Raw genomic sequence first — 57,671 nt, 5'->3', positions numbered from 1 at the left:
TTTGCTACAACCACCATAGAGCGACTTAGATGTGCCGTGTCCCATGAATAGAACAAAAGCACCATCTGGTATTTCTTGCACTTCTGCTTTCGCTCTTCTATAGGCTTCATCACTGGCTTCAATGGTTATAACGTTGATGCTAATGTCGCCAATTCCTTCTTTTATTACATCTATAGCGGAAGATAAAAAAGAGGTGCTAGGGTCAACTGGGAATATTATATAAATCAAAACTAATCCTTGTTCAGCGCGTCCATATGGGCAAGGGTAAGCCCTATCATGGTTTTTTGGAACTCCTGGCCATGGTGTGAGTCAGTATCTATTTCGTGAGCTATCTCTGCAAATGTTTTGCCTTCGAACTTGGGGTAGACGCCATTAAACTTTACGTCTGCTAACTTTTCTAGCTCAGTAACTATGTAGCTTGAAAGATCTAGATTAACATCTTGCTTAAGAATAAGAGTAGCGCCGGCGTCAGCTAAGTTGTCTCTTTTAAAAAAGCCATCAAGTTTTAGTCTTATTAACTTGCCAATATCTTCGCTGGCGAGAACATGCTCCTTGAACTTATCCTCCTCTGAGGAATAGGATACAAATTTTGCCTTTCGAATGTAATTGTGACCACTTGTTGATGTATGCTTAAGCCACTGAATCAGACTGTAGCCGTTAATGTCGTCATTGGCAAAGTTAAAGTCACATGCAACAAGGTCGTATCTTATATGAAAGTGATTTTCCTCTATGTCAGATTTTATGGCATCAAAGTTTAGTGATATTTCACCATTCTGGTTTTCTGATTTGTATTTCTGGTCGCCAATAAAAACTATGCTTGATTTTAGCTTGTAGCCTTTCTTGTGTAGATTTGCTGCGAATTTATCTACGATGTTATCAACGCTTTGGTCGTCGATGAAAAGTACTTTTTTTATCTTCATGTCAATTGAATACTACTTTGAAAGTAGCTCCCTCTAAATCAGTTCCATTGCCTTCAAAGTTAATTGTGGCATTCATTTCCGACAAAAGTTTTCTTGAATAGTAAAGCCCAATTCCTGAGCCTTCAAATCCTTCAGGTGGCTCTTCTCTTACACCAAGGTCAAAAATAGAGTCGGCATGATCCTTCAGTGAGTCAGACAAGCCTACTCCATTGTCAGAAAATAGTAGTATGAACTTTCCTTCATTATTCTTAGAGAAGTTGCACTTGATTTTTGATGCGCCCCATTTTAGCGAGTTAGATAACAGGTTATCTAAAACTATCGACAAATTGAGTACGCTTATGCTTCTCTTTATGCCAAGGTTGCTGGGAGAGAATTCAAAGTCCAGGTCCCTTTGGTCAAAGGTATTTTTGTAGATGTCGATGTACTCAAAGATATATTTCTCTATATCCACGCTCCGAACTTCAATGTCCCTGTCATATCCAGACCGAGTTGCAAGTTCCGCCATTTTTAGCGTTTTTAGAGCATATAGCTTAATATTTCCGAGTCGGTCTATTATTTGATCTTCTGAGAAAAAGCCAGAGCTAATACCATCAATAAGTGTGTCTATTCCATCTTTGATCTCGACGTTGTTCAGCTTAACGGTATGAATTAAACCGTCTGCGTCGTCGCTGAGCGTTCTTCTTGTAGCAAGCAAATAAAGACCTTTCTTTTTCTCTATAGAGAGCTCTTGTTTTGCTGTCTTGGCTTGCGCCTCCGCATAGTCTCGCTCTTCGATCGCTGCAGTGGTCTTTTCTTTCTCTCGGGTTACTATCCGTTTGACGATTCCCTTTTCGCTAGGGGAAAGTTCTTTGAAGGACTTACTCTCAGTTTTCTCTACAAAGTCATCAACGAATTTTTTATACTTCTCCTCATTAACGCCTTGGATCTCGCTTACAAGTTTATGGTCGATTTCAAACTCTTCGACATCTAGATTGGATTTTAATATCTTACTACATGCTTCGTTAATTGCGTCTGCGGAAAGTCTTTTTACACGGTAGCGTTCAGGGTTTTTAAGAGCATCGTCTGCAGAAATCGACTTCCTTTCACCCAAGGTGTCAAAGAGTCTATTCCAATCCAGTCCGCTTACAACGAAGTTTTCTAGCTGGCGAATGATTATAGTGACGAAACCATAATCATAGGCACCATTATTGAGAACCGTTTTTTCATCCTGATCATAAGCTACAAGGTCATAAAAGGCCTCATTGTGTGCCAGACCCTCACGACTTGTAATTACCGAAAACTTGTCTTCATAGTCAGTAATGTCTATGCGGCCGAAAATTTCTCGTGTACCAAGGAAACGTGTTGTACCCTGAGATTTACGCTGGTCCAGGCCTAACCAATCATTTTTTTCATTGCCGTAAGGTGATATACGGAAGCCATTGTAGAACAGGAATACCGAGCCGTAAGAGTTGGCATTAACACCGATATTACGGGTAAAGTATGACTTTGTAAGCGTATCTAGATAGTGTATCTCAAGCTTTATATTCTTTAGGTTTTTATAAGGGTTTTTTGCCCTGTAGTGATAGATTCTTCGACCCTGGAAGAATAGTTCTGTATTTATTTTATCACCTTCACTGTCTATCGTTGACTTGATGTAGGTTGTTTTAAATACAAGCTTCTCAAGAATGCCGTTGTTTATTTTGGTGTTTATCTTTTTCTTTAAAGTCGCGTCATTATAGTCAGTATCCGAGTAAAGGAATACTTCAAAGCTCGCGTCTAAAGAAGGAGAGAACTTTTCCAACTCGCTAATCAGCTTTTTAAGCTTCTGGGCAGTCCAGTTGCTTCGTAGGTTTTGTATCTTGAGAACCGTTCCGGATGTGAAGTTGGGGATTCCGGTTTCTCGCTCGAAAGTATCTCTATCTAAAATCTCGCCCTTTAGCTCTATTGTCGAGATTTCATCATCTTTTCCTCTTCCTTCGAACTCTTCCCAGTTTATTGGAAGCTTTATGAATTCTCCGGAGTTGGATTTAGTGTAAAGAATAAGATTGCGGCCTAGTCGGTCGCAGCTAAAACGGCCTACGCCCTTGTTACCGGCGTACGTTGTTTTCTTTGCTTGATCTTCACGCTTTTCGGAATACGCTATGTTGAGCCACTTTTCTTCAATATCGCTTTGGCTCATACCTGAGCCAATGTCGGATATTATTATCTCAGATACAGTGGATGCTTCGTCTGAATCGGGCTCAAGAAACATATCTTCTGTATCAGAGTCGATACCACCTCCTGGGTTAGAGATGTTTCTAAACCTGATATCGACCTTTGGAGAGCCTGCATCCTTTGAGTTTTTTACAAGCTCTATAAGTGCGATGTTGTCATCATAGATTAGACCACGCCCAACTATATCCTTAACGCCAGCGTTGGCCTTGAATGCTGCATCAAAACTACTCATTTACTAACCAATTCCTTTAATAAGGTGCCTAGTGCTTCACCCAACAAAGGTGGGACAGCGTTACCAACCTGGGTATACCTAGGGCACTCTTTCGTTCTACTCTTTCCGCCAGTCGTGTACTTACCCTTGAACTCAAAGTCATCGGGAAAAGACTGAATCCTTGCGCTTTCTCGTACTGTTAGTATTCGTGCTTCCTTGTAGTGTAATAAGTCGTCTGGCAGTGTTGTTAGTGTCTTCGATGGTCTGTTCGCATGGAGTACCGAAATTGCTTGTTTCTTTGTGCCTATGCGTAGCTTTTCTTGCTCGTTTAAAGCAAAACCAGGGCGGCAAATTTCATGAATGAGCTTGAATTTTTCTACTGTAGACTCTCGATGCCTAGCTATTCTTAGACTATTCGGCTTGTATCCATTAAGCCCTCTCCTCATCAGCGAAAGATAGGGATTGAGCTGGCTAGGCGGTGAATAGTCTACTTTCTTAAATCCAGACGTCTTTGAACCTGAGTGATACACAATATCTTGATCAGGCCGAGTTATCTCTAAATCCCCAATTGCTTCTTCTACCGTGATTGAGCGCAGCGGAAGACCCTTAGATTTAAGAAAAGGGGCACGAAGGTTCTCGAGTATGCCAAACGGATTTTCGGCGTTCTCAACTAAGTCAGATCGAATGCCGATCATGATGAACCGCGTGCGTTGCTGTGGAACTCCGAAATGTTCAGCTGTGATGTGATCGTGATATACGGTGTAGCCTAACTTTTCCAGATTGGCTTTTACGATCTGAGAGTAGGGGATTTTCGAGGTTTCTGCGCAACCGTTCTTGAATGCAGCATTGAAACCACGGACATTCTCAAGCACCAGAAACTTTGGCCGAACAATATCGACCATTTTGATGTATTGCTGGGATAGCTGGTTTCTAGGATCGTTAGGGTTTCTCATTCCTGCGGTGGAGAAGCCCTGGCAAGGCGGCCCCCCGGCAATCAGATCAACCTTCCCGCGAAGACTTGTTAGTTGCTCGGAGTAGTTTTCGATGAGATCCTGAATTGTAGTTGCCTGTTGAGGCAACCAGGAAGGCCAGGTGAAATGCTCATAGCGCCCACCTTCAAGCATGTTGTGCTTGAAGGTCTCAAACGCCATCGGATCTTTCTCTACGGCAAAAACACCTTGCCATCCAGCATTGCCAAGACCGAGGGAAAATCCTCCGCAGCCGGAAAAAAGATCGATGTATGTCCCTGTAGACTGGTTTGCTGTTAGCTTCATTGCCTGTTCTATCCCAAGTGCGCACCCGTTTCGGTGCCGAAACCAGTATGATAATCCGTGAAGTTTAGCAGTACCAGGAATAGATGTCTAAATAAGCAAATCCCTTATTATACGGGCGTTTACGGCCGTTTTGGGAGTGCGCTTTTAACGTAGTGTTTGCGCCTAAATTGAACGAGTTCTTCTCTCAATTGTGTGAACATTTTTAGTCTGGTTATCTGGTCTGTTTCGGACTGAATATCGCACCACCGTTTCAGGATCTCATCAGCCTCTCTGAGCCGTGCAATATTCTTAGGCATCCGAACGAGAGATTCGGTCATTAGCATTCCTTGCTTACTGCTTCCTTCATAACCTGATTGCTTGATCAGGAACTATAGTCATACCCCACTTCTCCCATCTACGGCGAGCAACTACCCATTAAATGGGTAGTATTCAACAATGAAGTACCCATCTGCTGGGTAGTTGCGTGACTTTGAACAGCCGAGCCGTAAAGTGATCCACGATCAATGCCAACGACTAAAGCAGGGACGCATTAACGCACATCTTAGCCAGGAAGAGGCGGCAGATCGGTTGAATGTATCCGTGCGCACGTATCAGAAATGGGAGCAGGGGGAAGCATTCCCCGGCAGCGTTGAAACCCTTATCAGAATTGCTACTCTGTTTAACATGTCACTTGATTGGTGGTTAACAGGAAAGGGTATGAGACCGCTTTCCACCACTCAGCGACAGATCGTTAACGGCATTCATGGATTGCGCCCCGACCAGTTGGAGGCGCTGAACGTTATCATTGCTTCAATGGTAGGTGTGTAATGCCGAAAAAAGGTTCTGACGGTCTGTGGCACGTTGATATCCGTCCTTATGGTGCGAATGGTCCGCGCCTTCGTCGTAAGTTCAAAACCAAAGCGGAAAGTCTTCGCTTTGAAGCCCACACAATCAATAAAGCGAAAGATGCCCCCTGGGAGCCAGAGAAGAAAGACACCCGCACGTTAACCGAGCTAATAGAGCTTTGGACAGAAGTGCATGGCCGACACGTTAAGTCCGGGCAGGTTCGTAAGAAACCGTTACAAGACTTCGCTGTGTTTACGGGTAACAAGCAGGGGAGGTTGGTTAAGCCGGTCGACTTTCTTCAGTTCCGTGCTGCCCGGATCGATGCCGGGTACAGCCCCACATCACTGAATACTTATCTGCTGTATGCGAAAGGGATGTTCAACAAGCTGATCAAGCTGGAGCTGATCGACTATAAGAATCCGCTTCGCCATGTGGAGCCTATCAAGCTGCAGGAAAAGGAACGGACGTTCTTAACTGCTGAAGAGATTCACCAGTTGTTAGAGCGCCTGGTTACGGATGACTTTGATGTGTATATGCTGGCGTTGGTATGCCTGTCTACGGGTGCACGCTGGTCAGAAGCTGAAAACCTGACGGTTAACGATGTGATTGAAAACCGGGTGCGCTTTAAAGAGACGAAGTCCCGAAAGATTCGGGAGGTGCCTGTAAGTGAGGTACTGGCAGCGCAGCTGGTTGAGTGGATTCCGAAGAAGGTGTCTAGGAGTGCGCGATTTACCTTCAAGGCGTTATTGGCTAAGTACGGGCTGAAGAAATCGGAGTATCAGAGCACCCACATCTTGCGCCATAGCTTCGGTGCACACTTCATCATGAACGGCGGTAATCTGGTCACCCTTCAGAAGATCATGGGGCATTCTGACATTCATACCACGATGATCTACGCACACCTGTCACCCACTCATTTGATCGACGCTGTTCGGTTAAATCCGGTCAATGTGGACGCAAAATGGACACAGGAGAAGGCGTCTTAACGCTTTCTCCTTCTAACTCAATGGGTTAGAAAAAAGTCTCAATTATCTAATATAACGCTTTCTAATACTTTCTGTATGTAAATAGCATATACCCACGTTGGCGTATGTACAGGTTCAGGCTTTACTTAAGGGTAAGCTAATTTAAGAATTGAAATATTAGAAAATTCTAATATAATTTGAATCATCTTATCTTACCCGTCGTCTATTTACAGGAGTCTGAACCCATGCCGCTACGAGATCGTCTCGTGTCATTTTCAATGGATAAGCCCAGGCAGGTGTTCTTTCTGGTATTGGCGTTGGTGGTTTTGGCTGCCATCCAGATTCCGTCGATTCAGGTGGATACCGATCCAGAGAACATGCTGCCCCATGATCAGGTAGACCGTGCCTATCACGATGAGGTGAAGGCGCGTTTTGCTCTCCACGACATGATCGTGGTGGGGGTGGTGAACGAGGACCATGCCAACGGTGTTTACAACACGCAAACGTTAGGTGACCTCCATACGCTTTCCAGCGAAGTGCAGAAAATGGAGGGGGTCGTGCGTCAGGATCTGATGGCGCTGGACACGGTGGACAACATCACTCAGGAGGGGCCGGGCAGTATCCGCTTTGAGTGGATGATGAAGCTGGCACCGCACACTGACGCTGATGTACAACGTATCGAGGATGCGATTGGTCGACTGCCGTTGCTGCAAAACACGCTGGTGGCAGATGATGGAAAAGCGGCCGCGATCTATATTCCGATTGTGGCTAAATCTGAGAGTTACAGACTATCGCAGGAGATTCAGGCGGTTATCGATGGCCTCGATAGCCAGAACCTGTATTACATGGCGGGACTGCCGGTGGCTGAAGACACCTTCGGCGTGGAGATGTTTATCCAGATGGCGATCTCCGCACCGCTGGCGGGTTTGATGATCTTTGCGCTGATGTGGATGTTCTTCCGCTCCTTCCTGTTGATCACAGCACCGATGATTGTGGCGATGGCCTCTGTGATTATCACCATGGGGTTGCTGATCGGTCAGGGGTACACCGTGCACATCATGAGTTCGATGATCCCGATTTTCCTGATGCCGATAGCGGTGGTGGACTCGGTGCATATCCTGTCGGAGTTTGCGGATCGATACCGGCCGGGCGAGCATCCTCGAAAAGCCCTGCAGGAGGTATTGGGTCATCTTTTCATACCGATGCTGTACACGTCTGTGACGTCTGCGGTAGGTTTCGCCTCCCTCGCATATACCCCTATTCCACCGGTGCAGATCTTTGGATTGCATGTGGCGGCGGGCATCATGCTGGCGTTTGTTCTAACGGTCATCTTTGTCCCTGCTTACATCGTCAGCCTGTCGGACACGCATCTGGCTGCGTTGAAGGATCACAACATTGAAGAAGATGATAGGTCGCTGCTGGGGCGTGTGCTTGTGTCTACGGGGCGTTTCTCGCTCGCACGTGCCAAGGGGCTGGTGATGGCTTTTATTGTGCTGGTCGCGATCTCTATCTACGGCGTGACCCAGATCCAGATCAACGACAACCCGATCCGCTGGTTTAAGGAGGATCACCGCCTGCGCATTGCTGATACGGTGATGAATAGTCATTTTTCCGGGACCTACGAAGCGTACCTTGTGCTGGAAAAACCGGATATGAGGGCTGATCGCAACGCGCTGGATAACGCGCTGAAGCAGTATGTTGCCGATAATGTGCAGGCTGTTGAAACACTGGTGCCGATGCTGTCGCAGGCGGACGACGCTAATTTCCAGCGCTATACCGATAACCTGATCACGGCGTTCGACGAGGCATCTTACAACCAGCCAGATCAAGAGCAGCTGTGGCTGGATCTAATGAGCATCGCCGAACAGGCGCAGCAGCGGGCCAAGTATTTCCTGTCACCGGAAGCGCTGAGTTATCTGGATGCGTTACAGGATTATCTGAACGGTTCCGGTTACGTGGGCAAGTCCAACGGACTGACAACCCTGCTGAAAACAGTGTACCGCGAGTTGAACGGTGGTGATGCGGATCAGTATCGATTGCCGGACAGTGCTGCGGCAGCCGCGCAAACGATCCTCAGTTACCAGTCCTCCCACCGTCCGGATGATCTCTGGCATATGGTCACTCCGGATTACCGCTCGACGGTGCTCTGGTTACAGCTGAAAAGCGGCGATAACCAGGATATGAGTAAGGTGATTGATCTGGTGAACGACTACGTTGCAGCCAATCCTCTGCCTCAGGGTGTCGAGGCCAAATGGGCAGGCCTGACCTATATCAACGTGGTGTGGCAGGATCAGATGGTGAACGGCATGCTCAACAGTTTGCTGAGCGCTTTTGTCATGGTGTTGCTGATGATGGTGTTCCTGTTCCGTTCTGTGAAGTTAGGTCTACTTTCTATGCTGCCTCTGACCGTGACCATTCTCTTTATCTATGGCCTGATCGGGCTGGTGGGCAAAGACTACGATATGCCAATCGCCGTGCTGAGTGCCCTGACTCTGGGGTTGAGTGTGGACTTTGCGATCCACTTCCTGGAACGCACCCGTGCCATTTACCGTAATACCCGCGACTGGTCAAAAACTATCACTGAAGTCTACAAGGGCCCGGCACGGGCGATCAGCCGCAACGCTGTTGTGGTCGCGGTGGGCTTTACCCCGCTGCTGTTCGCACCATTGGTACCGTACATCACCGTAGGCTTTTTCCTGGCAACCATTATGGCGGTGTCGGCGGTGGTGACCGTAATCCTGTTGCCGGCCGTGATGGATAGCATCGGCAACAAGAATGCGCTGTTTGGCGCGCAGGAGGAGACCGAAAATGCGTAATCTGATTCGTTCCCTGAGTCTGGGGATTGTATGGGTTCTGTCGCAGTCTGCGCTGGCGGCGGATCTGACCGACGTTAACCAGATTGTCGATCAGGCCAACCTGGCCGCATACTACAAAGGGGTTGATGGTCGTTCGGAAGCGAGGATGGTGATTACCGACGGGCAGGGTCGTACGCAGACCCGCCAGTTCACAATCCTGCGCTATGACCGTGCAGACGGTGGCGATCAGGATTTCTTGGTGGCGTTCAGTCGCCCGGCCGACGTACGTAACACCGTGTTCATGGTGGCCAAGCATATCGAAAGTGATGATGACCGCTGGCTCTATCTGCCGAGTCTGGACCTGGTGAAGCGGATCTCCGCCGGTGACAAGCGTACCAGCTTTGTGGGCTCCCATTACTTCTACGAAGATGTTTCCGGTCGCAATATCACGGAAGACCGCCACCAATTGGTTGAAACCACCGAACAGCACTACGTGGTGGATAACACGCCAAAAGATCCGGCGAGCGTTGAGTTCAGCCAGTACCGCGTGTGGATCGATAAAGCAAACATGCTGCCGCAAAAGATCGAGTACAAGGACCGTGCCGATCGCCTCTACCGCCGTGTAGAGGTACTGGAAGTGCAAGAAATTCAGGGCCATCCTACTGTTACTAAATCACGGGTAAGCGATCTGGTATCAGGGGGCAATACAACCATGGAGTTCCGTTTTATCAAATACGACGTGGGGCTGGATAGCTCGGTCTTCACCGAACGATCGCTGCGTAAGCTGCCGCTTCAATGGTTGCGGAGGCCTTAGTCATGAGCAAAGGTTCCACCTCGGTAACGTGGCGTGCACTTCTGCAGCCGCTTACGCTTTCCGTCATGCTCGCTTTGGTGACTGTCCAGCCGCTGAAGGCATCGGACGATTGGGGCAATGACAGCTGGAACGACGACAGTTGGGGGGCGGAGGCGGACACAGCGCCGCGTTGGCATGGATTTTTGGAAACGGCAGTCGGTGTCCGTACCGATGACGACCCGGTGCTGCCGAACGATGACCTGAGTTTGGCGGATCTGCGGGCGCAACTGGAGATCTCGGATTATGTGGGGGAGAGCCGCTACAGCCTGAAGGCGGATCTGTATGCCGATGGGATTGAGCACGGCCTGCATGGCGAGTTGCGTGAAGCGCTGCTGGACCTGAGCCCGTCGGAGAATACCGATCTGCGTATCGGTCAGCAGATTCTTACCTGGGGGACAGGGGATCTTCTGTTTATTAACGATATGTTTCCGAAGGATTGGGTGTCCTACTTTGCCGGACGTGATGACCAATACCTGAAGGCGCCTTCTGCGAGTGCAAAATTCAGCTATTACAACGACAAGGCCAACCTGGATCTGGTGTGGACACCACGCTTTACCAGCGATCGCTTTATCGACGGCGAGCGTTTCTCCTACTTCAATGCTCTGGATGGACAACAAGCCTCAGTACATCTCGTACCTATTGATCCTGAGGATACGCCCGACAACGGCGAATTGGCATTACGACTGTACGGCACAGTCGACAGTACGGAGTGGGCACTTTACGCCTACCGTGGTTTCTGGAAACAACCCAATGCGATGACCGCCGGTGGTGAGGCCTATTTCAGTCGTCTGGATACCTTTGGCGCCAGTGTGCGTGGCAATCTGGGAGAAGGTATCGCCAATGCGGAGTTTGGCTGGTATCAAGGGGAGGACTCTGGTGGTGATGATCCGCGGGTACCGAACGATCAGTTGCGTGTGTTGTTCGGATACGAACAGGAACTGGTCGCCAAACTGACCGGATCGGTACAGTATTATCAGGAGTGGATTCAGGACTACGGTGCACTTACCCGGACCGATGGTAATTCACCTTATCGCCCGGATGAGCACCGGCACGTGTGGACACTGCGTCTGACCTACCGAATGCTGCAGGACAACCTGATACTGTCCTGGTTTAACTACTGGTCTCCCTCCGATGAAGACCTGTTTATGCGCCCGTCGGTGTCGTACCGCTTTGACGACAACACCTCATTGGTGGTGGGGACTAACGTCTTCAGTGGTAAGAAGGCACACAGCTTCTTTGGCCAGTTTGAGGACGCCAGCAGTGTCTATGCACGGCTGCGCTACAGTTTCTAAGTGAACAGCGTTCGCTTAGGGCCTTCGCTTAAGCGTAGTCCTTCCGTGTGCGGCGACGCTTCGGCGCTTCCGGTTTGTAATGGGCTGCAACGGATTGGTTGCGGCCATTTTTCTTCGCTTCGTACAGAGCGTTATCCGCTACTTTGATTACCGCCATCGGATCGGCATATTCGTCCGTCTTTTCGCAGACCCCGATACTGATGGTGACGGTCGTGTAGTCTGCATCTGCCTTCTTATTGCGCATCCGTGCGCCCTGTTTTTCGTCGTCAGGGCGATTGTCGCTGCGAATATACATCGGGTAGTTGGCGATCAGTTCACGAATCTGTTCCACAAAGGGCAGTGCCTGGGCTTCATCCTTGCCCGGGAACACCAGGGTGAACTCCTCTCCACCATAGCGGTACGCTTTACCGCCGCCGCTCACGGTTGCCAGTTTGGCTGCAACCATACGTAATACCTGATCGCCGATATCGTGGCCGTAGGTGTCGTTAAATTTCTTGAAGTGATCGATATCCACCATGGCGATGGTGTAACGTTTACCCAGAGTGGCCAGCTTGTCTTGCAGCGCGCGACGGGCGGGGATTTCGGTCAGCTCATCCAGATAGGCCATCTTGTGGCTGCTTTGTACCACGGAGATGCCCATTCCAATCAGAGCCGCGGTGATCAGCAAAGTGGAGATATTGGGCTGATCAAACCAGACAAACATACAGAGGCTGGCGGCCAGGGAGATCAACACTCCAGCACTGCCGTGACCACGCTGGGTGAAGAAGTAGATCAGGTTGGTGGTCAGCGCCACGCCAAAGAAAACAGCAGCCATATTGCTGAGGAAGCGACCATCGATAAACATCTCGAACATGTTGGCGGGCAGGTTGGGTAATTGACCCGCCAGTGCGTCATTGCTCCACAGCAGGATCAACAGTATATACCCCAGAAGAACTCCTCCAAGGCGTGTTAAGCCCAGCGGCGTGAAAAGGCCTTTCTCGCTATAGGTGGCGATAAAGGTGATATTGATCGGTATCAGCAGGCTCAGGGCGCTAAAGAGCACGTAGGCACCGGGCTGATCCAGACTCACCTGCAACCCAAGCTGGATAAGCAGATATGCACTGATCAGGTTAAGTGTGGCAAACAGAATCTGATTGCGGTTGAAACCATAGGCCATCAGGGCAACGCCTGTGGCAAGTGCGTAGGGCAGTTGGTTGAGTGTGAGTTTGTGTGCGGCAGGTAGCTGCGCGACGGGATCGATCAGCAGACCTGCGGCAATCAACAGAAGCAGTGCCGGTGCCAGCAGTTTAAGAAGTCGAAGGGCCAACCAAATGTCCTTATTGAATACCAAGAAAAGCGTCGCCTATTGTAAACAACATCGGCCGAGTTTGCTTTTTCTATACGTGAGATTTTTAAGGAAGGTGCGAATGCAATCAATGGAGAGTAGGGTGAAGCGAGTCGTGGTGTGAGAGGCTAAAAAACACCGCCCAAGTGGGCGGTGTACGTATCTCGGGCAGAGGGGAGACTTAAGCGCGGGTCTGTTTCATTCCCAGCATGCGGGCGATCATGATCGCCGGGCACCAGCCGGTGAATGCTGACTGTGCAAGGCTGGCACCCACAATGGCGGTTACGATCAGAATCTGGCTGGAAATTGCAGCAAACACAACGGCGCCTACAGTGGTCATTACAATCAGGCCGGCAATGATGTGTACACCCTGATTAACGGTCATGCCCGGTGTGCTGCAGGATTCCGCATTCAGTCCCATCATCTGGAAGATTACGACGGCAGGACACCATTTCGTGAACGCAGACTGAAACAGGTTCAGGCCGACAAAGCCGGTCAGGTAGTACCAGTATTCGTTGATGTAGGTCCCCAGTGCCAGGCTGACGAGTATGACGGTCCCTGCCATCAGGCGAAGTGCTGCATTGATGGTCATCGTTTTTTTCCTGTGAGAGTGCATCGAAAATTAGAAGTGTCTTATATTGTATATTAATAATGTCTAATATAAAGGTGGTTTTTAGAACTGATTCGGTGAACATCAAAGATAACTATTCGATTTGGGAATAAATGTCTCTGTGCTTGTCCGGTAATGCTGATCGATTACTACAGAATTCAGGCTTTGGACTAAGCTTCCTACATGCTTTGAAACGCGGGAAGTGATTATGCCTGACATCCAGCGTATCCTCGTCCATGTCAGTCCTGACAATGAAAACGGCCCGATCATTGCGCGGGCCAGCCGTATCGCGATGGCCACTGGTGCCTCGGTCGAGCTGTTCAGCTCTGTATACAGCGCCTCCCTTCATCAGGCGTACCTGTTCGATAAAAAAGCAGAGCTTCACGCAGAACATGGATACGTTAAAGGTGTAGAAGCCAAGTTAGAGCAGATCGCCTACCTGTTTGACGCCCAGGATATCCCCGTCGGTGTGGATGTGTATTGGGCGCCACAACAGATTGACGGGATGATGCGCAAGATACTGCGTTTCGAACCCGACTTGGTGATGGTGGCGCACAGTCATCACAATATCCTCACCGAACTGTTTGTGGGGGATAGTGAGAAACGCCTGATCAGGGAGTGTCCGGCCCCGCTGTTGCTCACCCGATCCCAGGGTTGGCCGGAGCATATTTGTATTGCCGCCGGGGTTGATCCATTGCATGCCTGTGCCGAGCCCATGAGGCAGGATCGACTTGTTCTTGAAACGGTACAGCAGCTGGCATCAGTACTTCAGGCCGATATGCGCGTGGTGCACAGTTTTCATACCCTGCCTCAGGCCGCCATCTTTGATGAGCATTTGGCCACTGACTATGAAGGTTTACAGCTTAAGGTACTGGCGGAACACCGCGCATGTCTGAACGACCTGTTAAAACCGTATGCGCTGGATGCTGAAAGCGCTGAGGTCAGTGTGTTGGAAGGTGAAGCCCACAAAGTGCTGCCGCGCTACGTGCGCGACATCCCCGTCACTATCCTGGCGGTGGGGCATGTGAGTAAAGGCATGCTGGAGCGCGTGATCAGTGGCAGTACGGTAGAGCGAATGCTGGACAGTCTGGAATGCGATCTGCTGGTGATAAAACCGCCGGGCTTTGTCTGCCCGACGGATTACGATATCTGATCTTGTAAATCAGATTTGAGGATCAGAGCTGGAACTCCGCCCACAGCGGTGCGTGATCAGATGGTTTTTCCATGCCACGAATTTCGTAATCAACACCGGCACTCACACATTTATCCAGCAGGCAGTCCGTTACCAGAATACCGTCGATGCGCAGACCGCGTTTTGGCTCACGGTCAAAGCCGCGGGAGCGGTAGTCAAACCAGCTGAAGGTTTCGTGGTTGTCTGGATGCAGGTGACGGAAGGTGTCGGTTAAGCCCCACCCGGTCAGCGTTGCCATCCACTCACGTTCGATCGGCTGGAAACTGGCCTTGCCGGATTTGAGCCAACGCTTGCGGTTGTCTTCACCGATACCGATGTCACAGTCTGCTGGAGAGATATTCAGGTCGCCCATCACTACAATCGGCTTGCTTGGGTCGCAGTGCTGTTCCAGGTGGATCTGCAGATCGGCGTAAAACTTCTCTTTGGCCGGGAACTTGGTTGCGTGGGCGATGTTTTCACCCTGTGGGAAGTAACCGTTCAGGACCAGAACCGTGCCGCCGTTACCGTCACTGTATTCGCCCATGATCATACGACGCTGGGCGTCCTCTTCATCGGTGGCGAAACCTTTCTGCAGTGACAAAGGCTTTTCTTTCGAGATCAGGCAGACACCGTAGTGGCCTTTCTGGCCATGAAACTCAACGTGGTATCCCAGAGCTTCAACATCAGCGACCGGAAACTCCTCATCCGAGACTTTGGTTTCCTGGATACCGATTACATCCGGTTGATACTTGTCGATGACCGCTTGCAGCTGGTGCAGACGGGCACGCAGGCCGTTAACGTTGAAGCAAATGAGTTTCATCTGAAGCTGTTCTCCGGGGTTAAAATTGCAACACAGTGTATCAGAACCCATTTTGGGGTGAGTACTGCTAACAAAAAAAGTTATGCTGTTATAAATCAGCAGCTTGTGCATCGCTAATAGAGGTATGCAATCTGGTGGTTAGATCTTTTCTATTGGTAGCGCGATACGCTCCACGCTAGAGTGGTGCGCAGCAAATTAAGAGTGTAAAGCAGAGAGCATAAGGAGCTGCATTGTGGCAGATTTTGATTTTGACCTGTTTGTAATTGGCGCGGGTTCCGGTGGCGTGCGTGCCGGACGTATGGCCGCAGCAATGGGCGTTAAAGTTGCCGTGGCGGAAGATCGTCACCTGGGCGGTACCTGTGTGAACGTGGGCTGTGTACCCAAAAAGCTGTTCGTGTACGCCTCCCACTATGCTGAAGACTTTGAAAACTCCCGCGGTTTTGGTTGGACGCCTGGAGAAGCAGAATTCGACTGGCCAACGCTGCGTGACAACAAAACCAAAGAGATCGAGCGCCTGAACGGTATCTACAACAACCTGCTGGTGAATTCCGGCTGTGAACTGATTCATGGTCGCGCGACATTAGTTGACCCGCACACCGTGGCGGTGGGTGATAAAACCTATACCGCAGAGCGTATTCTGGTGGCTGTGGGTGGCTGGCCGAACGTGCCTGAGTTTCCGGGAAGTGAACACGTGATTAGCTCCAACGAAGTGTTCTACCTGGACGAATTTCCAAAACGTGCAATCGTTGTGGGCGGCGGTTATATCGCCGTTGAGTTTGCGGGAATCTTTGCCGGTTTGGGGGCAAAAACTGATCTGATCTACCGTGGTGATATGTTCCTGCGTGGTTTCGATAATGAAGTACGCGAGTTCACCGCAGAAGAGGTGGCGAAGAAGGGTATCAATCTGCGCTTCAACACCAACGTCACCGAGATCAAAAAGCAGGATGACGGTACGTTGATCGCGACACTGACCGACGGCTCTGCCATTGAAGCAGATGCCATCATGTACGCCACTGGCCGTAACCCGAAAGTTACGGGCCTGGGATTGGAAGAGCTGGGTATTGAGGTGGGTAAGAATGGGGCTATCATCGTCAATGATGATTACCAGACCAACGTACCGTCTGTTTACGCGATTGGTGATGTGATCGACCGTGTTCAGCTGACGCCGGTTGCACTAGCGGAAGGGATGGCACTGGTACGTAACCTGTACGGTGGTCAGAACCAGAAGGTGGACTATGACCTGATTGCGACCGCGGTATTCTGTCAGCCAAACATCGGTACTGTTGGCCTGACTGAAGAGCAGGCGCGTGAACGTTACGAGAATGTGGATGTGTACAAGTCCAGTTTTCGTGCGATGAAACACACGCTTAGCGGCAGTGACGAGAAAACCTTCATGAAGATGTTGGTGGACCGTGACAGTGACAAAGTGCTGGGTGTGCACATGGTGGGTCCGGATGCGGGAGAGATCATTCAGGGCATCGCCGTTGCGCTGAAAGCGGGGGCGACCAAGGCAGTATTCGACTCAACGATCGGTATCCATCCGACGGCTGCGGAAGAGTTTGTCACGATGCGTGAGCCGGCTAAGTAGGCAGATCCATGCACGAACGCCAAAACAAAAACGGGTAGCAATAGCTACCCGTTTTTGTTTTGCGGGGCTTCATCGTCAGATAGCGCGGAACCGATAGAGCGACGCGGTTGTAGGCAGACCAACGCGAGCGATGCCCAGCCGGTAAACTCCAAATTGCCCGTCAACCGTTGGGCTTCGCGTTGCGAAGGCCAACCTACGCTGTGTTATCTCTGCAGTGAAGCTTATGGCGCAAACTGCACCTGGTTACGACCATTCTGTTTAGCGCTGTACAGTGCCTGGTCAGCACGGTCTATCAGTGTATTGATTGAGTCGTCCGGTTTGCTGATCGCAACGCCAAATGATGCGGTGATAGAGCTGATCACTTCACCGGATTTCTTCTGTTTAATACGAATCGCCTGAATTTTTTCACGCAACCGGTTGGAGAGGTCAACTGCCTGTTCCGTTGTTGCAGACGGCAGCAGGACAGCGAACTCTTCACCGCCAAAGCGGACCGGCAGCATCGGTTCCGGACAGAACTCTCGCAGTAGTTTGCCTACATACTGCAGAACCTTGTCACCCATCAGGTGGCCGTAGGTATCGTTGAAGCGCTTGAAGTGATCGACATCAACCAGCACCAGCGTTACTGCGCCTTCGTTGCTTCCGTATAGCAGGGTGCCCAATTCGGATTCGAACACGCGGCGGTTGAACAGACCGGTCAGTGGATCAACGCGGGCGTCCTGACGGGTTTTTTCCAACTCTGCTTTCAGGGATTCGATCTCGGCCTGGGCGTCATCGATTCGCTGCTGGAAGCGTTGGGTGTTGTTGCTGATATCCTGGGTTTTACGGGCCAGCGTCTGGATGATGGTTTCCAGAGGCAGGGCAGGGCCGCCATCGGCTTGCAGTGCATCCAGGCTGTCTTGCAGCGTGTTGGAGTAATCTTTCGTTTGCTCGGCCGTTTCAGCCGCATGTTCGTGCAGGTTATTCACCAGTGCAATCAAACCGGCTTGCACGTTCTCAGCACTGTCGATCTCGTCTTTGATCATGTGCTCACGGAACATCTGCTCGCCCACCAGGTTAGGGCAGGTACCATACGTCGTGAGGGTTTTATCCAGCTCCTGATTTAGCTCAGGCACACGGTTGGACACGTATGTGTACCAGAGTGCGTAGTTCAATGGATTTGGTGGAATGTTATGTTTCACCATCAGCGGTATGGCCTGCCGCAGGTATTCGGCAGCCTGGTTGGTGTTTTCCGCGAATTTCATACAACCCCTCGCGCGTCACTACAAACGATTAACGCGTATCCCCTGACAACCTGCAATCATCCTGTGCAGTGCTGTCTAAAATTAACTCTAAGCAAAAAGAAAAAAGGCTTTGCTACACTAATTTGTACCCCTGAAGGAAACTGACTCGGCCTTTTTACTCCTTAGCAGGACATATCGGCTATTTCGCCGATAACTTCAGGATTTTTTTACGGGAGGCGGGAATTATGAAAACTGCCTATCTGCCCGCATTTTGGGTGTTATTGTGCTGGGCAAGTTCAGGCCATGGATTAGACCTTAACTGCGGGTCTAAAGAGCGTGGATTGACGGAGTGTGCACAAGATCTTCAGCACGCCACCTGGTCCGACTTCTCTGCGTATGAAGTCCACCACAGTTACCCTCCTGTGAGCTTTAATTCAATTGACGCCGCGATCAGTCACTATCGAACGTTGGCGCAATCCCAAAGCTGGACACCTTTGCAGGGGCGATTTCTATTACGCGAAGGCATGAAACATCCCCAAGTAGCACGTATCCGGGATCGCCTGCGGATTCTCGGTGACTACAGCTACGATCATCCGCTGTCGAATAAACACTTCTTTGATTCCCGGTTGGTGGGTGCGGTTATCGCCTTTCAACGGCGTCACGGGCTGAAAGTTGACGGTATTGTTGGGCCGAATACACGTAAGGCGATGAACATATCGCCACGGGAGCGCTGGCAGCAGTTGTTGGTGAACAAACAGCGTGAGTTGGTGGACCAGGTTGCGAAACGGCCGGACTACATCGAGATCAATATTCCGGATTATCAGCTGCGCTACTACCGTAATGGCAAGGTGCTCACTCAGATGCGAGTCATTGTGGGTAAGAAAGATCGACCCACGCCGGTGATGAATAGCACGTTAAAAGCGCTGGAGGTTAATCCCGACTGGAACGTGCCTAAACGGATCGCCTACGAGGACATCTTGCCGAAGCTTCAGGGAGGACGAGGCGCGTTTGATAAGCTGGGCGTGAAATTGGTGAAAGGCTGGGATGAAGTGCCCAACGTGGTGTCGGTTGATGAGCTGGATATGAACCACTTCTATCGTGGCAAGCTGGCTGAGCAACACCGTTTCTGGCAACCGCCGGGGGCCAGCAATCCGTTAGGCCAACTCAAGTTTATTTTCCCCAATGCCTTTTCCATTTACATGCACGGCACGCCCGGTATGCATCTGTTTGATGAGCCCAGGCGTACCTTCAGCTCCGGTTGTATCCGTATCGAAGACCCGATGGGGTTAGCCCGTTTGCTGCTAGAAAGCAGTGAAAAACCGGCGCTGGATCTGGATGCGGAACTGGAAAGCGAAGCGGCTTCCATCTCGGGCTTACCCGGGGAAGTGGAGATCTTCACCCGTTACCGCACAGCCTGGATCGATCCGGACAGCGGGGTACTGCAGTTCCGCGCGGATATCTATCAGCGTGATCCGAATGAGCTGGCAGAGCTGAGTACCACGCAGCAACAAGAGCCTGCGGATACCGTGACCAATTGAATGGCCGAATGGTTATTCGACCAACTTGGGATTTACCTGACATTCTAAGGCTGCATACACTGCGGTAGGCCCCTGACAGGGGAAAAGGAGTTGCACGGGGGCAGTAGATGACGGGATCAATCAGATCAAATATTCGTGGTGACCTGTTCGGCGGTATTACCGCAGCGGTGGTGGCTTTGCCGCTGGCACTGGCGTTTGGCGTTTCATCGGGCATTGGAGCGATCGCCGGTCTATACGGCGCGATCTGTGTTGGCTTGTTTGCCGCGTTGTTTGGCGGTACCTCGACCCAGATTTCTGGCCCAACCGGTCCCATGACAGTGGTGATGGCCGCTGTGTTTACTCAGTTTGTCGCGATGGATCCGCAATCCGGGCCAATCTTGGCCTTTACGGTTGTGATTATGAGCGGCGCATTCCAGATACTGTTTGGGCTCTGCAAGCTGGGCAAATATATAACACTGGTCCCGTTTCCGGTGATATCCGGCTTTATGAGCGGGATCGGGGTGATCATCATCCTGCTGCAACTGGGGCCGTTGCTGGGACATGACGCCCAGGCCGACGTCCTCAGTGCAGTAATTATCCTGCCTCAACTGATCAGCGATATGAACGTCAACGCGCTGTTACTGGGCGGCGGTGCGCTGCTGTTACTGTATTGCTGGCCGCATCGCCTGGCACAACTCCTGCCTTCACCGCTGGTCACCCTGTTTGTAGGCACGTTGTTGTCGATATGGGTATTACAGGATAGTTCGCTGGCAGTGATCGGAGAAATTCCGACCGGCTTACCGCAGGTGCATTGGCCCGTTTTTGAGCCAGGGCTGGCATATGAGATGTTAAAAGCCGCCCTGATTCTGGCGGCGCTGGGCTCGATTGATTCCCTGCTTACCTCACTGGTTGCCGATAATATGACCAAAACCCATCACGATTCTGACCGGGAGCTGATTGGTCAGGGGATCGGTAATATGGCTGCAGGGTTGATCGGTGGGTTACCCGGCGCCGGGGCAACGATGCGCACGGTGGTGAATATCCGTGCCGGGGGTAAAACGCCGCTGTCGGGGGCCGTTCACAGCCTTATTCTGGTTACGGTGGTGATGGGGGCAGGACCCTTGGCCGAGCATATCCCCCATGCCGTGCTGGCCGGTATTCTCATCAAGGTAGGGCTCGATATCATCGATTGGAAGTTCCTGCGCCGCCTCCTTCGGGCTCCGATATTTGTGGTCTGCCTGATGTTGCTGGTATTTGGCCTGACCGTGTTTGTTGATTTGGTAACGGCGGTGTTGGTGGGGGTATTTTTAGCCAATATCATCACCGTCAAGCGCCTGGCAGACACACAGGTGGCAGCGCTGGAAGTGATCAGTCGTGAAAATCTGCAGAGCGAGCTGCTCAGTGCCCGGGAAAATGAGTTGCTGTGTAAAGCGCAGGGACGCATCCTGCTCTATCATTTCAATGGCCCGGTCAGTTACGGTGCGGCCAAAGGGATCACTCGCAAGCTTCAGCAGGAGTCCCAGTTTGATGCCCTGATTCTGGATTTCAGCCGGGTTCCGATGATCGACGTATCCACTGCCATCGCGATCGAAGACATGATTGTGGATTCCCAGGCCGCGCAGCGGGAGGTGTATGTGATTGGCACCAATGATGTGGTGCATAATGTGCTGTCACGGATGGAGATTCTTAGCCTGTTACCCGAGCACTGTTTACACGAACGGCGGGAAGCGGCGCTGGAGACCGCTTATTCGCAGCTCAGCAGGGTGATGCCTGAATAAGGCTGCAGTGCTTGCTGGAACTCTTCCAGGCGTGTCAGTTCGATCTCGCCCTCTATCAGCAGCTGTTCCTGCCAGTCGCGCTGGGTTACCTGCACCTCATATTGGTTGAGCAGGTGTTCCAATTGACCGGTCATAGCAAAGTCTGCGCTCAGCCGCAAAGGAGCTTTTGGAACAACCGTGGCTAAAGGTAAGGTTTCCAGTCCTTCACGTACCGCCTGACTGTAAGCGCGAACCAGGCCGCCTGTACCCAGTTTGATACCGCCGAAGTAGCGGGTTACCACCACGCTAATCTCTCCCACGCCACTGTGCGAGAGCACATTCAGCATAGGGCGGCCGGCAGTACCTTTGGGTTCTCCGTCGTCGCTGCATCCCCACAAGCGGGAATCGTCCGGTTTGCCCGCAACGAAAGCCCAGCAGTTATGGTTGGCGGATGGATGTTGTTCCCGCAACTCCTGGATGAAGGCATCCGCACTCGCCTTATCCGGGGTGTGTGCAATGGTCGTCAGAAAGCGGCTGTTTTTAATGATCAGTTCAACCTGGTGCCGTGCCGCCGGGATCTGGTAGCTGCTCAACGGCCAGGACCTATCCAGATACTGATCTCGTCCAGCCAGTGCGGATTGTCCATCGCGGCTTTCAATTGTTCTGACAGGCTTGCATCTGCACTCGTATCGGCAGCAAAAAACAACTCGATCTCAACGCCATCGTTGTAATGGAGTGTCATACGCTTAGGCCTTGGCAGTTGTGGTGCTACATTGTTCAGTGCGTCGTTAATTGTCTGTTGAATCTCACCGCGCAGGGGCAGAGTTTTACACACCTGATCGGTTTCATCATTATAGGTGTCGATATGGAAAATGACGTGGCCAATGTCTTGGAAGGCGTCCTGTAGGCGGCAGACCGCGGTATCCCCGATATAGTGGCCTTCAGAGGCCGATAACGTCGGTGGTACCTGGATGTGCATCTCCAGCTGGCTTTGGCCTGCCATCTTACGGCTTTTGAAGCTGTGTACGCTAACAATCCCCTCGACCTGCATTACGACTTTCCGGTAGGCCTGCACACGTTCTTCCGGTAAGGCGGTGTCGACCAGTTCCTTGATGCTGTCCCAAGTCATCTCCCAGCCGATCTTACCGACGATAACAGAGACGATCAGTGCGGCAAGTGCATCCAGCCACCAGATACCCATCATCGCACCCGCTACGCCAATCAATACGACGACGGAGGAGAGCGCGTCGGTGCGGCTGTGCCAGGCGTTTGCAATGATCAGGTCGGACTTAATCTCCCTGCCCACGCGCATGGTGTAGTGGAAGATCCACTCCTTACCCAGAATAGACAAGGCGGCGATCACCAGCGCAGGCCATTCAGGCATCAGCGGTGTGGTCTCGGCAAAGAGCAGTTTTGCGCTCTCAAAGGCCATTGCCCCTGCTACGGCAATCAGTACGCAGCCGAGGACAACCGTGCCAACCGTCTCAAAGCGGCCGTGGCCCCAGGGGTGATCTTCATCTGGTTCCTGATGGGAAATTCTCAACACCACAACCACCAGGCCATCGGTCACCAGGTCGGAGAGGGAGTGGACGCCATCGACAATCAGTGCGCTGGAATGAGATACGAGGCCGACGATGATTTTGGCGATGCCTAAAACAAGGTCGAGAATGGCGCCGACGAGGGTAACCCGTTCGGCTGCTTTTTGTTGGCTAAGTTCTCTGCTCATGATGAATAAGAATACTATTAAAGGGCAATCGGATCGCGTCATAGCACCATCTACAGGGGCGTGGACGCCAAGACTTTTATCACAGAACCGGGTTTATGCTGGGAACTTTAACAGATAAACGGTAAATTAGATAAATCTTATGGTTATGAGTCTGTAAGTTGTTGAAAATAAAAGCCAGAATTATCTGGTTAAAAAACAATCAATTTGCTGTAGGGTGAGAAAATGCGTGGCTTTGGTGACGTTTTCGAGACCAAATCCACAGAGTTATCCACAAGATATGTGGGCATAATCCGGGATCCCTGATAACTCGGGTAGTTGAGCCGGTTTTCTACAGGCCGGGCAATAATTTCAGCTTTTGATGTGAGTGAATTCATGGAAAACAGTGCCATGACGCAGGTCATATTACCGCTAGCTCTCTTCACCATTATGTTGGGTGTTGGCTTGTCTCTCTCTGTCGCCGATTTTAGGCAGGTTCTCAGGCGGCCAGAGGTGACAGCCATGGGTATCGGTATGCAACTGCTGTTGCTGCCGGTACTCGGGTTCATGGTGGTTACGGCCTTGGATCTGCCGCCTGCATTGGCCGTTGGCTTGATGATTCTGACCTTTGCCCCGGGTGGGGCAACGTCGAACATGATTACCCTGCTGGCCCGAGGAGATACGGCGTTATCGGTGAGCATGACGGCGATTGTCAGCTTTATCGCACCATTTATGTTGCCACTGATGACCCTTTGGGCGCTACAGCATTGGGTGGGGACATCCGAATTCTCGGGCTTCCCGGTATTGCCCACCATGATGAAGCTGGTGGTCATGACCATTGTGCCCGTTGTGATAGGCGTCTTCCTGCATCATCAAGCCCCGACGTTTTGTCAGCGTTTGCAGAAACCGGTTAAAGTGCTGTCGATGCTGTTCCTGCTGATGGTGGTTGTTGGGATCGTTAAAGCCAACTGGGCACGATTACCGGAGTTGGTCGCAGTTCTGGGGCCCGCCGTACTGTTGCTGATTGCACTGGCATTTGGCGCCGGGTTTGGTATCGCGCGCACCTGTGGTGTCGAACATACACAGGCGCTGACACTGGGTATCGAAGTGGGTATTCAGAATGCAGGAACGGCACTGTTGGTTACCGGAACGGTACTGCAGAATGCGGAGATGTCGGCTGCGGCACTGACCTACGGTGTTCTGATGAACCTACCGGCGTTCGCTCTCATCTTTTATCGTAATATGAAAACGAACCCTCTACCGGCATAGCTTAGCATTCAAGGGTAGGGCGGCTATTCGATGCCCAGCAGCTTGTGAGTTTGCAGGCTGAGTTTCCAGCGTGGGTGGTCCATGCAGTATTGTACGGTATCGCGGGTGTGCATCTCCCGCATCGGGCCATCCATCGGTTGCAGATAGAAATGCTGGAAAGCGAGGGATTCAAAGCGTTCTGGCATGGCCAGCCGTTGAGGATAGACCAGTTTTAGTTCGTCTCCAGATGTGATGACCAGTTCGGCGTCGGCTTTTGGGCTGACGCATACCCAATCAATCCCATCAGGCAGCGGCTTGGTGCCGTTGGTCTCAATCGCGATTTCAAAGTCTGCTGCGTGGCAGGCTTCAATCAGCGCCTCATCCAGCTGCAGGGCTGGCTCGCCGCCGGTAAATATCACGTAACGGTGTTTCATATCCTGCGGCCACAAGCGGGTCAGGAACTTTACCAGCGTCTCGGCATCATTGAACTTGCCACCGTTATTGCCATCTGTGCCGATGAAATCAGTATCACAGAAATCGCACACAGCACTGTCCCGGTCCTGCTCTCGGCCAGACCAGAGGTTGCACCCGGCGAAGCGACAGAAGATAGCCGGACGTCCACTATGGGCACCTTCGCCCTGCAGACTGTAAAAGATCTCTTTTATTGAGTACATCGGTATAGCTATGGCTGAAAAATGCGGTAGTCTACACGCCTTCAACAATTATAGGTAGCGGAGCCACAATGAAACTACGCCAAATCGATAAAGCGCTTTATCGTGCGAAACAGCGCAAGGTTGCGATTATTTTCTGTTCGATATTTCTGGTGCTGGGGATGTCGTTTGCGACTCTGTTGCGTGGCTGGGCGGGCAACCCCGAAGGCTCCAACATGGCGGTCAATTTGGCGGGTGTTATTATCGGTTTGCTGATTACCGGTGGGATCTACGCGTTGGTTGTGGGTAAGCCGTACTTTGACGAAATTCGCTACGCCTGGAACTTGAAGCGTCAGGTGTTGAAGATTCAGAACAAGAAGCACATTTGGAAAGAGAAAGTCGAGCAGGGTGACCAAACCGCAGCAACAGTAATGGCGTTCTATTATGCGGGTGTGACTCAGCTACAGTTTCTGGAAAACAACGAGTTTGGTCAGAAAGAGATGGAGGATGAGTGTTCAGAGTTTGAAGGCCGTTGTGCCGCTCATAACCTGACCCACGATGCTGATAACTTCAGTATCGATATGTTGCTTTAATCTCCGCAGATTAACCCTCATTAGGGCGGGATCTCCGCCCTAAGCGAATACCCCGTTGCATGGCTTTGCTTTCCACTTTGGTGCACAAATCGTTGAATATAGCTAATAAAGATATCTCTATATCACGTTTGTAAGGACGGCGTTCGAACGCACTGTAACCGCTTTGCTTCTGGCGGCTGCAATCCTGTTTTCTCCTGTGGTCGTGGGAGAAGGTGGCAAACGTTCTATGATCGAGACCGGATGGGTACTCGCTTGTTGTCGGACACGATGGTGAAACATTGAAGTAAAGCGTGCTCAGAGTCCAGACAACCAAGTTCACGCACTCAATGGCATGAGCTGCCGGTGCATGACTCGGCCAATCCGCCCTTTGGGTCTCACGATGTGGAAAAGATTGGTCAGCCAGCTGCGGCTGGTGCATCAGTTGCTGTAAGTGGGTTGTCCGGAATCGAAAATGAAGTATTACACGAGGCGATACCGCGGAATAAGCGTTGTGGCAGAAACAAGGCTGCCTTTAAGCAGCCTTGTTTGTGTTCCGAAGAATGACGGGCTTAAGGTGTTTCCGCCAGGCCACCAAAGCTTTCAATCAGCATCGGGAAGAGGCGGGTGAACTCGATACCCATCTGGGTCATATCGGTATCAAATTGGGCCAGTTGGTCTTCCTGCGACTCCTGATCCATCTTCTCTTTCATCTGGTCGGTCAGCTTGATGCGCTTAATCGCCAAGTCTTCCTGCACCATAAAGCGTAGTTGTTCTTCCCATTCGACAGACAGCTTCACTACGCGCTTGCCTGCTTCCAGATGGGCGACAAACTCTTCGTCCAGCAGCTCCTGCCCTTTGATGCGGATTACACCGCCTTCCACCAGGTTGTCGCGCAGTTCTGCCTCGTCAAGGATCTCAAGTCCCTGTGGGCGCTGTTGGCCTTCCAGCCACTGGCTCATGATGGCAGATGGAGAGTGTTTGACGTCTGGCAGTGCGATTGGCAGTGTGCCCAATGTGCCACGCAGGTAGCTTAACAGCTCTTCAGCACGCTTGTGGCTGGAGGCATCAACAATAACCCAGCCCTGCTGGGGGGCAATCAGTGCACGGGTCTGTTGGAAACGGCTGAAGGCACGTGGCAGTAGATCCAGTACAACTTCGTCTTTTAGCTGGTCGCGTTCTTTGCGGTAAACCTTGCGTGCCTGTTCCTTTTCGATCAGGGCAACCTTCTCCTCTACTTTCTGTTTCACAACAGCTGGAGGCAGGATCTTCTCTTCTTTTTGGGCTGCGACCATATGAAAGCCGTGGACGCTGTGGAGCAGGGTATCCTGCAGTCCATTGCTGGGAGAGATCCAGCCGTATCGGCTCAGGTCCTGGCTACCGCAGGGGGTGAAGGCTTGTTCCTGAAGTTTCTCTTCAAGCTGGGCTTCGTCATAGTTGAAATCGCCAGTGATGCGATAAACGATGATGTTCTTAAACCACATGAAATTACGGCTCCTCTGAATCGAGGCGGTATTCTAGCTTTAATGGGGTTAGAAATCCCGTGTCGGGTGAATTGGGCACAGGGTTGTTGGTTATAGAGGGGTGTGCGGTAGAGTGAGATCCTCGGTATGGTTGGTCTGGGGAGCGATCGGTTTAGCCCGCAGTAGTTGGGGCAGGATAGAGCGAGGGAGATGAACTGAGGTTTTGTTGTAATCCCAAATACGATGAGGCAGTGCATCTACAATGATACGCCTTGGCACAGGGCGTATACGAGACAGAAAAAGGGCCGTCGATGACAGCCCTTATACGTATCTGTGAACGTTAAAGGGATTAAAGCCCTTCATACGCCATCAGTGTGTGTACCGGTACGCCAATTTCCTGGATGCGCGCAGACCCCTGCAGATCCGGTAGATCGATCAATGCAGCAGCTTCGACTACTTCCCCACCCAGTTGTTTAACGAGGCTACACGCGGCCAGAATGGTTCCGCCAGTCGCAATCAGGTCATCAAAGACCAGTACTTTGTCGCCTTCAGCAACGGCGTCGATCTGCATTTCGACGGACGCAGTCCCGTACTCCAGTTTGTACTCTTCATGGATGGTCTCACCCGGTAGTTTGCCTTTCTTGCGCACCAGTACCAGTGGAATGTTCAGTTGGTAAGCCATGATGGAGGCAATAAGAAAGCCACGTGCATCAATCGATGCGATGTGGGTGATCTCGCTGTCGATATAACGCTGGATAAAAGAGTCTGCGATCATGCGCAGTGCTTTTGGATCCTTAAACAGCGGTGTGATGTCACGGAATTGGATGCCGGGCTCTGGCCAGTCGGGAATCGTGCGCATGACTGACTTGATATAACATTCATCGTAGGACATCGTTTACTCCTGGAGTGGGTACGGCTTGATATGGCTCAATGTTTTGGAAGTGGTTCACAGGTCTAATAGGACCGTTGGGTTACACACTGAGATGGCTACTTCATTGTGCAACTGGCTGGCGTCCTTTGCCCTTGGCAAAGGACGCTTTTTTTTGCCTTGTTGGTATCAGGATGCGGCGTCGGATTCTTCGCCACAGTTGTTTGCTTCTCCGGAGGTCGGGCATTCGCCGGACAGGGAGTACAGCTGATCAAGATCCAGTAACTCAACTTCTTTACCATCCACGCGGATCAGCTCGCTCTTCTGGAAGCGTGTAAAGATACGACTTACCGTTTCGACCGCCAGACCCAGGTAGTTACCAATTTCGTTTCGGGACATCGACAGGCGGAATTGGGACGCGGAATAACCACGTGCCTTGAAGCGCTGAGACAGTTTGATTAGGAAGGTGGCAACACGCTGCTCGGCATTTTTCTTGGACAGCAACAGCATCATCTGCTGTTCGTCGCGAATCTCTTTACTCATGGTGCGCAGAATCTGACGGCGCAATTCTGGCAGTTGACCGGAGAGATCATCCAGACGCTCAAACGGAATTTCGCAAACGGTTGTGGTTTCCAGAATCTTGGCAGAGACCGGGTAGCTGTTTTCGTCGAAGCCACCAAGGCCAACCAGTTCACCCGGGAAGAAGAAGCCAGTGATCTGTTCTTCACCTTCGTTGGTGATGGTGTAGCTTTTAATGGTTCCGGCGCGGATAGCGTATACAGATGTAAACGGCTCTCCCTGATGGAACAGGTGCTCGCCTTTTTTCAACGGACGGCTCTTATCGATAATGTTATCGAGGCGTTCCATTTCGGTCATGTCCAGTGACACCGGCAGGCACAGTGAACTTAAGCTGCAGGTCTGGCAATGAACCTGTTGAAGGCTTCGCAGTTTCCCTTCTGTCGACTTTATATCACCCATAATCAGGCCCTGAAATTAGTTAGGTTTGAGAGGCTACTCGGCGTCATTATCCACAATTTGAGCAAATCGGTGAAGCTTTGCTGCAAATTAAACCGGGTTAGATAATACGGGAAAAACCGTTGGTCGCCTGCATTTTGGGGATATAAGCATCGAACGACATGCAGATACGACGGATCAACAAACGACCAGCCGGTGTCACCCGGATGACGCCGTTGGTTACGGTGATCAGGCCATCCTGAGCAAATTGAGACAGTTCTTCTTGTTCGGCTGCGAAGTAGTCTGAAAAGTCGATCGCAAAACGTTTTTCGATCTGTGCAGTATCCAGTTCGAAGTGGCAGATCAGCTGCTTGATCACTTCGCCGCGCAGCACATCGTCATCATTCATTACGACACCACGTTTCACGGCAAAGTTATGTTCCTCGACGGCTTTGGTGTAGCTGGCGATGTCGTGTTCGTTCTGGTAGTACACACGCCCAATCTGGCTGATAGAGGATACGCCCATCGCGACCAGGTCGCAGTCCGCGTGTGTGGTGTAGCCCTGGAAGTTACGGTGCAACTGGCCGTTCTGCTGGGCCAGTGCCAGTTCGTCGTCGGGCTTGGCAAAGTGGTCCATGCCGATGTAGGCATAACCCGCATCCAAAAGGGTTTTGATGGTGTTTTCCAGGATCGCCAGTTTGGTTTCCGGGCTCGGAAGCGTTGATGCATCGATGTGCTTCTGGGAGCGGAAACGGTCCGGCATGTGCGCGTAGTTGAATACGGACAGGCGGTCTGGATTCATTGCGATAACGGTGTCCAGCGTTTCGCGGAAGCTGTTTTCTGTTTGATGCGGCAAGCCGTAGATCAGATCCATGTTGATCGACTTGAAGCCGTGTTCACGCGCTGTATCCAGAACGGCCTGGGTCTGTGCGGTTGGTTGCACGCGGTTGACCGCCTTCTGTACCTCTTCGTGCACGTCCTGCACCCCTAGACTGATGCGGTTGAAGCCGATGTCACGCAAAACTTTGATGGTATCCGGGTTTGCTTCGCGCGGATCGATCTCGATTGAGTAGTCGCCCTTGTCATCGTCTCGCAGGTTGAAGTGCTGACGAGTCTTGGTCATCAGATCGACCATCTGGTCATCGCTGATAAAGGTCGGGGTGCCGCCGCCCCAGTGAAGCTGGTTTACGACGCGGTCATTGCTGTACCACTGAGATACCTGTGCCATCTCTTTGTATACCGTATCAAGGTAGGGCTGTGCCTTTTTGCGGTTGCGTGTGATCACTTTGTTGCACGCGCAGTAATAGCAAACGTGGGCGCAGAAAGGGATGTGAAAGTACAGGGACAGCGGTGCTTCGGTATCGGTGGTCTGCATACCGGTTTCGATCAAGCTGTTTGCGGACAGCTCCGGATCAAACTGCAGTGCAGTCGGGTAAGAGGTATAGCGAGGCCCAGACAGATCGTAACGCTTAATCAGATCCAGATCCCACTTGATCAGGTTGTTGTTGTCCAAAGTCTCTACCTCTTAACTAATGTCAAAACCCGGCAATTCTAGGGGCGCTATGGCGCGTAAACCTTGATATAAGTCAAAGTGCGAGCAGCCCTTGCCATGGAAGCGTGTAAACGCCGAATACGATAATGATGGAGCCAAAAATTCCGCGCGTCAGTCGCTGTTGGAACATCTGTCGAACGCGTTGAGCCAATAAACCGGTTAGCAGCATAGTGGGCAAGGTCCCCAAGCCAAACATCAGCATCAGCTGCGCGCTCAGTGTCCAGTCTGCTGCGGCAGACGACCAGATCAGGGTACTGTATACCAGTCCGCAAGGGAGCCAGCCCCACAGAATACCTAATGCAATAGCCTGCGGCAGGTTTTTAACCGGAAGGAGCCTGCTGGCCAGTGGCTGAATATGCTTCCAAAGGTTGCCACCGGCTTTCTCAATGTAAGTCAGCCCTTGCCACCACTGGGCGACATAGAGCCCCATGGCGATCAGCATCAGTCCGGCAAACGTCCGCAGGATAAGTACAAGCTGCTGATCACGCATCAGCCAGCTCAGGCTGCCGATCAGGGCGCCAGCGGCTGTATAGCTTGCCACCCGGCCAATATTATATCCACCCAGCATCAGGGTGCCACGCCAACCTTGAGGAGAGCTCATGGATACGGTGGCCGCAATGCCTCCGCACATCCCTAAGCAGTGGGTGCCACCAAGAAGTCCGAGGATAAATGCAGTAGAAAGGGCCAGGGGCTCATTCATTCGGGCGTCTGACCTTGGTTGTCTTTGTCCTGCTTCTTGGCGTCTTCAGGGATCAGGTGTTCGTCGTCTTCGAACAGGATGCTGTGCGCAGGCGTCTCCAGGTCTTCAAACTGGCCGCTGTTTACACTGTAAAAAAATGCCCAGATCGCACAGGCAACAAAGATGATGGCGATTGGAATAAGCAGAAAAATAATGTCCATAACGGAGCTGTCCGGTTAGATGACCTGTGTAGGCCTATTTTACACGATTGGCCTTACCGAGTTTAGATAAGCGCAGGGCATTGGCGACAACCACAATTGAGCTGAGAGACATACCCAGCGCAGCCATATAAGGTGCAATGAAGCCAAGTGCGGCGAGAGGCAGGGCAAGCAGATTGTAGCCGGCTGACCATGCCAGGTTCTGGCGGATGATGCTGCGTGTTTTGCGTGACAATCGGATGGCATCGGTCAGGCGCATCAGGTCTGCAGAGATCAATACACCATCGGCATTGGTCTTTGCCAAGTCTGTTGCTGATCCCATAGCAATCGAGGTTTGCGCACCCGCAAGTACCGGGATGTCGTTAATGCCGTCGCCAACCATGATCACCTGCGCACCTTCACGCTGCAGTTGCTGGATGTGTTTCAGCTTCTGCTCAGGCGATACGCCTGAAATCACGGTGTCTATGCCCAGTGCTGTGGCAACTTCGTCAACGGCGCTGGAACTGTCACCTGTCAGCATTTCACACTTAAGGCCAAGCTGATGCAGATGTTTGATGGTTTGGGCCGCTTCGGGCCGTACCTGATCATTCAGGCGAAACCATGCCAATGGAGCGGTTTCGTTACACAGCAGCAACCATTGCCCGCAGACTGCAGGCAGGTACGGTTTGGTATGAGTGTTCGAGCACACGGCAAACGCATAGTCCGGTTTGCCGATGCGGTAGCGCAGGCCGTCAATTTGGCCCTCAAGTCCCTGGCCGAGTGTGGCCTGTAGGTTTTCGGCCTTGTATGGGGTGAAAACCGCATGGAATGCCTGTGCGATAGGATGCTCGGAATGTTTCTCCAGCGCGGCTGCGATCTGCAAGTGATGATCGGTCGTATGATCATCTAATGACAAGGTGTCCTGCAGGGTCAGGTTGCCCTCAGTGAGGGTGCCTGTTTTATCAAACACAATGTGTGTGGCGCGGGACAGGCTTTCCAGGACATGACCGCGGGTGATCAGTACGCCGTTCTGGCGCAGTGTGCCAGTCGCGGCGGTAAGCGCAGTTGGCGTCGCCAGAGACAGGGCACAAGGGCACGTCACTACGAGTACGGAAAGCGTTATCCAGAAGGCGTCCTCCGGTGAAATCAGCCACCAGCTAAAACCGACAGTAACCGCAGTCAGCAGTACGGCGGCGACAAAATAGCTGGCTACACGGTCTGCCAGTTGCGCGGCCTTGGGTTTGTCTTCTTGCGCACGTTCGAGCAGGCGGACGATGGAGGAAAGCTGACTTTCGGCGCCGATACGTGTCACTTCAAGGGTGATTGGGTTTTCGACGTTAATGGTGCCGCCAATGACTTCGTCGCCCTGTTCTTTGCGGATGGGCAGGTATTCCCCGGTCAGTGCAGACTCGTCAATAGAGCTGTTGCCCGCGATAATGCGACCGTCGGCCGGTACCGTGTGGCCCGGTTTTATGATGACCCGATCACCCACGGCCAGCTCTTTCGCGGGAATCATGGTCTCTTCGCCATCGATCACCTTAATGGCGGATGCCGGTAAAAGGTTAAGCATTGCGTTACCGGCTCGGCCGGTGCGATGGCGTGCCTGCATCTCCAGGAAGCGGCCGATCAGCAGAAAGAAAGTGAACATCGTCACCGAGTCAAAGTAGACCTCACCGCTATCGGTGACGGTGGCCCAGACACTGGCCAGATATGCGCCGCCGACAGCGATCGATACCGGGACATCCATGCTCAAATGGCGCGTGCGCAGGTCGCGCAGTGCGGCTACAAAGAACGGGCGGGCCGCATATAGAATCACAGGCGTAGCGATGACCATGCTTGCCCAGCGCATAAAAGTAACGTGTTTGCTTTCAATCCCTTGCAGGGCGCCACCGTAGAGTGCGACGGCGATCATCATCACCTGCATCATGCCCAAACCAGCTACACCAAGGCGGCGAGTTGCACGCTTGCGTTCCTGATCCAGCAGCTGTTCTTCTTTATTGGGGGTGTAAGGGTGTGCCTGGTAACCGATGCGGTAGATTTCCGCCAGCAACATGCTCAATGGCAATATCTGCGGGTTCCAGGTCAGACGGGCACGGTGATTGGTCAGATTGACGCTGGCTTTTTCTACACCGTCCTGTTTGTTGAGGTGATGTTCCAGCAGCCATACGCAGGCTGCACAGGTAATGCCTTCAATTACCAAGGTGGCTTCTTTCAGTCCGTTCTCAGCAGTAACAACAAAATCCTGCTGAATCGAATCCTGGTCATAGAGAGCCAGTTCACTCAGTTGCGCTTCCGACACCGACTTGAGGGTGAAGTCCGGGGTATAGGAAGTCGTCGCGCGATGCTTGTAAAAGTTGTCCAGGCCGCTGTCGACAATCGTCTGAGCGACAGCCTGGCAGCCAGGGCAGCACATCTGGCGAGGTTTTTCTTCGATAATTGTGAAAAAACTGCTGCCCTGGGGTATGTCTTGACCACAGTGATAGCAGCCTGTTTCAGCGGACTGCGATGGCGGGAGTGAACTGTTCATCTATTACTTTGAAGCTGAGAGCGTGGCTTTAACCGGGGCGTCTGAGTTTTTCGCACGGTTAGTGCTAACAGTAATCTCAGCGCGCAGACGCCAGCTTTCATCTTCAGGTGTCAGGGTCATGTAGCGTTTACCCAGAATCTTACCCTGTAAACTGCCGATGAAGTTAGTCGTGCCTGGCTGGTTACGCAATGTCAGGTATTGATCGTAATTCTGGTGGGTTGGGTGAATGATGCCTAGAGTCAGAAACTCTGGCAATGAGTCCAGATTGCCACTCAAGTTCACGACTACATCGCCGGTCAACAGGTCGAAGGTCAGGTCGCCGCTGAGGCCAAGTTCACGTGTATATTGTTGGCGTGAGTCATCAACGTGATAACCGCGGGCCTCTTTGTAGTAGTCATCCTTGACGATGCCGTCGTGGGTCACGATAGAGATGTACAGGAATGCAAAACCATAAATGAATACGGCAATCAGTGGTGCGAGAATGAACCATAGCCAAGGTTGTTTGTACCAAGGGGCAACTGCAGGATTTTGCTTACTCATCGACATCTCTAAAATCTAGGTGAACGAATTGCGGTCGGTGGCAGTATACAGGAACAGACGCTTAAGAGGTCCCCAACTGCTGCGATTGCTTGCTTCAACTGCGTTTTTTTTAGTACGGGTCAAGCGTTGCTAAAAAAACCGCGTCGCCGGAAGCGACACGGTTATTTTACCCTAATTAGCAAGTGCGGTTATTGGTCTAAAGGTGCGACTTATCGTCGCGGCGCGGGACCAATGAAGCGGTTTTCCTCTTCGACGACAATACTGGCGTCATCGAGAGCTTCCACCTTAAACCTAATATCGTAGTTCGGCTTGCTGATGTACTTTGGTGCGATCTGCAGGCGTACAGGGTGATCCAGAAGTTCACCAGACTTGATGGTTACAATCTCGTCGCCGATCAGTTCCAGTCCGTCCAGACCCATAACGCTGATCTGGTACTGGTGGTCGACCTGTTCTTTGTTGGCGATCTTCATGGTGTACACGTTTTCGATCTTGCCTTGTGCGTTTTCAACATACAGCTGGCCGCGGTCACGCAGGATATCCACTTCCAGTGGAACACGACTCAGGATGGTGTAACCGAAGGCGATGCACATTGCCATCAAGCACGCGAAGTAACCGATAAGGCGAGGGCGGAGTAACTTGGTTTCGTTGCCGTCCAGCGCGTGTTCGGTGGTATAGCGCACCAAACCTCGCTCGTAACCCATGCGGTCCATCATGGAGTCACAAGCGTCAACACAGGCTCCGCATGCAACACACTCGTACTGGAGGCCGTCGCGGATATCAATGCCGACAGGGCAAACGTGCACACAGGCGTTACAGTCGATACAGTCGCCAAGGCCGTCCGCTTTGTAGTCTGCATTTTTCTTGCGTTTACCGCGGTTTTCGCCACGCTTCTCATCGTAGGAGATGATCAGTGTATCCTGGTCGAACATAACGCTCTGGAATCGCGCATAAGGGCACATATAGATACATACCTGTTCACGCAACCAGCCTGCGTTGCCGTATGTCGCTACAGCGAGGAAGCCAAGCCACCAGGTTTCCCATGGGCCCAGATTCCAGGCAAGCACTGCGGGTACCAGCTCGCGAATAGGAGTGAAGTACCCAACGAATGCAATGGCTGATGTTACAGCGATCAGGAGCCAGAGAGCATGCTTAGCACCTTTGCGCATCACCTTATTGCCGTTCCAGGGTGCTTTGTCGAGTTTCATGCGAGCGTTGCGGTCACCCTCTGTAACACGCTCTGCCCAGATAAAGAACCACGTCCATACAAACTGAGGACAGGCGTATCCGCACCAGAGTCGGCCAGCAAATACGGTCACAAAGAACAGGGTGAAGGCTAGGATGATTAGTAGCCAGGACAGGAGCATAAAGTCCTGAGGCCAGAAGGTCATGCCCAAGACGTGGAACTGTCTGTTTGGCAGGTCAAACAGCACTGCTTGGCGGCCGTCCCATTGAATCCATGAGAAGCCGTAAAACATCAGAAGCATAATCGCGCTGCTGATGGTGCGAAAATTCTTAAAGAATCCTTTGTAGAACTTTACGTAGATGTGTTCGCGCTTGGCATAGAGATCAAAATCCTCTTTGCCCTTTTTGCCGTTACCAGACTTCTTGGGAGTAACATCTTGAACTGGTATCTGATTCATTGGGTGCTCACCGCTAAAAATATAAATCCTTATATGCTGCTGAGCCTTTGTGTATCTGGTTCATTAGCATTATTGAATATTATAAACCGCCCAAAAAAAAAGGCGATATGATTTAGATCATATCGCCTTTTTTTGTCTATCCAAGCAATTACTTGTTAGACAGGCTGTAAACGTAAGCTGTGATCAGGTGGATCTTGTCTTCGTTCAGCAGAGATTTGTGCGCAGGCATTACACCGTTACGACCATTACGAATGGTGTGGGCAACTTTCTCGAAAGAACCGCCGTACAGCCATACATTATCAGTCAGATTTGGCGCGCCCAGTGCGTGCATTCCGGTGCCGTCAGCGCCGTGACATGCAGTACACAGAGCCTGGAACTGAGTTTTGCCTTTAGCAGCAGATTCGCTGTCTACCTGCTGGCCACTCAAGCTCAGCACGTAAGATGCTACGTCACGCACGCCTTCTTCACCCAGTACAGCACCCCATGGTGGCATGCCGCCGTTACGACCGTTGGTGATGGTTGCTTTGATTGTTGCAGCGTCGCCGCCATACAGCCAATCGTCATCGGTCAGGTTCGGGAAGCCGTATGCACCAGTTGCGGTAGAGCCGTGGCACAGGGAGCAGTTGTTCGCGAACATACGCTGACCCATTTTAAGGCCAGCTTCGTTGCCTGGCTGCTGCAGATCTTCTACAGACATTGCCGCGTATTTTGCAAATACTGGCTTGTACTGTTCTTCTGCGTGTGCCATTTCCTCTTCCCACTGGCCGGTAGAGGACCAGCCCAGCAGGCCCTGGAAGTTACCCAGGCCAGGGTACAGAGCCAAATATGCAACACCAAAGATTACAGTCGCAAGGAACATCTGGAACCACCAGCGTGGCAGAGGGTTATCGTACTCTGCAATGCCGTCGAACTCGTGACCCAGTGTTTCGTCAGTTGCTTCCTTGTAGGTCTCGCTTTTGCGAGTTGCAAGTAGCAACCATGTGCAGCCACCGATGACTGCTGCGGTAATTACAATTACCCACGCGCTCCAAAAAGCACTCATTTTTCGATTCTCCCGTTATCGGTCTTTACATCTTGTCCTTCATCTTCGTCATCGAAGGGTAGGTTGGCTGCATCATCGAACTTGGCCTTGTTCTTTGGGTGCAAGACCCAGGCGAACAGCGCCAGAAAGGTGATGAGCATCACCACTACGATGTAAGGACCATAAACATCGTAACTCACAGGTTACTTACCGCACTTTGTCGTAGTTGTTGTGCGTTTTACCCAGAGCCTGCAGATACGCTACAACAGCGTCGATCTCATATTTGCCCTGAACTGCTTCCTGAGCACCAGCGACCTGTTCGTCGGTGAAAGGAACGCCCAAGGTGCGCTGAACCTCAAGCTTGGCAGCGGTATCCTTACCAGTCAGCTTGTTTTCGAACAGCCAAGGGTAAGACGGCATTTTGGACTCTGGTACAACGTCACGAGGGTTGTACAGGTGAGCACGGTGCCAATCGTCAGAGTAACGGCCGCCCACACGTGCCAGGTCTGGACCTGTACGCTTGGAACCCCACAGGAATGGATGTTCCCAAACGTGCTCGTTAGCGGTAGAGAAGTGACCGTAGCGCTCAGTTTCCGCACGGAAAGGACGGATCATCTGAGAGTGACATACGTTGCAGCCTTCACGGATGAAAATGTCGCGGCCTTCGAACTCCAGCGCAGTGTACGTACGCATGCCTTCGATTGGCTTAGTAGTAGAAGACTGGAAGAAAAGAGGTACGATCTCAGCCAGACCACCGCCACTGATCACAATGATGATCAGCAGGATCATAAGGCCGATATTCTTTTCAATCGTTTCGTGTTTGATCATTTCTATCTGCTCCTATGACCTTAAGCCGCTTGTGCTGCAGCGTCAGCTGCAGGTGCAGTGCTGCCTTTACGTACAGTCTGCCAAACGTTGAATGCCATCAGCACCATACCGGTCAGGAAGAACATACCGCCCAGCCAGCGAACAAAGTAACCTGGGTGAGATGCTTCCAGAGCTTCTACGAAGCTGTAAGTCAGGGTGCCGTCTTCGTTTACTGCACGCCACATCAGACCCTGCAGGATACCGTTAACCCACATCGCGCAGATGTACAGAACAGTACCGATAGTTGCCAGCCAGAAGTGGGTGTTGATCAGGCCTACAGAGTACATCTGAGCCTTACCGAACAGGCGTGGGATCATGTGGTAAACAGCACCGATAGAGATCATCGCTACCCAACCCAGTGCGCCAGCGTGTACGTGGCCAACGGTCCAGTCGGTGTAGTGAGACAGAGCGTTTACAGTCTTGATGGACATCATAGGGCCTTCGAAGGTAGACATACCGTAGAAGGACAGAGATACAACCAGGAAGCGCAGAACCGGGTCAGTACGCAGTTTGTGCCATGCGCCGGACAGGGTCATCATACCGTTGATCATGCCACCCCAAGACGGAGCCAGCAGGATCAGGGACATTACCATTGCCAGAGACTGAGTCCAGTCAGGCAGTGCAGTGTAGTGCAGGTGGTGACCACCAGCCCACATGTAAGTCGCGATCAGTGCCCAGAAGTGCACGATGGACAGACGGTAGGAGAAGATTGGACGCTCAGCCTGCTTAGGTACGAAGTAGTACATCATGCCCAGGAAGCCCGCAGTCAGGAAGAAACCTACTGCGTTGTGACCGTACCACCACTGAACCATTGCATCGACTGCACCTGGGTATACAGAGTAAGACTTGGTCAGAGATACAGGCAGTGCAGCGCTGTTTACGATGTGCAGAACAGCAACGGTGATGATGAACGCCATGTAGAACCAGTTACCCACGTAGATGTGGGAGGTTTTACGCAGCTTCACAGTGCCCAGGAATACAATCGCATAGGATACCCAAACAACCGCGATCAGCAGGTCGATTGGCCATTCCAGCTCAGCGTACTCTTTACCAGAGGTCCAACCCATTGGCAGAGAGATTGCTGCCAATACGATGATAGCCTGCCAGCCCCAGAACGTGAATGCAGCCAGGCCGCCACCAAACAGACGAGTCTGACAGGTGCGCTGTACTACGTAGTAAGAAGTTGCGAACAGTGCGCAACCACCAAACGCAAAAATTACTGCGTTGGTGTGCAACGGACGAAGACGACCGTAAGTCAACCAAGGGATATCAAAGTTTAGTGCTGGCCAAACCAACTGGGCAGCGATTAGGACACCGACGGCCATTCCGACGATACCCCAAACCACTGTCATGATGGCGAACTGGCGCACCACTTTATAATTGTAGGTGGGGTGTTCAGTTGCTGTGCTCATGTCAGGCTCTCATCAACAAGCTATTAAGGAAATTTGAGTTCAGCGGCAATTATGTGGAAATGGCCACTGATTTTCAATGAAAGTGGCGGAAAAAGTGAGGCGTATTGTCGCACCTGCGAAAACTTGATCGAGGTCACAGGTCTCGTTGGGAGGTTGTATGGGGTGTTTTGTTAACGGTATGAAATTAAAGGAAAAAACAAATATTCTAAAAAGAAATTAATTTATGAAATTAATAAATACGGGGGTGCATTTAGGTCTTTGGAGCGGCTTTTGCCGCACCCGTGAAACCCCTTTTCGGTTCTTTACTTGATGTAGATCAAGCTGCCTGAATAGGTATGATTCTCCTTTCTCTTCTACCAAGGTACTAAGCCAATGTTTAAAAAAGAGAATTGCCCTTCCGGGCGTATTCTGTTCGCGCACGGGGCGGGTGCGGGAATGGATCATCCCTTCATGCTGCATATGGATGAGTTGCTTTCAGCAATAGGGCTGAAGGTTATCCGTTTTGAATTTCCCTATATGCAGAAGCGTCGTGAGGATGGAAAGCGTCGCCCGCCAGACCGGATGCCGGTTCTGCTTGATTACTATAAAGAACTGATTGATTTGCATTGTGCTGAATCCGATTTGCCGGTCTATGTCGCGGGTAAATCCATGGGAGGGCGTGTTGCCTCAATGTTACTGGAGGAGACAGATGCAGTCGCATGCTTCGCTTTGGGTTTTCCGTTTCATCCGGCGGGGAAACCAGAAAAGCTACGCACTGAGCATTTGGAAGACATAACTAAGCCTGTACATATTTTTCAGGGTGAACGAGACGCGATGGGAAGCCGGGAAGAAGTGGTACACTACGCGCTTTCCGAAGCGGTGCATCTGCATTGGCTTGAGGATGGGGATCATGATCTTAAGCCTAGGAAAGCATCCGGATATACCCAGCAGATGCATCTTGAACACGTTACTCGTCAGATTGAGGAGATTATTCGTTGAACGAATTTCACCGTCTTGTGCTGCAGTGCCGGCCGGGATTTGAGAAAGAAGCCGCCGCTGAGATCACAGATCGTGCAGCAGAGGTGGGTATCTATGGCTATTGCCAGTTGGAATCCCAGTCGGGTTACGTGTTGTTTACCTGTCCGCAGTCGGGAGATGCGCGCGTCGTTGTGGATAAGGTGGATTTTGGTTCGTTGATATTCATTCGCCAGTGGATGGCGTGTGGTGATCTGCAGCACTTGGAGGCGGGTGATCGTATAGGTCAGCTCAGTGCGTTGTTAGCGTCATATCCCGATTGTATTGAGTTGTGGGTAGAGCAACCGGATACAACTGAAGGGCGTGAGCTGGTTACTTTCTGTCGTAAATTTGGCTCCGCTTTGGCGCAGTTTCTGCGTAAGTCGGGCAAGCTGGTTAAAAGCAGGCGCGCTCAAGCGTTGCGTCTACAGTTGTTTGTGCTTGCCGGGAGTGAGATGTATGTGGGTGTTGCGCCTGTGGTGAACTCTGCTCCGTGGATAAATGGTATTCCGCGCCTGAAGTTTCCTAAGCAGGCACCAAGTCGGTCGACGCTTAAACTGGAAGAAGCCTGGCATTGGTTTGTGCCGGTAAAGCAGTGGGATGAACGAATCCCGCTTGGAGGCACTGCTGTCGATCTCGGTGCTGCGCCTGGTGGTTGGACCTGGCAGTTGGTCAACCGCAGCATGTTCGTCACGGCCGTAGATAACGGTCCCATGAATGATGAACTTATGGAAAGTGGTCAGGTTACGCATGTAACGGAAGACGCCTATCAGTTCTTCCCGGAAAAGCCTGTAGATATGATGGTGTGTGATGTCGTAGAAAAACCGGTGCGCACTGCAATCATGGCGGCAGATTGGGTCTTGGGTGGATACTGCCGTGAGGCGGTTTTTAATCTGAAGCTGCCGATGAAGCAGCGCTATCAGGAAACGCAGAGTTGTTTAAGTTTGATTGCGGATCGAATGGCTGAAGCGGGCGTGGCGTACGAATTGCGCGCGAAGCAGCTCTATCATGACCGTGAAGAGATTACCTGTATATTGCGGCTGTTGTAGTGGTTGGTGCAGGAGGGCGCATCCGATGTGCGCCCGACTATAATCTCTTTAGTATTCCAGTACGGTAATCTTTTCTTCTGTTGCCAGCATCGGATTAATCGCGGCCATCATCTCCTGGCGCTCCGGTGAACCGTGCCAGCGTTGCCAATCCTGTATTGTACGGTAGGTGACGATGACGTAACGGTGGCTTGGGTTGTTGGCGTCATGCAGCGCTTCGCCTGAAATGAAACCGTGTGCACTCATTGCCTGTTGCAGGGTGTTGCGCGCAGCGTTTTCGTAGTGTTCTGCCAGGTCATCGGCAATATGCCGTTCGATAATTACCCGGATCATATTAATCTCCTCATTGAGCGTTACAGCATCCCGATTTGCGAGTTTATTCGTACTAATGATGTGCCAGAAACGGAGAAATTGCGACTTTCCGTGGAAACATCCTTGTGCCGCGTCTGAGGAATTTGAGAGAATAGGGCTTCCGCAGTTAAGAGTAGCACGATGACAGATTTTAAAGTGGACCATGTAATGGATGCTCAGGGCTTGTATTGTCCGGAGCCTGTAATGTTGTTGCATAACAAAGTGCGCGACATGAATGATGGTCAGGTCGTACATGTGATCGCTACGGATCCCTCCACGCAGCGCGATATACCTAAGTTCTGTTCCTTTTTGGGTCATGACCTGATGGATCAGCAGGTAAATGGCGAAGTATTTGAGTATTACATTCGCAAAGGGTCTGGCTAACAGAAATGGTCAGTAATGTTGCCCAGCTATGTAAAGACACCAATCAACTAATAGAAACACTGGAACGGATGCTCGGCGCTGAAGAGGAGCGGCGCGGCAACCGAATTGAGGCCAATAAGGTGAATGACGTCGTAACTCCAAAAGCTAAGTCGAAGAATCGTGCAGCAAATCTGGCGGCACTTCAGCAGCTTTCCGAAGCTTATCCAAATGCGTTTGATCGCAAGAATGTGCGTCCGCTGAAAATCGGTATTCAGGATGACCTGATTGCTGATGAGAAGGTGGCAAAGAATAAGATCAAGCGTGCTCTGGCAAGCTATGTTCGTTCACTGAACTATCTGCGCTCTCTGCAGGAAGGGGCTGACCGTATTGATATTAACGGTGAGTCGGCTGGTAAGGTGACAGCAGAAGAAGCACAACATGCAAAAGGAAAGCTGAAAGAAATTAATCAGGCTCGTCGCGAACAGAAGCGCGAGCAGGAGAAGAAAGAGCGCATGAGTGTAAAGCTTGAAGCGCTTTTGACCAAGAACAAGTAAGTCTCTCGGGCGCCTTCCTCTGGCGCCCGTTTTATCTCTGGGGCATGAGATTGCATTGCCTCAGGATTCTTTGCCATGCTTTGGTGTGTGCGTCTCTCGCTTTGATATAGCGATTCCAAAGGCTGCTTTCTGAAGTTGAAGAGAGCGTTTTCTCGTAGTGTGCTAGTACGGCTGACGTTGGTTTGAACTGGCCAATCAGTGTTTCGGTGAAATCACGCCACTGGTCTCCCTCGCGGTGAACCCGTGAGAGGTACGGCTGGAAGCGCTGGCTGTAGTATTTGATAAATACGTTGTGCAGGATGTCGCGTTTTTGTGTCTGATGGCCGGGAAAGCAAAATGGACGTTTATCTAAGCGTGCGTGTATGGCTGTGCTTGTTCTTTCCATCGTTTCCGACAATAGAAGCAGGGACTTCAGTAGCCTTGAGCCATATCGGTTTGCGTGAAGAACTTTGTAGCTGTCTTCCAGTTTGGAGAGTTTGATCAGGTCAAACTGTCCTGCGCTCTCCGGAGATATAGCAGCAAGCTGGGTGAGTGCATTGATCGCACTTTTGGTTGCACCAAATCCGCTTTCGCCTTCGGTGGTGATGGCGTCTTCGCTGCGTGAGAAGTTGGCGGCAAATTCATCCGCACCGTAGATCCCGTTCCATATCTCGCTTTTCAGGTTTCTCGCTTTGATTTGGTAAATAGCATCTAGCTGTTTGCGTAGTTGTTGCGGTTGTGAGCTGTCTTGTTCCAGCTTGTCTTTGCAGCTTTCCAGGTGGCTAAAAAAGCGGATTTCGTACGCCATCTTTTGGGAGGGTTGCATTACGCGTCCAAGGTTGGAGTTGCGCTGGGCGATCAGGTGCAACATGCCGGCGCAGTATTTGAGATCCAGTACTTCGATCAATCCCTGTCTTATCTCTTCTGTTTGTTTGATGCGTTCCCGTTTGCGGGGGAAGAGAGGGATTTCCTCGTTTGTCTCGAGCTTTGTGTCGATATCTTGCTCGATTGTGTTGCTTACCCGGCTCATGTAGTCCTCAAGAAGGTATTTGGGCGAGCCGCGATCGCATCCGGATAGGAGCAGTAAAAGAGGAAGAAGTATAAGTAGGGTGTGCATGTCGGTGTGTCTGTGATCCGTGGAATAAGTATAGCGACCTCGTATTTGGTTTGGTACGACTGCTGCGGGAGGATGGTTTGGGTATCGTGCCTTTAAAACAGTGTGGCATTTATAAGTCATTGATATAAAACGATAATAAAAAATAAATTAAACGAAGCTGTTCGTTTTTGTTGACCGTAATTTGTGTGGGGGTTAGTATTTGATCAAGTTAAACGGTGTTGTTTTTATAGAGTCTTTTAAAAACAATGGCTTATGGTTTTATGTGAAACAATATTAATCTCGAGGTCTTGGCTATGACTGCTTCTCAGAACCTGATTGTTAATGGTGGATTTGAAAACGACGAGGTTTCTCTGGATCGCCACTGGCAGGTGTTTGGGGAGCTGGACGGTTGGAAGGCACTGAATAATCACATTGAGCTTCAGGAAAACGGTCTTTATACCAGTCAGTCTGCCTCTGAGGGTGATCAGTGGTTGGAGTTGGACTACAACGGAAATGCCGTAGAAGGTGTATACCAGGAAATTCAGACCAGCGAGGGTCAGGAATATACGCTGGGTTTGGACGTTGCGCTTCGTAACGGTACTCAGCAGGCCACCAACACGATTTTGGTGTTTTGGAACGATGAGTTGGTTGCAGAGGTTGATCCTGCATCTACCAACTGGCAGCACCTGGCCTTTACCGTTGAGGGTACCGGCGGTATGGATAAGCTGACATTTGCGCACGATGGTGCTGACGCGGATAGCTTTGGTGGTCTGATTGATAACGTAACTATGTATGAGGTCGAAGGGCCTGATGCAGATGGTGGTGATCAGGACAACGGCTCCAAGGACAGCGGTTCCAAGGATGACGGTTCCAAAGATAACGGTTCCAGGGACAACGGTTCCAAGGATGACGGTTCCAAAGATAACGGCTCCAAGGACAACGGTTCCAAGGACAACGGTTCCAAGGATGACGGTTCCAAAGATAACGGTTCCAAGGACAACGGTTCCAAGGACAACGGTTCCAAGGACAACGGTTCCAAGGACAACGGATCCAAGGATAACGGTTCCAAGGACAACGGATCCAAGGATAACGGTTCCAAGGATAACGGTTCCAAGGATAACGGTTCCAAGGATAACGGTTCCAAGGATGACGGTTCCAAAGATAACGGTTCCAAAGATAACGGTTCCAAGGACAGCGGTTCCAAGGATGACGGCTCCAAGGATGACGGTTCCAAAGATAACGGTTCCAAGGATAACGGCTCCCAAGATAGCGGTTCAAAGGAAGGCGATCCTAAGGGGTGTGGTTGTGGTGATGATGGTAAGCCTGGAGAAGAGGCTGATGCTAATGGTAAACAGGGCGATATTCTGAAGGGCACAGAGGGCGACGACATTCTGTGCGGTGAAGAGGATGCTGACACCTTGTTGGGTGGTAAGGGTGATGACCGCCTTTCCGGCGGCAGCGGTAATGATGAATTGCGTGGCGGTCAGGGGGATGATTTCCTCTGTGGCGGTACGGGTGATGACGTCCTAAAGGGACACAAAGGTAACGATACGGTTGCCGGTGGGCGTGGTGAAGATGTTTTGTGGGGTGGTCAGGGTGATGATGTCCTGAGTGGTGATAGTGGTGAGGACGTGCTTCACGGTGGTTCAGGAAATGACGTCCTGGATGGCGGCAGTGGTGACGATCTTTTGACCGGAGGTCGAGGAAATGATGTTCTGGATGGTGGAAGTGGTGAAGACACTTTGCGTGGAGGGATCGGGCAGGACATCCTGAATGGCGGTAGCGGTGAAGATTTCCTGTGGGGTGGTTCTGACGCCGATCTGCTTGCTGGTGGTAGCAGTGACGATTACCTGGATGGCGGTAAGGGTAATGACCAACTGAGCGGTGATAGTGGTGAAGATATCCTGTTGGGTGGTCTTGGTGATGATGTTTTAAGCGGGGGGAGTGGCGAAGATTTCCTGTTTGGCGGTAAGGGGAATGATAGCTTGAGCGGCGGTTCGGGTGATGACGTCATGAGTGGGGGTAAAGGTGATGACGAGGCCTTTGGTGCTGAAGGTGATGATACATATACCTTTATGAAAGGTGACGGTAGCGATTATTTCGACGGTGGGGCTGGTGCCGATATCGATAGCATTGCGCTTTCTGCGCATGGCAATGATTGGACATTGACTGTTGAGGGTAATGCGGTGGATGTGGATATAGCGGATAAAGCGCTGACACTGGATGCCAATTCCAGTGGTGTTATCTCCTTTGCGGATGGTTCAGAGATTGAATTTGCAAATATCGAACTTATTGAGTGGGTGTAAATATCCCCTCTCCCTTTCTAAAGAAGTAAATTAGTTTAAAGCTGTCGTTTGTATTACTCCAAAAAAGAGTAGTGCTGCGGCAGCTTTTTGCTTTTCTGCGTTTTTAAAGTTTCCAGTTTAGGTGTTTATCGGTCTTTCGTCTTTTTGTGTATTTTAGAGTGAATGCTCCAAATAGTGCGGCTTTCAGTTTTTTAGCGTTCCAATAAAAAACAGCTTTTATACAAAAACTATATAAAAACAAAGGTTTTTGGTCGTTGTAAAACATGCAGTTAGTTAATTGACTGTTCATTTTTCTATTTATACCATCCGATTTACTAAAAGTTTTATAGTTTATATCTGCTTGCCATGGAGTGGTGAGTGGAGCGGATTATTGACTGTTGAATGGAACTGAAGGTCTAGAAACAGGTTTGTCATGGGTATAAATAGCAGCTCTCAGGATAACGGTAACCAGGATAACGGTTCTCAAGACAACGGCTCCATAGATAACGGCTCGCAGGATGTTGGTTCAGACGACGGTGGTGTAGGTGGTTCCGGAGGTATTGGAGGAAGCAGCAGTCAGGATAGCGGCTCCGGCGATAACGGTAGTCAGGACAGTGGTTCGAGCGATAGCGGCTCTCAGGATAACGGATCAGTAGACAGCGGTTCCGGCGATAACGGCTCTCAGGATAGTAGTTCCGGTGGTAATGGCAGTCAGGACAGTGGTTCGAGCGACAGCGGCTCTCAGGATAACGGATCAGTAGATAGCGGTTCCGGCGATAACGGCTCTCAGGATAGTGGTTCCGGTGGTAACGGCAGTCAGGACAATGGTTCCAGTGATAACAGTAGTCAGGACAACGGCTCTGGCGACAGCGGGTCTCAGGATAACGGATCAGTAGACAGTGGTTCCGGCGATAACGGCTCTCAGGATAGTGGGTCCGGCGATAACGGCTCTCAGGACAGCGGTTCCGGCGACAACGGCAGTCAGGACAGTGGTTCGAGCGGCAGCGGGTCTCAGGATAACGGATCAGTAGGCAGCGGTTCCGGCGATAACGGCTCTCAGGATAGTGGTTCCGGTGATAGCGGCTCTCAGGACAGCGGCTCTGGCGACAACGGCAGTCAGGACAGTGGTTCGAGCGACACCGGGTCTCAGGATAGCGGATCAGTGGACAGTGGCTCTGGCGACAACGGCAGTCAGGACAGTGGTTCGAGCGACGGCGGGTCTCAGGATAGCGGATCAGTAGACAACGGCTCCGGTGATAACGGCTCTCAGGACAGCGGCTCCGGAGACAACAGCAGTCAGGATAATGGCTCCGGCGACAGTGGTTCACAGGGTGATTGTGCTGAGAATAATGATTCCGATAACTGCGGTTGTGATGACGATGATGCCGGTAAGCCCGGAGAAGATGCTGATCCAAACGGGCGTTTGGATGAGGCACGGAGAGGAACAGTGGGCGGCGATGTCCTGTATGGTGAGCAGGATGGTGATACCCTCATCGGCGATAAAGGAGATGATTCGCTCTTTGGTGGCAGCGGGAATGATGAGCTGCAAGGTGGTGAGGGTGAGGATCTTCTTTGTGGTGGTACCGGCGATGATGTTCTGGATGGGGGAAGTGGCAAAGATAAGCTTGCCGGAGGCCGTGGTGAGGATGAATTGCGGGGTGGTCAGGGAGATGATGATCTTTGCGGTGGCAGTGGTGAGGACCAGCTTTACGGTGATGAAGGAAATGATACCCTGCGTGGTGGCTCTAGCGATGATGTTCTGATCGGTGGTGGTGGTGATGATCTTCTGTATGGGGGGAGCGGTGAAGATGAGCTGCAAGGCGGAATAGGTCATGACATCTTGAGCGGAGGAAGTGGAGAGGACTTCCTTTGGGGCGGTTCTGGAAACGACCGGCTTTGCGGTGGGAGTAGTGCTGACGTGCTCAATGGTGGTGAGGGTAACGATACCCTGAATGGTGGTAGCGGTAAGGATGAGCTGGTCGGTGGCAGTGGTGAGGACTTTCTCTTTGGTGGCTCGGGTAGTGATAGCCTGAACGGCGGTGCCGACAACGATGTTCTGCAGGGTGGTACTGGCAAAGATAAGGCCTTCGGTGGCGAGGGTGATGATACCTACATATTCGCTTTCGGTGATGGTAAGGACTTCTTTGATGGTGAAAGTGGAGTCGATAGCATCTCTCTATCTGCGGTAGGGAATGACTGGACGCTAACCGTTGATGGAAGCACCGTGGATGTGGAGTTGGCTGATAAGGCGTTGGCTTTGGGTGCCAGCTCTAGCGGGGTCATCTCTTTTGCGGATGGTTCGGAGCTGACATTTGTCGGTGTGGAAGAGGTTGCGTGGTCCTGAGTGGTGGGAGGGCGCTGTGTCGATGTTCGTGCTATCGGTAATTTAGGTCCGTTTGTTGTGTATCCCCAAAAAGCAGCCGTTGGCTGCTTTTTGTCATCTTTCCTTTCCTTGGTTATTTAGTATGGATAAGCGTTTTTTGGCCTTGCTGTGATTCTGCGCTGCGGCTTTTTCATACCAGAATTTTGCCATTTCTCTTGAACTTGTGCCGTTTGTGGGCGCACGCTCGTTCTCGTACATCAATCCCAGATTAAACTGCGCTGCCCGGAAGCCGCTGTATGCGGCGCGCTGGTAAAGTGAGAACGCACGTTTAAATTGTTGTTTGTTTTCCAGATGGATGGCAACCGTGTTTTGTGCGCGGTCGTGACCGCTGTTGGCGGCGCGTTCATACCAGTGGTTGGCTTTCTCGGTATCATCCTGTTGATCGTACAGGCGGGCCAGGTTGTATTGGCTGAAAGCGTTGCCGGCTTTTGCGCCCTCTGTATACCACTTTACGGCTTGCTGTGTGTTGCCGAGGTTCATGTACAGCAGTGCCAGATTGTTCTGGGCGCGGGCGAAACCGGCGTTGGCGGCTTGCTCGTACCAGTACAATGCTTCCTCTTTGTTTTCATCTTCGCAGAGCAGGGCATAGCGATATTGGCCAAATGGGATGTTCCGTCGTGCTGCTTCGGCAAAGCACTCTTTTTCCGTGGGGGTGTTTGTTTTCGTCTTGCTGGGTTTGGGGAGTGGTTGGTTGTTCAGTCGGATGATACTCAGTGTCTGTAGCTGTTCTCTCAATTGCTTGAGCGTGATCCGTTTGTCGCTCGGCTTTTCCATCATTGATTTGATCAGCAGTCGCATCGAATCGGAAAGTTTAGCGGGAAGCTTCACTGGTTGTGTGCAGTGATTAAGCATCTTGTTGGCGTCTGAGGTCGCATGGATGTGAAATGGTAGTGTGCCAGTCACCAGGTAGTGGAGTGACACTCCAAGAGAGTAAATGTCGGAGGTTGCTGTCTGGTGTCCATGGTATTTTTCTGGTGCGGTGTAACTGAAATCCGTTTTGGCGACCTCGCTACGTTGTCTGTAGGACGGTTCTGCTATGCCGAAGTCGGTCAGTGTGAGTGTTCCGTTCTGGTCGATGAGTACGTTAGATGGTTTAACATCCAGGTGATGGATCTTTTTTTGGTGCAGCAAGTGAAGTGTGTCGGCGATAAAGGAGATGATGCGAACAGCTTCCCGTTCGTCCAAAGGGCCGTCACGATCAATGCGTGATTTGAGAGGTTCGCCCTCAACGTAGTGCGTCAGAATGATCAGGTTATCTTTGTGGCGGATGGCTCTGAACAGTTGTTGGGTGCCTGGGGTTCCGGAAACGGTATCGAGAGAAAGGACTTCCTGTTCAAAAACGGCGTGGTCGCTAACATCGTTAAATTTCTTGGCGGCAAACTCTCGGTATGGAGGTTCTGCTTCCTGTACGCGATACACTGTTGAAAAACCGCCGGTTGCCACCTCTTCGATGATTTCGTATCCACACAGAAATGCCATTGCTTAGTCGGAGTCCTTAGATAAATTCACTGAAGGATTCTAACACTGAAAACAGGATGCTGTAGTAGATAGAATTGTAGGGTATTTAGAGAAATATCGATGGTCGGAGTGGAGGGATTATTCGGCTGCGCCTCACCCTTCGGGCAGTCGCTGCGCTCCGTGATCTCGCTTTGCTCGGTTCGAACCCCTTCGGGTGTTCTCATTCCCTAAAAACGTCTGTGTTCGTAACAAATCATCTAGAGCGGATTGGGGGGGTGAGGATAATATTGATGGTCGGAGTGGAGGGATTCGAACCCCCGACCCTCTGCTCCCAAAGCAGATGCGCTACCAAGCTGCGCTACACTCCGACAATGTACATCATTGGACAACAGGTGTGTCTATTTGATGCTGGTGACTTATAGATCATCATAACGATTTCTATAAGTAAATGTGATGGTCGGAGTGGAGGGATTCGAACCCCCGACCCTCTGCTCCCAAAGCAGATGCGCTACCAAGCTGCGCTACACTCCGACGATGTGTGTTTATCTGTTAAGGATAAACGGTATTGCAGGTGTAAGTACTTAAATGGTCGGAGTGGAGGGATTCGAACCCCCGACCCTCTGCTCCCAAAGCAGATGCGCTACCAAGCTGCGCTACACTCCGACTTGGCTCCTCGAGCTGGACTCGAACCAGCGACCAATAGATTAACAGTCTACTGCTCTACCAACTGAGCTATCGAGGAACACTTAAGCTCTTACTTTACTGATTGATACCGAGGTTGGCTCCTCGAGCTGGACTCGAACCAGCGACCAATAGATTAACAGTCTACTGCTCTACCAACTGAGCTATCGAGGAATCGTCTCAACCAGTGGCGGCGTATATTAATGATGCCCCCGGGGACCGTCAAGCGTTTTTTTTCAAATAATTTCAATAAGATCAGTTGATCACAGTTGCTCCACTATTTACGTTATAATCGATCACTTATGAGTCAGTCGCTCTGATCAGGAGAGGCTGATTCATACTAAAGATGTATCTGGTTGTATTACGCCGTCACATATAAAAGAGTTGGTGCGGAATATTCTCCGCCGCAGTAGTTGCCCGAGGCTGATCCCCCTGGCTTTACTCGAAAAAGAAACGTTGGTGTGATCCCAACAGAGGATGATTCAGAATGACCCGAATTCTTGGTAAAGATGCGCCGGTAGACGAGTCGATTACTCGTATGACTAACGGATTGCGTCAGCTGGGCTTTGATCTTGAAGAGGTGAACTGGTGGAATCCAGTGCCTAACGTATGGTCTGTGCTTGTTCGCGACCGTAATTGCCCGTTGTTGTTTACCAATGGTAAAGGCGCAAGTCGTGAGGCGGCCCTTGCCAGTGCATTAGGTGAGTTTTTTGAGCGTCTGAGTTGTAATCACTTTTTTGCCGGATACTTTTTGGGTAGTTCAATATCTGAAGGAGCCTTTGTCCATTACCCCAATGAACGTTGGTTTCCTCTGCAAGGAGATGAGATCCCTGCCGGATTGTTGGATGAACCAACGCTCCATCACTACAACTTCAGTGATGACCTGAAAGGGCCGATGCTGGTTGATACAAACTCCGGGAATGCCAAGCGTGGTATCTGTGCCATTCCGTTTGAGCGCCAGCGTACCGGCGATGAAGTTTGGATTCCGATCAATATTATCGGCAACCTGTATGTCAGCAACGGCATGGCAGCGGGTAACAGCAAATACGAAGCCCGTGTGCAGGCGCTGTCTGAAATCTTTAAACGTCATATAAAGAATACGATCATCTCATCAGGTATCAGCCTGCCCGGTATTCCGGATGAAGTGGTGGCGCGTTATCCAAAAGCACAAGCGGCTATTGATGCATTGCGCGAGCAGGGCTTTGGCATCGTTGTTAAGGATGCATCTTTGGGCGGGAAGTTTCCGTTGGTGAATATCACACTGCTGAATCCGGAAAATAGCGGCGTTGTGGCATCGTTTGGCGCGCACCCGAAGTTTGAGGTGGCGTTGGAGCGTGCGCTGACCGAACTGCTGCGGGGGCGCACGCTGGATCAGTTGGATACATTCTCACCCGCAAGCTTGGATATTCGTAAGGTAGCGGATCAGAAAAACATCGAAGCCCATCTTATTGACTCGACCGGTATTGTTGCCTGGGACCTGCTGGCAGGAGAGAGTGACTACGAATACACCGAGTGGAACATCGAAGGCGACAGTAAGGCCGAGTTTGATCATCTGTGCTACCTGATCCATCGCGTGGATATGGACATCTATATTACCGATTACGATCACCTCGGCATGTATGCTTGCCGGATCATTGTGCCGGGTATGTCGGAGATCTATCCGGTTGAAACACTGGTGCGTGATAACAATGCGGCTGGTGTGTCGCTGCGGATGCGTTGTCTGAATCTGCCTGCGTTGGATTGTGCGGCCTATGAAGAGCTGTTGGAAGCGTTGGAAGACTTGGCAGTGGATGATCAGCGCTTGGTGGCAGAATTCCTCGGTATTGTTACAGATCCGGATACACCGTGGGAAACCATGCGGGTAGGTGAGCTGAAAGCATTGCTTAACCTGATGGTGGATAACCTGGAAGCTGCGCTGACCTGGGTTGAGTGGACGCTGCAGTTTGGCGAAGTTTCCAAAGAGCGAAGTGCGCTGTTCCGCTGCCTGGCGCAATGCCTGGCTTTCGAGCTGGATGGCGAGCGTAATTTGGAAAATTACGAGTCGGTTTTGCGTCTGGCGCACAAGCAGGCAGATGTAGACCGCAGCCTTGAGATGCTGAAGGGTGAGGGTGTGTTGTCTGACCTGCCCTGCGATGATGGTCGCTTGCGCCAGTTTGGTAACCACAGCCGCATGCTGGAGGTTTATCAGCGTCTGCAGGATGCTAAGACCCGTAGCCTTGCGGCCTGATTGCTCGCGCCTAAATTGTTCAAAAGCCACAGTGGGTGCGTTATCCATTGTGGCTTTTTTGCTTCTTGTCTCGATTTGGACAATTGACGTTCAAACCCAAAGGTTGAGCAGGGTAGGAATTGATCGGTTTCTTCCACTTAGCTGAAAGTCCTTCAGGTAAGTCTGGTTATCCCTTTTTTGTCAGCCCCGGCTGGGCTAGAATCCATCACTTCGGTCTGTGGAAACAGACACCAACAGCGAAAAGAATTTAAGGGTTCAGATGCTCTTTCATAAGTTGCCTGATGACTTATTCATGCCGCTCTCGGGGCAAAACCGCCAGATCTATCAGGTGGTTTTGTTGTCCCTAGCGGATCTGTTTTTTGATGAGGATCTGATTGATCCCTTCGTCCCGAAAGACCTGGTGCGTTCCTCGATTGAAGATACGGTTGTCCGTATGGGTATTCGTCGTTGGGTACCGGAAGAGGAAGAGGGCGAAGAGCAGGTCGAGATGCCGCGCTCCAGTAGCGATTACGCCAACCGCATCTACCGTCGTTTAGTTGCGACCGGCTGGCTTGAAGAGGAGCAGCGGGTGTACCGCACTTATGTGCTGCTGTCGCCATCGATCAGTTTCCTGCTGCGAACCCTGGTATCGATCTCCAAGCTGGAAAAACGCAGCTATGGTGGTGCGGTACTGAACGTACTCAGCTCCCTGGAAGCGGCGATCAACGATCCAGCCGGACGCGGTATTACGTTGGCAGAAGCGGCGCAGACCGCATCTGATTTCAGTGCCCACCTGACCGATATGATGCTGGGTCTGCGTGAGCTGAAGATCAACCTGTCGCAGAGCAATAACCCGCAGGAGATCGTACGCAACTTCTTCGAACGTTTCGTAGAGCACATTCTGGTCTCCGACTACAAAACGCTGAAAACCAAGAACAACCCGTTCCGTTTCCGTCGCCAGATTCTGGCGATGCTGCGCGAGCTGCAGTTCGATGCCTATAAGGTCGATCTGCTGGCAAAGCACTATCAGGAGCAGTACGAAACGGACTACCACGATGCGGAAGGTATGGTGCACCAGCACATCAACCGTATCATCCGCATCTTTGAGTCGGTGGACCAGCGTCTGGCGACCATCGACGATTTCCGTTACCGACTTGAGAAGCGCGTAGCGGATACCGTCCGTTACATGGACAAAACCACACCGGGGATGGCTGCCCGAATCTCCCGCGCGATTACCGAAATCGCCCGCCGTGATGAGATCGAGTTGCCGCCAATTACCACACTGGAGACACAGGGCTTTATCTGCGATCGCAGTGTGCGTTCACCGATCCGACGCCGTGTGCAGGCCGCACCACGTGTTATCACTCAGGCAGAGATCGATCCACGTGTATTGGAACTGCGTCGCCTGTTTAAAGAGTACAAAGACCGCCGTGAAGTAACGCCGGATAAGGTGGAGATGTATCTGGAACGTAACCTGATCGGCCGCGATCAGATCAGTGCCGGTGAGTTCGATATCCAGACCATCGAAGACTACATCTGCTTCAGTTATGTACGCCACCTGCCTTCGATGGGTAAAAAAGCCCGTAAAACGATCGACAAGTACGAAATCCGTTTTGAAGAACAGTATGTCAATGTTGCCGGCATGGTTGAGTGTCGGGACTTCGTGATCCAAAGGAAACGCTAGATGTTAGGTGACCTGCAAAAAATCATCAGTCGCAGTGACAAGTATCAGGCCGCAGACTTCGCGCGGGCTGCCAATCAGCTGCTGACCCACCAGTTCCTTTATGCGGATCGTCCCGCACATCGTGAGGCTTACTTTCTGGTAGCGTCCCATGTTGACTATTTCACCAACCTGATGGAAGCGATCGGCTGGAGCTTTGTCTATCAGCCGGATGAAGCCTACATGGGCATTCTGCCAAAGGGTGAAGAGCGTTACATGCGTCTGAAACTGGACGAATCGCTGCTGCTGCTTTGTTTGCGCCAGGTGTACGAGACCAAGCTGGAAGCGTTTGAGGTGGATGCTGGCAAGGCGTTCACCAGCACCGACGAGCTACTCACCACCTATGAGAACCTGACCGGCAAAGAGATCCCGAACGAGACACGGATGAAAGAGATCCTGTCCCTGTTCTCCCGTCACGGTGTGATCGAGCGTGGTAAGCCGGACGAGACCGATCCGAAGAACCTGCCGCTGGGTATCAATCCGGTGATCCGCCAGGTGGTGGTTGAAGATTATATCGGACAGCTGGAAGGGCTGTGCGAGAACGAAGTAGAAATTGAAGCCGAAGCGGCGGCGGAAGCAAACGAAGAGACAGAAGGGGCGGTTGCCGATGAAGCAGCTCAATAGAATTGTACTGGTTAACTGGTATGTACTGGGCGCGATTGAGATCCCGATCAAAGGCAGCGTAGCCATTGTCGGACCGAACGGTTCCGGTAAATCTTCCCTGCTGGACGCGATCCAGACTGTGCTGATGGGTGGCCATAAACGCCACCTGAGCTTTAACGCCTCCGCCGGTGAAAAGAGTGAGCGTAGCCTGCGTACCTACTGTCTGGGCTTCCTGGATGGCGACGGTAAGAAAAGCACAGCGCGTGAAGACTCTCTGAGCTACATGGCGCTGAGTTTCTTCGATACGGAAACCGCTAAAGAGAGCTGTATCGGCATCGCCATCAGCGCGTCTACCGCATCGCCGGACGAAGAGATCCTGGGCCGCTTTATCCTGCCGGATTTCTCCATCCACCTGGATGACTTCACCACCAAAGAGGGTGAAGGTCGTTTGCCACGTCCGTGGACCGAAGTGCGTGACAGCTTGATGAAGCAGTGTCCGGATATGGTGCTGGAGAAACGTGCCAGCCGCTTTATCCGCGAGATGGTGACGCATCTGAGTTACGACCCGCAGATGCCGAACGATGACGACAAGTTCATCAAAAACTTCAAGAACGCCCTGAAGTTCGTACCGATCGACAGTCCAACCCGCTTTATCCGCGAGTTCGTGCTGGATGAGAACATCGTGCACGTGGGCGCCTTCCGTAAGTCCCTGGATGAATACCGGGCGATGGAGCAGAAGACCAAAGAGGTCTCCGATCGTATCGGCGAGCTGGAGAAGATCCAGGAAGCCTGCAAGGGGATCGAACGCAACGTTAAGAACGCTGTTGAATACGAGTGGGTGGTCCACGAGAGTCGTTTTGAAAATGCCGACCTGAAGAAAGAGGAATCGGAAGAGCGCCTTGAAACCAACCAGGAAAAAGAGCAGCAGCTGCAGCAAGATCTGGAAAATACCGGTGAAGAGCTGAACCAGGTTATGCAGCAGTTGGCGGAAGCCCGCGCTGACCTGAACAACACCGACTCTGCCCACAAGATCAAAGCGCTGGAAACCACGATTTCTGCGAAGAGCCACGAACACAGCGTGGTGGAAGAGCGCATCCAGAACGTTTATAACCTGCTGCGTACCGCGGTAAGTTTCGCCAACTATGAAAAACACCTGCCGGAGAACTTCCTGCCGGTGGTGAAAAAGTCGGTTGAGCTGTGGCGTGCCGGGCAGGACATGATGGGCGCGGTATGGCCGCAGAACCCGGTGGAAGTGGATCAAAACCTGGAAGCGCTGAAAAACAGTGTGGATGCGGTACGCCGTGATATCGCCCGTCGTTTTGAAAGCTCCGTGATTCGCATGAACGAACTGCGTAGCGAGATCCAGAGCCAGAAGAGCAACATGGAGCAGCTGAAGCAGGGAAGAGCGCCGGTGCGTCGTAATACCCGTGAGCTGATGGAGCTACTGGAAGAGTACGGCATCGAATCCACGCCGATCTGTGAACTGGTGGATATCAATGACGACAAGTGGCGTATTGCCGTGGAATCCTTCCTGGGGGCCCGCCGTGAAGCCTTGATCGTTGAGCCGGATCGTGTGAAAGAAGCGATCACCCTGTACCGCCGTAAAGGTCGTCATCTGAAAGGCTGTCGTATCGTCAACACCACCAAGTCTTCTGAGTGGCTGGATCGTTACAAGGCTGGCTCCCTGGCGTACTTTATCGAGACTGACAACGATCATGCCCGTGCCTACATGAACCGCGCATTGGGCGGCGTGATGGCGGTTGAGACTGAAACCGAACTGCTGCGTCACGAACGTGCATTGACCTACGACTGCATGTTGCAGACCGAAGGCTCGACTACCGCGATCAACGAACAGCAGCCGATCATGGGTATCCGTCGTCGCGGTAACCAGTTGGAGATCCAGGGTAAGCAGGTGGATCAGATGGTGGCCGAGTTCACCGAACTGGGTAAAAACCACGACTCTCTGGAGAAACTGCGTGACGCATTGATCAGCCTGACTACCAGTCTGGCGGGTGTGAATGAGCGCGTATTTGACCTGGTGACTCAGCGTGAACAGCTGAATACCGAGATCGAGGGCTACCGTCAGGCGGTGGTTGACCTGCACAATCAGGACGACACCGGTATCCAGAACCGTATTACCGATTTGGTTGCGGTACAGAAAGAGACTGAGCAGAAGCAGAAGTCCCTGATGGACAAGCTGCAGAAAGTCCGCACGGCGATGATCAAAGACACAGCGGCACTGGAAGTATTGGCGCAGGAGCTGGAAGAACACGCAGCAGCGCGTACAGTCTGTGAAGAGAAGCCTGTCTTCGACGCACAGTCAGCCCAGGAAAAACGCGACTATCTGGACGAATCGTGCAGCGGTGAGCTGGAGCGCATCATCTTTGAAGCCGCGAAGAAAGCGCAGTCCGAGCTGTCGCTGCACGAGAAGAAGAAAAACGGTGTGCGAGATGCCGTGGCGCAGTACAAAGCGCGTTACCACGGTGGTGGCCTGAGTCATCAGCAACTGGATAAGATTAGTGCCGATTCTACCCACGAAGAGCTGGAAGCATTTGTAAACGAAACCGTGCAGGCACTGCGCGATTCCGAACTGGCGCAGTACAGCCAGAAAGCGGAACGTGCCCGTCTGGAAGCCGAAACCGCATTCCGTTCCGACTTCGTGGCGCACCTCAACGACCAGATCAACAAGATCAAGGATCTGATCCGCGAACTGAACCAGCACTTGAAGA

47 protein-coding genes, 5 tRNA genes, 1 other RNA gene and 1 pseudogene (2 of these 54 cut by a window edge) are annotated in these 57,671 nt (G+C 51.5%); 21 read left to right on the top strand and 33 right to left on the bottom strand.

From position 1 onward, the window contains the following. The 4 genes in view from QKW35_RS13515 to QKW35_RS13500 are tightly spaced (at most 2 nt apart) and all read right to left on the bottom strand, a layout consistent with a single transcriptional unit that may run on beyond the window. Positions 1-228: the 5' portion of a hypothetical protein gene (locus QKW35_RS13515; RefSeq protein ID WP_282353852.1), read on the bottom strand. 420 nt of this gene lie to the left of the window's left edge; only the first 228 of its 648 coding nucleotides appear in the window; it begins with the start codon at positions 226-228; its stop codon lies beyond the left edge, outside the window. A gap of 2 nt (positions 229-230) precedes the next feature. Beyond that, positions 231-920, bottom strand: a complete 690-nt coding sequence (locus tag QKW35_RS13510; protein ID WP_282353850.1) for a hypothetical protein — start codon at positions 918-920, stop codon at positions 231-233. 1 nt (position 921) lies between these two features. Next, complete coding sequence (locus tag QKW35_RS13505) at positions 922-3,345, bottom strand: sensor histidine kinase (RefSeq protein ID WP_282353848.1); 2,424 nt, start codon at positions 3,343-3,345, stop codon at positions 922-924. Continuing rightward, entirely contained in the window at positions 3,342-4,598 is a 1,257-nt protein-coding gene (locus tag QKW35_RS13500) for a DNA cytosine methyltransferase (RefSeq protein WP_282353846.1), read from the bottom strand. Before QKW35_RS13500 ends, QKW35_RS13505 begins: the two co-directional genes overlap by 4 nt. Before the next feature lie 489 nt (positions 4,599-5,087). On the opposite strand from QKW35_RS13500, the pseudogene QKW35_RS21335 reads away from it, so the two are divergent. The 5 genes and pseudogenes from QKW35_RS21335 to QKW35_RS13480 all read left to right on the top strand — a co-directional run. Continuing rightward, positions 5,088-5,282: pseudogene (locus QKW35_RS21335) on the top strand (helix-turn-helix domain-containing protein); the annotation flags it as partial. Positions 5,283-5,404: 122 nt separating this feature from the next. After that, positions 5,405-6,409, top strand: coding sequence for a phage integrase (locus QKW35_RS13495; RefSeq protein WP_282353845.1), 1,005 nt, complete (start codon positions 5,405-5,407; stop codon positions 6,407-6,409). Positions 6,410-6,666: 257 nt separating this feature from the next. Further along, complete coding sequence (locus QKW35_RS13490) at positions 6,667-9,204, top strand: efflux RND transporter permease subunit (protein ID WP_282353843.1); 2,538 nt, start codon at positions 6,667-6,669, stop codon at positions 9,202-9,204. After that, positions 9,197-9,997: an outer membrane lipoprotein-sorting protein gene (locus tag QKW35_RS13485; RefSeq protein WP_282353842.1), complete on the top strand. Its 801-nt coding sequence runs from the start codon at positions 9,197-9,199 to the stop codon at positions 9,995-9,997. Before QKW35_RS13490 ends, QKW35_RS13485 begins: the two co-directional genes overlap by 8 nt. A 2-nt stretch (positions 9,998-9,999) precedes the next feature. Continuing rightward, entirely contained in the window at positions 10,000-11,328 is a 1,329-nt protein-coding gene (locus QKW35_RS13480; RefSeq protein WP_282353840.1) for a DUF1302 family protein, read from the top strand. 28 nt (positions 11,329-11,356) lie between these two features. Here the strand turns inward: QKW35_RS13480 and QKW35_RS13475 are convergent, their stop codons facing one another. After that, positions 11,357-12,634, bottom strand: coding sequence for a GGDEF domain-containing protein (locus tag QKW35_RS13475; protein ID WP_282353839.1), 1,278 nt, complete (start codon positions 12,632-12,634; stop codon positions 11,357-11,359). A 199-nt stretch (positions 12,635-12,833) separates the two neighbouring features. Next, complete coding sequence (locus QKW35_RS13470) at positions 12,834-13,244, bottom strand: YgaP family membrane protein (protein WP_282353838.1); 411 nt, start codon at positions 13,242-13,244, stop codon at positions 12,834-12,836. A 226-nt stretch (positions 13,245-13,470) separates the two neighbouring features. Between QKW35_RS13470 and QKW35_RS13465 the strand changes: the two genes are divergently transcribed. Next, on the top strand, positions 13,471-14,415 hold the full coding sequence (locus QKW35_RS13465; protein WP_282353837.1) for a universal stress protein: 945 nt from the start codon (positions 13,471-13,473) through the stop codon (positions 14,413-14,415). A 22-nt stretch (positions 14,416-14,437) separates the two neighbouring features. On the opposite strand, the gene xthA is transcribed toward QKW35_RS13465, so the two are convergent. Continuing rightward, a complete protein-coding gene (gene xthA / locus QKW35_RS13460; RefSeq protein WP_282353836.1) occupies positions 14,438-15,253 on the bottom strand; it encodes an exodeoxyribonuclease III in 816 nt (271 codons plus the stop codon). Between the two features lie 232 nt (positions 15,254-15,485). Between xthA and gor the strand changes: the two genes are divergently transcribed. Beyond that, on the top strand, positions 15,486-16,841 hold the full coding sequence (gene gor / locus QKW35_RS13455) for a glutathione-disulfide reductase (RefSeq protein WP_282353834.1): 1,356 nt from the start codon (positions 15,486-15,488) through the stop codon (positions 16,839-16,841). A gap of 221 nt (positions 16,842-17,062) precedes the next feature. On the opposite strand, the gene QKW35_RS13450 is transcribed toward gor, so the two are convergent. Further along, the gene (locus QKW35_RS13450) at positions 17,063-18,082 is read right to left on the bottom strand and encodes a diguanylate cyclase domain-containing protein (RefSeq protein ID WP_282353832.1); all 1,020 of its coding nucleotides are present in this window, start codon (positions 18,080-18,082) and stop codon (positions 17,063-17,065) included. 224 nt (positions 18,083-18,306) lie between these two features. On the opposite strand from QKW35_RS13450, the gene QKW35_RS13445 reads away from it, so the two are divergent. Beyond that, positions 18,307-19,599 carry a L,D-transpeptidase family protein gene (locus QKW35_RS13445; protein WP_282353829.1) on the top strand — a complete coding sequence of 431 codons (1,293 nt, stop codon included), beginning with the start codon at positions 18,307-18,309 and terminating at the stop codon, positions 19,597-19,599. A gap of 107 nt (positions 19,600-19,706) precedes the next feature. Then, positions 19,707-21,356, top strand: a complete 1,650-nt coding sequence (locus tag QKW35_RS13440; RefSeq protein ID WP_282353827.1) for a SulP family inorganic anion transporter — start codon at positions 19,707-19,709, stop codon at positions 21,354-21,356. Here QKW35_RS13440 and QKW35_RS13435 read toward each other — a convergent pair. Both QKW35_RS13435 and QKW35_RS13430 read right to left on the bottom strand, forming a co-directional pair. After that, positions 21,323-21,928: a YigZ family protein gene (locus QKW35_RS13435; RefSeq protein ID WP_282353826.1), complete on the bottom strand. Its 606-nt coding sequence runs from the start codon at positions 21,926-21,928 to the stop codon at positions 21,323-21,325. The genes QKW35_RS13440 and QKW35_RS13435 overlap by 34 nt on opposite strands. Beyond that, positions 21,925-23,061, bottom strand: coding sequence for a cation diffusion facilitator family transporter (locus QKW35_RS13430; RefSeq protein WP_282353825.1), 1,137 nt, complete (start codon positions 23,059-23,061; stop codon positions 21,925-21,927). Before QKW35_RS13430 ends, QKW35_RS13435 begins: the two co-directional genes overlap by 4 nt. Positions 23,062-23,433: 372 nt before the next feature. Between QKW35_RS13430 and QKW35_RS13425 the strand changes: the two genes are divergently transcribed. Beyond that, positions 23,434-24,306 (top strand): bile acid:sodium symporter family protein, encoded by an 873-nt coding sequence (locus QKW35_RS13425; RefSeq protein WP_345774496.1) that lies wholly within the window; start codon positions 23,434-23,436, stop codon positions 24,304-24,306. 23 nt (positions 24,307-24,329) lie between these two features. On the opposite strand, the gene queE is transcribed toward QKW35_RS13425, so the two are convergent. Continuing rightward, positions 24,330-24,959 (bottom strand): 7-carboxy-7-deazaguanine synthase, encoded by a 630-nt coding sequence (gene queE, locus QKW35_RS13420; RefSeq protein ID WP_282353821.1) that lies wholly within the window; start codon positions 24,957-24,959, stop codon positions 24,330-24,332. Positions 24,960-25,027: 68 nt separating this feature from the next. On the opposite strand from queE, the gene QKW35_RS13415 reads away from it, so the two are divergent. Then, positions 25,028-25,528: a DUF3087 family protein gene (locus QKW35_RS13415; protein WP_282353820.1), complete on the top strand. Its 501-nt coding sequence runs from the start codon at positions 25,028-25,030 to the stop codon at positions 25,526-25,528. A gap of 548 nt (positions 25,529-26,076) precedes the next feature. On the opposite strand, the gene rdgC is transcribed toward QKW35_RS13415, so the two are convergent. The 13 genes from rdgC to ccoN form a co-directional block, all read right to left on the bottom strand. Further along, positions 26,077-26,988, bottom strand: coding sequence for a recombination-associated protein RdgC (gene rdgC / locus QKW35_RS13410; RefSeq protein ID WP_282353818.1), 912 nt, complete (start codon positions 26,986-26,988; stop codon positions 26,077-26,079). Between the two features lie 328 nt (positions 26,989-27,316). After that, positions 27,317-27,859 (bottom strand): adenine phosphoribosyltransferase, encoded by a 543-nt coding sequence (locus QKW35_RS13405; protein ID WP_282353816.1) that lies wholly within the window; start codon positions 27,857-27,859, stop codon positions 27,317-27,319. 165 nt (positions 27,860-28,024) lie between these two features. After that, positions 28,025-28,813: a fumarate/nitrate reduction transcriptional regulator Fnr gene (fnr, locus tag QKW35_RS13400; RefSeq protein WP_282353815.1), complete on the bottom strand. Its 789-nt coding sequence runs from the start codon at positions 28,811-28,813 to the stop codon at positions 28,025-28,027. A 97-nt stretch (positions 28,814-28,910) separates the two neighbouring features. Beyond that, a complete protein-coding gene (gene hemN / locus QKW35_RS13395; protein WP_282353814.1) occupies positions 28,911-30,302 on the bottom strand; it encodes an oxygen-independent coproporphyrinogen III oxidase in 1,392 nt (463 codons plus the stop codon). Positions 30,303-30,375: 73 nt separating this feature from the next. Next, complete coding sequence (locus QKW35_RS13390) at positions 30,376-31,041, bottom strand: sulfite exporter TauE/SafE family protein (RefSeq protein WP_282353813.1); 666 nt, start codon at positions 31,039-31,041, stop codon at positions 30,376-30,378. Next, positions 31,038-31,241, bottom strand: coding sequence for a cbb3-type cytochrome oxidase assembly protein CcoS (gene ccoS, locus QKW35_RS13385; RefSeq protein WP_282353812.1), 204 nt, complete (start codon positions 31,239-31,241; stop codon positions 31,038-31,040). The genes QKW35_RS13390 and ccoS overlap by 4 nt, the downstream gene beginning before the upstream one ends. Positions 31,242-31,275: 34 nt before the next feature. Next, positions 31,276-33,744 (bottom strand): heavy metal translocating P-type ATPase, encoded by a 2,469-nt coding sequence (locus QKW35_RS13380; RefSeq protein ID WP_282353810.1) that lies wholly within the window; start codon positions 33,742-33,744, stop codon positions 31,276-31,278. 3 nt (positions 33,745-33,747) lie between these two features. Next, complete coding sequence (locus QKW35_RS13375; protein WP_282353809.1) at positions 33,748-34,284, bottom strand: FixH family protein; 537 nt, start codon at positions 34,282-34,284, stop codon at positions 33,748-33,750. Positions 34,285-34,493: 209 nt separating this feature from the next. Next, positions 34,494-35,924, bottom strand: coding sequence for a cytochrome c oxidase accessory protein CcoG (gene ccoG / locus QKW35_RS13370; protein WP_282353807.1), 1,431 nt, complete (start codon positions 35,922-35,924; stop codon positions 34,494-34,496). A gap of 148 nt (positions 35,925-36,072) precedes the next feature. After that, positions 36,073-36,966, bottom strand: coding sequence for a cytochrome-c oxidase, cbb3-type subunit III (ccoP, locus tag QKW35_RS13365; RefSeq protein ID WP_282353806.1), 894 nt, complete (start codon positions 36,964-36,966; stop codon positions 36,073-36,075). Beyond that, positions 36,963-37,145, bottom strand: coding sequence for a cbb3-type cytochrome oxidase subunit 3 (locus QKW35_RS13360; RefSeq protein ID WP_282353805.1), 183 nt, complete (start codon positions 37,143-37,145; stop codon positions 36,963-36,965). Before QKW35_RS13360 ends, ccoP begins: the two co-directional genes overlap by 4 nt. Before the next feature lie 7 nt (positions 37,146-37,152). Then, positions 37,153-37,773, bottom strand: a complete 621-nt coding sequence (gene ccoO / locus QKW35_RS13355) for a cytochrome-c oxidase, cbb3-type subunit II (protein WP_425608004.1) — start codon at positions 37,771-37,773, stop codon at positions 37,153-37,155. A 20-nt stretch (positions 37,774-37,793) separates the two neighbouring features. Beyond that, entirely contained in the window at positions 37,794-39,224 is a 1,431-nt protein-coding gene (gene ccoN / locus QKW35_RS13350; protein ID WP_282353804.1) for a cytochrome-c oxidase, cbb3-type subunit I, read from the bottom strand. Between the two features lie 372 nt (positions 39,225-39,596). Here ccoN and QKW35_RS13345 point away from each other — a divergent pair, with 372 nt between their 5' ends. Further along, positions 39,597-40,202, top strand: a complete 606-nt coding sequence (locus QKW35_RS13345) for an alpha/beta family hydrolase (protein ID WP_282353803.1) — start codon at positions 39,597-39,599, stop codon at positions 40,200-40,202. Further along, a complete protein-coding gene (gene rlmM, locus QKW35_RS13340; RefSeq protein ID WP_282353802.1) occupies positions 40,199-41,266 on the top strand; it encodes a 23S rRNA (cytidine(2498)-2'-O)-methyltransferase RlmM in 1,068 nt (355 codons plus the stop codon). The genes QKW35_RS13345 and rlmM overlap by 4 nt, the downstream gene beginning before the upstream one ends. 48 nt (positions 41,267-41,314) lie before the next feature. Here rlmM and QKW35_RS13335 read toward each other — a convergent pair whose 3' ends face one another. Then, positions 41,315-41,596, bottom strand: coding sequence for an antibiotic biosynthesis monooxygenase family protein (locus QKW35_RS13335; RefSeq protein WP_282353801.1), 282 nt, complete (start codon positions 41,594-41,596; stop codon positions 41,315-41,317). Between the two features lie 159 nt (positions 41,597-41,755). On the opposite strand from QKW35_RS13335, the gene tusA reads away from it, so the two are divergent. Together tusA and QKW35_RS13325 are read left to right on the top strand one after the other, a co-directional pair. After that, positions 41,756-41,998, top strand: coding sequence for a sulfurtransferase TusA (tusA, locus tag QKW35_RS13330; protein WP_282353799.1), 243 nt, complete (start codon positions 41,756-41,758; stop codon positions 41,996-41,998). A 5-nt stretch (positions 41,999-42,003) separates the two neighbouring features. Further along, the gene (locus QKW35_RS13325; RefSeq protein WP_282353797.1) at positions 42,004-42,531 is read left to right on the top strand and encodes a ProQ/FINO family protein; all 528 of its coding nucleotides are present in this window, start codon (positions 42,004-42,006) and stop codon (positions 42,529-42,531) included. Between the two features lie 31 nt (positions 42,532-42,562). On the opposite strand, the gene QKW35_RS13320 is transcribed toward QKW35_RS13325, so the two are convergent. Then, positions 42,563-43,627: a DUF3080 family protein gene (locus QKW35_RS13320; RefSeq protein WP_282353795.1), complete on the bottom strand. Its 1,065-nt coding sequence runs from the start codon at positions 43,625-43,627 to the stop codon at positions 42,563-42,565. A gap of 293 nt (positions 43,628-43,920) precedes the next feature. Here QKW35_RS13320 and QKW35_RS13315 point away from each other — a divergent pair, with 293 nt between their 5' ends. Together QKW35_RS13315 and QKW35_RS13310 are read left to right on the top strand one after the other, a co-directional pair. Further along, positions 43,921-45,912, top strand: coding sequence for a hypothetical protein (locus QKW35_RS13315; protein WP_282353794.1), 1,992 nt, complete (start codon positions 43,921-43,923; stop codon positions 45,910-45,912). A gap of 412 nt (positions 45,913-46,324) precedes the next feature. After that, the gene (locus QKW35_RS13310) at positions 46,325-48,235 is read left to right on the top strand and encodes a calcium-binding protein (RefSeq protein ID WP_282353793.1); all 1,911 of its coding nucleotides are present in this window, start codon (positions 46,325-46,327) and stop codon (positions 48,233-48,235) included. A gap of 93 nt (positions 48,236-48,328) precedes the next feature. Here the strand turns inward: QKW35_RS13310 and QKW35_RS13305 are convergent, their stop codons facing one another. The 7 genes from QKW35_RS13305 to QKW35_RS13275 all read right to left on the bottom strand — a co-directional run bounded on the left by QKW35_RS13305 (position 48,329) and on the right by QKW35_RS13275 (position 50,587). Further along, on the bottom strand, positions 48,329-49,753 hold the full coding sequence (locus QKW35_RS13305) for a serine/threonine-protein kinase (protein ID WP_282353792.1): 1,425 nt from the start codon (positions 49,751-49,753) through the stop codon (positions 48,329-48,331). A 100-nt stretch (positions 49,754-49,853) separates the two neighbouring features. Beyond that, positions 49,854-49,976: non-coding RNA, RtT sRNA (locus tag QKW35_RS13300), on the bottom strand. A gap of 47 nt (positions 49,977-50,023) precedes the next feature. Beyond that, positions 50,024-50,100 (bottom strand) — tRNA-Pro (locus QKW35_RS13295). 86 nt (positions 50,101-50,186) lie between these two features. Further along, a tRNA-Pro gene (locus tag QKW35_RS13290) sits at positions 50,187-50,263 on the bottom strand. Positions 50,264-50,318: 55 nt separating this feature from the next. Then, positions 50,319-50,395: transfer RNA gene (locus QKW35_RS13285), tRNA-Pro, on the bottom strand. A gap of 3 nt (positions 50,396-50,398) precedes the next feature. Further along, positions 50,399-50,474 (bottom strand) — tRNA-Asn (locus QKW35_RS13280). Positions 50,475-50,511: 37 nt separating this feature from the next. Continuing rightward, positions 50,512-50,587, bottom strand: a tRNA-Asn gene (locus QKW35_RS13275). Positions 50,588-50,900: 313 nt separating this feature from the next. On the opposite strand from QKW35_RS13275, the gene ycaO reads away from it, so the two are divergent. From ycaO to QKW35_RS13255, 4 genes are all read left to right on the top strand, one after another. After that, positions 50,901-52,640, top strand: coding sequence for a 30S ribosomal protein S12 methylthiotransferase accessory factor YcaO (ycaO, locus tag QKW35_RS13270; protein ID WP_282353791.1), 1,740 nt, complete (start codon positions 50,901-50,903; stop codon positions 52,638-52,640). Positions 52,641-52,968: 328 nt separating this feature from the next. Next, entirely contained in the window at positions 52,969-54,303 is a 1,335-nt protein-coding gene (locus QKW35_RS13265; protein WP_282353873.1) for a Wadjet anti-phage system protein JetA family protein, read from the top strand. After that, on the top strand, positions 54,304-54,963 hold the full coding sequence (locus QKW35_RS13260; protein ID WP_282353790.1) for a DUF4194 domain-containing protein: 660 nt from the start codon (positions 54,304-54,306) through the stop codon (positions 54,961-54,963). It begins immediately after the preceding gene. Continuing rightward, a protein-coding gene (locus QKW35_RS13255) for an SbcC/MukB-like Walker B domain-containing protein (protein ID WP_282353789.1) crosses the window boundary here: on the top strand, positions 54,947-57,671 show its 5' portion. It continues 743 nt past the right edge of the window; only the first 2,725 of its 3,468 coding nucleotides appear in the window; its start codon is at positions 54,947-54,949; its stop codon lies beyond the right edge, outside the window. The genes QKW35_RS13260 and QKW35_RS13255 overlap by 17 nt, the downstream gene beginning before the upstream one ends.

Source organism: Pontibacterium granulatum (assembly GCF_029961155.1).
Lineage (GTDB): Bacteria > Pseudomonadota > Gammaproteobacteria > Pseudomonadales > Balneatricaceae > Pontibacterium > Pontibacterium granulatum.
This window is presented reverse-complemented; position numbering and strand designations above follow the sequence as displayed.

Excerpts from the sequence above, each read along its gene's own strand:
- QKW35_RS13510 (WP_282353850.1), bottom strand. The coding sequence starts at position 920 with ATGAAGATAAAAAAAGTACTTTTCATCGACGACCAAAGCGTTGATAAC.
- QKW35_RS13505 (WP_282353848.1), bottom strand. The coding sequence starts at position 3,345 with ATGAGTAGTTTTGATGCAGCATTCAAGGCCAACGCTGGCGTTAAGGAT.
- QKW35_RS13500 (WP_282353846.1), bottom strand. The coding sequence starts at position 4,598 with ATGAAGCTAACAGCAAACCAGTCTACAGGGACATACATCGATCTTTTT.
- QKW35_RS13495 (WP_282353845.1), top strand. The coding sequence starts at position 5,405 with ATGCCGAAAAAAGGTTCTGACGGTCTGTGGCACGTTGATATCCGTCCT.
- QKW35_RS13490 (WP_282353843.1), top strand. The coding sequence starts at position 6,667 with ATGGATAAGCCCAGGCAGGTGTTCTTTCTGGTATTGGCGTTGGTGGTT.
- QKW35_RS13485 (WP_282353842.1), top strand. The coding sequence starts at position 9,197 with ATGCGTAATCTGATTCGTTCCCTGAGTCTGGGGATTGTATGGGTTCTG.
- QKW35_RS13480 (WP_282353840.1), top strand. The coding sequence starts at position 10,000 with ATGAGCAAAGGTTCCACCTCGGTAACGTGGCGTGCACTTCTGCAGCCG.
- QKW35_RS13470 (WP_282353838.1), bottom strand. The coding sequence starts at position 13,244 with ATGACCATCAATGCAGCACTTCGCCTGATGGCAGGGACCGTCATACTC.
- QKW35_RS13465 (WP_282353837.1), top strand. The coding sequence starts at position 13,471 with ATGCCTGACATCCAGCGTATCCTCGTCCATGTCAGTCCTGACAATGAA.
- xthA (WP_282353836.1), bottom strand. The coding sequence starts at position 15,253 with ATGAAACTCATTTGCTTCAACGTTAACGGCCTGCGTGCCCGTCTGCAC.
- QKW35_RS13450 (WP_282353832.1), bottom strand. The coding sequence starts at position 18,082 with ATGAAATTCGCGGAAAACACCAACCAGGCTGCCGAATACCTGCGGCAG.
- QKW35_RS13445 (WP_282353829.1), top strand. The coding sequence starts at position 18,307 with ATGAAAACTGCCTATCTGCCCGCATTTTGGGTGTTATTGTGCTGGGCA.
- QKW35_RS13440 (WP_282353827.1), top strand. The coding sequence starts at position 19,707 with ATGACGGGATCAATCAGATCAAATATTCGTGGTGACCTGTTCGGCGGT.
- QKW35_RS13430 (WP_282353825.1), bottom strand. The coding sequence starts at position 23,061 with ATGAGCAGAGAACTTAGCCAACAAAAAGCAGCCGAACGGGTTACCCTC.
- QKW35_RS13425 (WP_345774496.1), top strand. The coding sequence starts at position 23,434 with ATGGAAAACAGTGCCATGACGCAGGTCATATTACCGCTAGCTCTCTTC.
- queE (WP_282353821.1), bottom strand. The coding sequence starts at position 24,959 with ATGTACTCAATAAAAGAGATCTTTTACAGTCTGCAGGGCGAAGGTGCC.
- QKW35_RS13415 (WP_282353820.1), top strand. The coding sequence starts at position 25,028 with ATGAAACTACGCCAAATCGATAAAGCGCTTTATCGTGCGAAACAGCGC.
- rdgC (WP_282353818.1), bottom strand. The coding sequence starts at position 26,988 with ATGTGGTTTAAGAACATCATCGTTTATCGCATCACTGGCGATTTCAAC.
- QKW35_RS13405 (WP_282353816.1), bottom strand. The coding sequence starts at position 27,859 with ATGTCCTACGATGAATGTTATATCAAGTCAGTCATGCGCACGATTCCC.
- fnr (WP_282353815.1), bottom strand. The coding sequence starts at position 28,813 with ATGGGTGATATAAAGTCGACAGAAGGGAAACTGCGAAGCCTTCAACAG.
- QKW35_RS13390 (WP_282353813.1), bottom strand. The coding sequence starts at position 31,041 with ATGAATGAGCCCCTGGCCCTTTCTACTGCATTTATCCTCGGACTTCTT.
- ccoS (WP_282353812.1), bottom strand. The coding sequence starts at position 31,241 with ATGGACATTATTTTTCTGCTTATTCCAATCGCCATCATCTTTGTTGCC.
- QKW35_RS13380 (WP_282353810.1), bottom strand. The coding sequence starts at position 33,744 with ATGAACAGTTCACTCCCGCCATCGCAGTCCGCTGAAACAGGCTGCTAT.
- QKW35_RS13375 (WP_282353809.1), bottom strand. The coding sequence starts at position 34,284 with ATGAGTAAGCAAAATCCTGCAGTTGCCCCTTGGTACAAACAACCTTGG.
- ccoG (WP_282353807.1), bottom strand. The coding sequence starts at position 35,924 with ATGAATCAGATACCAGTTCAAGATGTTACTCCCAAGAAGTCTGGTAAC.
- ccoP (WP_282353806.1), bottom strand. The coding sequence starts at position 36,966 with ATGAGTGCTTTTTGGAGCGCGTGGGTAATTGTAATTACCGCAGCAGTC.
- ccoO (WP_425608004.1), bottom strand. The coding sequence starts at position 37,773 with ATGATCAAACACGAAACGATTGAAAAGAATATCGGCCTTATGATCCTG.
- ccoN (WP_282353804.1), bottom strand. The coding sequence starts at position 39,224 with ATGAGCACAGCAACTGAACACCCCACCTACAATTATAAAGTGGTGCGC.
- QKW35_RS13345 (WP_282353803.1), top strand. The coding sequence starts at position 39,597 with ATGTTTAAAAAAGAGAATTGCCCTTCCGGGCGTATTCTGTTCGCGCAC.
- QKW35_RS13335 (WP_282353801.1), bottom strand. The coding sequence starts at position 41,596 with ATGATCCGGGTAATTATCGAACGGCATATTGCCGATGACCTGGCAGAA.
- tusA (WP_282353799.1), top strand. The coding sequence starts at position 41,756 with ATGACAGATTTTAAAGTGGACCATGTAATGGATGCTCAGGGCTTGTAT.
- QKW35_RS13325 (WP_282353797.1), top strand. The coding sequence starts at position 42,004 with ATGGTCAGTAATGTTGCCCAGCTATGTAAAGACACCAATCAACTAATA.
- QKW35_RS13320 (WP_282353795.1), bottom strand. The coding sequence starts at position 43,627 with ATGCACACCCTACTTATACTTCTTCCTCTTTTACTGCTCCTATCCGGA.
- QKW35_RS13315 (WP_282353794.1), top strand. The coding sequence starts at position 43,921 with ATGACTGCTTCTCAGAACCTGATTGTTAATGGTGGATTTGAAAACGAC.
- QKW35_RS13310 (WP_282353793.1), top strand. The coding sequence starts at position 46,325 with ATGGGTATAAATAGCAGCTCTCAGGATAACGGTAACCAGGATAACGGT.
- QKW35_RS13305 (WP_282353792.1), bottom strand. The coding sequence starts at position 49,753 with ATGGCATTTCTGTGTGGATACGAAATCATCGAAGAGGTGGCAACCGGC.
- ycaO (WP_282353791.1), top strand. The coding sequence starts at position 50,901 with ATGACCCGAATTCTTGGTAAAGATGCGCCGGTAGACGAGTCGATTACT.
- QKW35_RS13260 (WP_282353790.1), top strand. The coding sequence starts at position 54,304 with ATGTTAGGTGACCTGCAAAAAATCATCAGTCGCAGTGACAAGTATCAG.